Source organism: Mycolicibacterium brisbanense, from assembly GCF_001570425.1.
GTDB lineage: Bacteria > Actinomycetota > Actinomycetes > Mycobacteriales > Mycobacteriaceae > Mycobacterium > Mycobacterium brisbanense.
Genome location: NZ_BCSX01000047.1, coordinates 55,110 through 99,654 on the forward strand (window position 1 = coordinate 55,110; position 44,545 = coordinate 99,654).

The window sequence follows — 44,545 nt, forward strand, 5'->3', positions numbered from 1 at the left end:
TCAACATCGGTGTAGTCGGCGCGACCGGCCAGGTCGGGCAGGTCATGCGCACCCTGCTCGAGGAACGCAACTTCCCCGCAGGCTCGGTGCGGTTCTTCGCCTCGGCGCGGTCCGAGGGCAAGAAGCTGGCGTTCCGAGGCCAGGAGATCGAGGTCGAGAACAGCGAGACCGCCGACCCGTCAGGGTTGGACATCGCCCTGTTCTCCGCCGGAGCGACGATGTCGCGCGTGCAGGCCCCACGGTTCGCCGCGGCGGGTGCCGTCGTCATCGACAACTCCTCGGCCTGGCGCAAGGACCCCGAGGTGCCGCTGGTGGTCTCCGAGGTCAATTTCTCGCGTGACGCGGGTACCCGTCCGAAAGGCATCATCGCCAACCCGAACTGCACCACCATGGCCGCAATGCCGGTGCTCAAGGTGCTGCACGAAGAAGCGGGCCTGACGCGGCTCGTCGTGTCCAGCTACCAGGCGGTGTCGGGCAGTGGCCTGGCCGGGGTCGAGGAACTCGCCTCCCAGACCCGTGCGGTCGTGGACGGCGCCGAGGCGCTGGTGCACGACGGCTCGGCAGTGGCGTTCCCCGCGCCGGTGAAATACGTTGCGCCCATTGCCTTCAACGTGGTCCCGCTGGCCGGCTCGCTGGTCGACGACGGCTCGGGAGAGACCGACGAGGACCAGAAGCTGCGCCACGAGAGCCGCAAGATCCTGGGCATTCCCGATCTGCTGGTGTCGGGCACCTGCGTACGGGTGCCGGTGTTCACCGGACACTCGCTGTCGATCAATGCCGAGTTCGCCCAACCGCTTTCGGTGCAGCGCGCCAAGGAGTTGCTGGCCGACGCGCCGGGGGTGAAGCTGGTCGACGTACCCACGCCGCTGGCCGCCGCGGGCGTCGACGAGTCGTTGGTCGGCCGCATCCGCCAGGATCCCGGGGTGCCCGACGGGCGTGGTCTCGCGCTCTTCGTCTCCGGTGACAACCTGCGAAAAGGTGCGGCGCTGAACACGATTCAGATCGCCGAGCTGCTGGCCGCCGAGCTCTGAGCGCGGCGTGTCCGCCGCCATGAGGCTCGCGGCCGCCGCGACGGCTGCCGTGTTGCTGTGGCAGGTGCCCTCGGCCTACGCGGACCCGCCATCGCCCGCTCCCGGTGCGGTGCTGGCGCCACTGGCTCCCGGCCAGGTGCTGCGGATCGCGCCTGCGGCCGGAACAGGCACTCCCACAGGCGATTACGGGATCGGCGCCACCGACCTGTGTGAGTTCATGGAGTTCCCGGCCCGGCTGCTGCAGGTGTGTGGTGACAGCTTCGCCGGGCAGGCCGTCGGCTTCGGCAACTGGCACGCACCGATAGCGCTGCACGTCGACTCGGATTCGGTCGACGACCCCGCGGGCGTGCGCTACAACGGCGTGACCGGAGCCGTGGTGGGCACCCCGTTGCTGGCCGACAAGACACCGCCGGGCAGTTCGCAGTTGCCCGCGGGCGTGGTCTCGATCAACCGGGACAACTACCTGATGGTGAGCACCACGGCCAACCTGCGCCCGCAGAGCTCCAGGCTGGTGAAAGCCGATGCCTCGCGGGGCAATTGGCAGACCGTCCCGGGTTCGGTGCGGCCCGCGAGCTATCAGGGCGGCGCGCAGTCGCAGATCAGCGGCTATTACGACCCCGTGCCGACGGCCGAATCGCAGAGCGGCTGGGTGTACATCGTCACCAACAACTTCGACCGCAGCGGGCAGGTGTTCCTCTACCGGACCACGCCGCAGACGTTCACCGATCGCGCCGGCTGGCAGGGGTGGTCGGCAAAAGGAGGCTGGGGCAAGCCGCCGACTCCGTTGTGGGCCGACCGGGTGGGGGAGATGAGCATCAAGCAGATCGACGGCAAGCCCGTCCTGTCGTATTTCAATGCCAGCACCGGCAACATGGAGATCCGGGTCGCCTACGACCCCACCGGTCTCGGGACGGCGCCGGTGACCACGGTGGTGGTGGGCGGAGTGGACTGGCCGGACCCCGCCGACACGTTGCCGCCGCCCGAGGACAACCGGCTGGCGCAGCCGTACGGCGGCTACATCTCCCCGGGCTCGACACTCGACGAAGTGCGGGTGTTCGTCAGCCAGTGGAACACCACGCCCGGCGGTGGCGCGACGCCGTACCGCGTGATTCAGTACGCTGTAAACCCGATAAAGCCCTGGTGAGCAGACACAGCGAATACATAGCTAATTCATGATCGGCACTTGGATGACACTCGCAAGCTGGCTTACATGACTGATACATCTTCCGAACCCACCGGCCCGGTCGCCACGGCCGAGCCGCTCGCCGAGCCTGCGCCGGCACCCGCCGTCGTCGAGGAGCGCAGACCCAATCGACTGTTCCAGGCGGTGGCCTGGGTCGGCATCGTCGCCGGCATCGTCTTCATCACGCTCGTCGTGTTCGGCACCGGATTCTTCCTCGGTGCCCACTCGGGCGGCGGACACCATCATCACGGCGGAGGTGGCTGGGAACGTCCCGGAATGATGTTCCACCACCACGGTGGGTGGGGCCAGGGCGGCGGTCCCGAACGACAGGGCGGTCAGGGCGGACCGGGCGGCGGCCCCGGTTTCGGCCCGGGCGGCCCGGCGGGCCCCGGTGGGCAGCCGGGTGCCCCGACGACCACGCCCCCGCGCTGACCGGCACAGCTCTTTTGATCGACTCCAGACAAGGCGCATACTGGAGCGGTGACTCCGGTGCATGACGACGACCCCAGGGCCCGCTTGCGGGCCGTGGGGCTTCGGGTCACCGCCCCGCGGGTCGCGGTGTTGGAGGCACTCGCCGACCAGCCGCACGCCACCGCCGACGACCTCGCGACCCGGGTTCGCCGATCACTCGGATCGGTCTCGACCCAGGCCGTCTACGACGTGCTCCGGGCCTGCGTCACCGCAGGACTGGTCCGTCGGATCGAACCGGCAGGCTCGTCGGCCCGGTACGAGACCAGGGCCGGCGACAACCATCACCACCTCGTGTGCCGAGTCTGCGGCCGCGTCACCGACGTCGAATGTGTCGTCGGGCCGGCACCCTGCCTCGAGCCCGCGGACGTCGACGGTTTCACCGTCGACGAAGCCGAAGTCGTGTTCTGGGGCGTCTGCCCCGACTGCCAGGCCGGCGCCAACACCGCATAGACCACATCTGCAGCCCACGGGCGTCCCGGCTACCACATCAGGTGGCCGGGACGTCTGATTTTGTGGGCGTGTCGCCGGGAATCGTGAGATTCTGCCTAACCATGACGCGCAATCGGGTACTGGTTGCCGTGCTGATCGCCGTCCTGGCGTGTGCCGTCGGCTGTGGCAGCGGGAAATCCGAACGCAACGCGGCCGTGCTCTTCGGCGTCGGCGATTGCGTCAGCTTCCCGGCGGGCACCCCGTCGGCCCCCGACGTCACCCGCGCCGCCAAGGTGGCCTGTAGTGCTGACCCCAGCTACACCGTCGGGGCGGTCGCCGACGCCACAGGTGTCTGCCCGAGCGACCAATACCAGCACCTGCCCGCCAAATTGGCGGATCCGTCGACCGCCCGGCTGTGCCTGGTGCCCAACCTGGTGACATACCACTGCTATGAACTGGGCGTGCCGGCCGGTGTCATGGGTCTGGCGGACTGCACATCGCGCGGCAACGGCGTACTCGTGCAGGTCACGCAGCGCCTCGACGATGTTCAGGACGGCTCCAGCTGCCCGAAGGCGAGCGGCGAATACGCCTGGCGCTACCCGTCACCGGCCCGTACCTACTGCACTCGCACGCTGTACTGAATGGCATGATCAGTTGAATGCGCGCTCTGACTGTGGGTTTCGGGGTGGCCGGTCTCGCGTTGGCCTTGTCGGCACCGGCGGGCGCCCGCCCGTCGGATCCGGGGGTGGTGTCGTATGCCGTCCTGCCGAAGGGTTCGGTCGGCAACATCGTCGGCGCCCCGATGACGTGGGCATCGAATTCCACGGTTCCGTTCCAGGCGTTCGGCGTCGACGATCCGGTGTGCAACAACTGGGCCGACATCGGACTGCCCGAGGTGTACAACGATCCGGACCTGGCGTCGTACAACAGCGCGACGACGCAGACCTCCGCCAACGATGACAGCCACTACGTCAAACAGGCGGTCGGGGTGTTCGCCACCGCGGATGCGGCCGACCGGGCGTTCCACCGCGTGGTGGACCGCACCCAGGGGTGTTCCGGACTGACCAGTGCCATGCACCTGGACAACTTCGTCACCCAGGTGTGGACTTTTACCGGCGGGCCGGCCGGCGCGACGGATGCGGACTGGGTGAAACAGGAAGCGGGCACCGACCGGCGATGTTTCACGACCACCCGGAAACGGGAAAACGTGCTGCTGCAGGCGAAGGTGTGTCAGTCCGGCAACGGTGGCCCGGCCGTCAACGTGCTGGCCGGCGCCATGCAGAACTCGCTCGGGCAATAGCTGCAGTACGAAGTTGGGCTACTCGTCACGATTCGGTAACCCGCACAGAGGCCGACTTTTGTCGGTGCCGTCTGGAAGATGGAAAGAACCAGACGGTCCGACACCGGTAGAGGACCGGGAGGGGTTGTTGCCATGGCAGTTCCCATCAGGGCTGATCCCGGCCCCCAACCGCTCATCGAATTCAGCAGCGCCGAGCAGGCCGCGGCTCATATCGATGCGCACTGCCTGCACGACGGTGCGGTCGGCAAGGTTGGGCTCGAGATCGAGGCCCACTGTTATGACCTGACCGATCCGATGCGCCGTCCCGACTGGGATGAGTTGACCGCCGTGATCGCGACGGTGCCCGATCTGCCCGGAGGTAGCCGGATCACCGTCGAACCCGGCGGCGCGGTCGAGCTGTCGGGGCCACCGGCCGACGGCCCGCTCGCCGCCATCACCGGGCTGATGGCCGATCGGGCGACACTGCGTGCGGCCTTCGCCCGCCGGGGCCTGGGCCTGGTGCTGTTGGGCACCGATCCGCTGCGCCCGCCGCAGCGGGTCAATCCCGGTGCGCGGTATCAGGCCATGGAGCGGTTCTTCGCCGCGAGCGGTACCGGCGCGGCCGGCGCGGCGATGATGACCTCGACGGCGTCTGTGCAGGTGAATCTCGATGCGGGCCCGCGCGCGGGCTGGCGTGACCGGGTGCGGCTGGCCCATGCGCTGGGGCCGACGATGATCGCCGTCACGGCCAATTCGCCGCTACTGGGCGGTGAGTTCACCGGCTGGCGTTCCACCCGGCAGTGGGTGTGGGGTGAGCTGGACTCGGCGCGTTGTGGGCCGATTCTCGGCGCTGACGGCGCCGATCCGGCCGACGAATGGGCACGCTATGCGTTGCGGGCGCCGGTGATGCTGGTGAACACCTCCGACGATGCGGTGCCCGTGGTCAACTGGGTGCCATTCGCGGACTGGGCCGACGGCCGTGCTGTTCTCGGCGGCAGGCGTCCCACCTCCGCCGATCTGGACTATCACCTGACGACGCTGTTTCCGCCCGTGCGGCCGCGGCGGTGGTTGGAGATCAGGTACCTCGACAGCCTGCCCGACGGGCTGTGGCCCGCTGCGGTGTTCATGCTCACCACGCTGCTCGACGATCCGGAGGCCGCTGCGATCGCCGCGGAGGCGACGGCGCCGGTGGCCACGGCATGGGACCGGGCGGCGCGGATGGGTCTGGCTGATCGCAGGCTTCACGCGGCCGCGATCACGTGCGTGCGGGCCGCAGCGGAACGCGCTCCGGCCGAACTCGCGGAATCGATGCGGCACTTGATGCGTTCGGTCGAACAGGGCCGCTCGCCCGCCGACGATTTCGCCGACCGTGCCGTGCGCTACGGGATCGCCTCGGCGGTGAGCCAACTGGCGAAAGGTGAGTCTTGATCACACGCGAGACACTGGCGCAGGAGCTGACGCGGGCCCGGGAGCGCACGCTGCGGTTGGTCGATTTCGACGATGCCGAGCTGCACCGCCAGTACGACCCGCTGATGAGCCCGCTCGTCTGGGACCTGGCGCACATCGGGCAGCAGGAGGAGCTGTGGCTGCTGCGCGACGGCAACCCGGACCGGCCCGGGATGCTGGCCCCCGCGGTGGAACGGCTCTACGACGCGTTCGAGCATTCCCGTGCCAGCCGCGTCGAGCTGCCGCTGCTGCCGCCCACCGATGCCCGGGCGTACTGTGCGACCGTGCGCGCCAAGGCATTCGACGCGCTCGACGCCTTGCCCGACGATGCGTCGGCCTTCAATTTCGGTCTGGTGATCAGCCACGAGAACCAGCACGACGAAACCATGCTGCAGGCCCTGAACTTGCGCGTGGGGCCGCCGCTGCTGGATGCGGGCAGTATGTTGCCTGCCGGCAGGCCCGGCGTGGCGGGTACCTCGGTGCTGATCCCCGGCGGGCCGTTCACGCTCGGCGTCGACGAGCTCAACGAGCCGCACTCGCTGGACAACGAACGTCCCGCGCACGTGGTGGACGTGCCGTCCTTCCGGATCGGCCGGGTTCCGGTCACCAACGCCGAGTGGCGCGAGTTCATCGACGACGGCGGTTACCAGCACCCGCGCTGGTGGTCCGAGCGCGGCTGGGCGCATCGGCAGCAGGCGGGCCTCGTGGCGCCCCAGTTCTGGAACCCTGACGGCACCCGCACCCGGTTCGGTCATGTCGAGGCGATCCCCGGTGACGAACCGGTGCAGCACGTGACGTTCTTCGAGGCGGAGGCGTACGCGGCATGGGCCGGTGCCCGGCTGCCCACGGAGATCGAGTGGGAAAAAGCCTGCGCGTGGGACCCGGCGACCGGCTCGCGCCGCCGATTCCCTTGGGGCGCTTCGGAACCCACCTCGGCGCTGGTCAATCTCGGTGGTGATGCGCTGCGTCCGGCGCCGGTCGGCGCGTATCCCGCAGGCGCCTCGGCCTACGGCGTCGAGCAGCTCCTCGGTGAGGTGTGGGAGTGGACCAGCTCCCCACTGCGGCCGTGGCCCGGCTTCACACCGATGATCTACGAGCGCTACACGCAGCCGTTCTTCGACGGCGACTACCGCGTGCTGCGCGGCGGATCGTGGGCAGTGGCCGCGGGCATCCTGCGCCCCAGTTTCCGCAATTGGGATCACCCGATTCGCAGGCAGATCTTCTCGGGGGTCCGGCTTGCCTGGGATGACGCCTGATGTGTCGGCACCTGGGTTGGCTCGGGGCGCCCCGCTCCGTCGCTGCGCTCATGCTCGACCCGCCGCAAGGGCTGCTCGTGCAGTCCTACGCGCCCAGGCGGCAGAAGCACGGCCTGGTCAACGCCGACGGTTGGGGTGCAGGCTTTTTCGACGGCGGGGTGGCCCGGCGCTGGCGCAGTGACAAACCACTGTGGGGCGAGGCGTCGTTCGCGTCGGTGGCGCCCGCGCTGCGCAGCGAATGCGTTGTCGCGGCGGTCCGCTCGGCGACCGTCGGCATGCCCATCGAGCCGTCGGCCTGCGCGCCGTTCACCGACGGGCGGTGGTTGCTGTCGCACAACGGCGTGGTGGACCGGGCTGTGCTGCCGGTGACCGCAGACGCCGAATCCACGGTCGACAGCGCGGTGCTCGCAGCGCTGATCTTCGCCCGCGGCATGGACGCGCTGGGTGACACGGTCGCCGAGGTCGGCGAGCGTGACCCCAATGCCCGGCTGAACATCCTGGCCGCCAACGGTTCCCGGATGCTCGCCACGACGTGGGGCGACACCTTGTCGATACTGCGGCTCCCGGACGGCGTCGTGCTGGCCAGCGAACCGTACGACGACGATCCGCAATGGCACGACATCCCGGACCGCCACCTGGTGCACGTCCATGATTCTCACGTCGAGCTGACCCCACTGAAAGGACCGGCATGACGCTCTCGCTGTCGAACCACCTCGCCGCAGACTCCGCCGCGGAAGCTCTCCGTCGCGATGTCCGCACCGGACTCGCCCAGACACCGAAAACCTTGCCGCCCAAGTGGTTTTACGACGCCGTGGGCAGCGATCTGTTCGACCAGATCACCCGCTTGCCCGAGTACTACCCGACCCGCACCGAAGCGCAGATCCTGCGTGAGCGCTCCGCAGAGATCGTCGCGGCCGCCGGCGCCGACACGCTCGTGGAACTGGGCAGTGGCACGTCGGAGAAGACCAGGATGCTGCTCGACGCGATGCGCGACGCCGGTTTGCTCACCCGGTTCATCCCGTTCGACGTCGACGCCGGCGTACTGCGCGCCGCGGGCGAGGCCATCGGCCGCGAGTATCCCGGTGTCGAAATCGACGCGGTGTGCGGAGATTTCGAGGAGCACCTCGGCAAGATTCCGCAGGTGGGCCGGCGACTGGTGGTCTTCCTGGGGTCGACCATCGGCAATCTGACGCCAGGGCCGCGCGCCGAATTCCTCGATACGCTGGCCGATACCCTGCAGCCGGGGGACAGCCTGTTGTTGGGTACGGATCTGGTGAAGGATGCCGCTCGCCTGGTCCGCGCCTACGACGACAGTGCCGGCGTCACCGCCGAATTCAATCGCAACGTGCTGGCCGTGGTGAACCGCGAGCTGGGCGCCGACTTCGATCTCGCGGCCTTCGAGCATGTGGCCCGGTGGAACACGGGCGAGGAGCGTATCGAGATGTGGCTGCGGGCGCGCAGTGCGCAGCGAGTGCGGGTGTCGGCACTGGACCTCGACGTGGCGTTCGCCGCGGGCGAGGAGATGCTGACAGAGGTATCGTGCAAGTTCAGGCGTGCCGGTGTGACGGCGGAGCTCGCGAAAGCCGGACTGCGGCAAACACATTGGTGGACCGACGGAGCCGGTGACTTCGGCCTGTCGCTGGCCGTCAGATGAGCCTCGCCCAGCGGTGGCGCGAAGCCCGGCCGAAGGTCGCCGGGCTACACTTCGACAGTGGGGCTTGTTCGCGGCAGAGCTTCGCGGCGATCGACGCCGCGGCCACGCATGCCCGCCACGAGGCCGAGGTCGGTGGTTACGTCGCGCTCGATGCCGCGGCGCCTGCGCTCGACGCGGGCCGCGCCGCAGTTGCGGCGTTGAGCGGGCTGCCCGCGGCCAACGTGATCTATACCTCCGGGTCGGGCAATGCCCTGGACCTGCTCCTGGGCAGCTGGCCGGGGGAGCGTACGGTGGCCTGCCTGGTGGGTGAGTACGGTCCGAACCTTGCGGTGATGGCGGCCAACGGTTTTCAGGTGCAGGCATTTCCGGTCGACGGGGCCGGGCGGTTGGACGTCGACGCTGCGGCCCGGCAACTCGCCGCCGCCCCGCCCGCGATCGCGCACCTGACCGCACTGGCCAGCCATCGCGGGGTGGCTCAGCCGCTGGCCGAATTCGCCGCGGTGTGCCGGGCGGCCGGCATCCCGTTGGTGGTGGATGCGGCGCAGGCGCTTGGCCACCTCGATTGCAATGTCGGTGCCGCAGCGCTGTATTCGTCATCGCGCAAATGGCTGGCGGGCCCGCGCGGGGTGGGTGTGCTCGCGCTGTCCGACGAGCTGGCCCAACGGCTGCAGCCCCGGATACCTCCGCCGTCCTGGGGTCTTGGTCTCCCGGCAGTGCAGACACTCGACGGAGTCGAGTCGAATGCCGCTGCCCGGATCGGGTTTTCGGTCGCGATAGGGGAGCACCTGGCAGCAGGTCCAGAGCAGGTGCGTGCGCGCCTTGCCGAGGTGGGTGGTCTTTCCCGGCAGGTACTCGCCGAGACGCCCGGATGGCGCGTGGTGGAATCGATCGACGAGCCCACTGCCATCACCACGCTCGAACCTGTCGACGGAGCTGACCCGGTGACCGTGCGGGCGCGGCTGATCGCCGAACACGCCATCGTCACCACGGCGTGCGAATTGGTCCGCGCGCCCTTCGAGATGACCAAACCGGTGCTGCGGATCTCGCCGCACGTCGACACCACTCTCGATGAGCTCAAGCAGTTCGAGCAGTCGCTGCGGGCGGTGGCTTAGCCCGACGCGGCCAGGCGACTTGATGTGCAGTCACATCTGTCACCCTGGTCCTGGCGCTACCAGGATCGCTCGGGCCAGCGTCACGGCCGTTCACGGGAAATTCTCGGCCGGGGTGGTGCGTCCTTAACGGCATCATCCGCGAGAAAGGCGCCACCATGGCCGACGCAGACAAGCTGTTCTTGATCACCGGTGCCACCGGAAACACCGGCGCGCACACCGTGCGGTTGTTACGGGAACGCGGTCAACACGTGCGTGCGTTGGTGCACAGCGTCGATCAGCGTGCCGACCGGTTGCGGGAACTGGGCGCCGAGGTGGTGCAGGGTGACCTGCTGGACTTCCCCTCGGTGAGCGCCGCCACGGCCGGGGTGAGCGCGGCGTACTTCAACTACCCCGTCGCGCCCGGCTTGATCGAGGCCACCGCCAACTTCGTGCAGGCGGCCAGTGAAGCCGGCGTGCGATCAGTGGTCAACATGTCCCAGATCTCTGCCCGCCGGGAAGCCAAGAGCAATGCCGCGCGCCACCATTGGCTGGCCGAGCGACTGCTGGACCGCAGCGCGTTGATCACCACCCATCTGCGGCCCACGTTCTTCACGTTCTTCATGAACATGTTCTGGATCCGAGAGAACGGGGAAGGGGTCTACCGGCTGCCCTTCGCCGACGGGCGCCATGCCCCTGTCGACGCCGCCGACCAAGCCCACGTCATCGCCGCCATCCTGCAAAACCCCGAGCCGCATGACCGGCAGGTGTATCAGCTGTCCGGCGCGGAGGACCTCAACTGGTACGAAATCGCCGCGAAAGTACAAGCCACCCTTGGTATTCCGGTGCGCTATGAACCGATGGACATCACCGCCTTCGCGGCGGGGCTGGCCGACGCCGGCGCATCTCCCCATTTCGTGCAGCACTTCAGCAACGTCGCACAGGACTACCGAGACGGCGTCTTCGCCGGCGCCAACAACCTCGTCGAGGTGATCGGCGGCGTCAAGCCCGTGACGGTCGAGCAATACGTCGAGTCCACGCGTTCCCTGTTCGCGACCAGCGGGCGCCCTCGCCGGTAGAGGCGCGGCACCGCCGGCTAGTGGCGACCCTGCAGAACCGCCTCGATGTTGCGTTCGGCCAATGCTGTGATCGTCATGAACGGGTTGCATCCGAGGTGGCCGGGGATCAGCGACGCATCGTTGACATAGAGATTGTCGTAACCCTTGACGCGTCCGAACGCGTCGGTGACGGCGCCGCGGACACAACCGCCCAACGGGTGAACAGTGTTGGGGGCGAAGATCTCCCCGGAAAAGATGTCATCGCGATAGTCCACCCCGTTGACCCGCGTCAGCTTGTCGAAAACCGACCTGGCCCGCTCGATCAGGTGGTCGTTGAAGGTGGCGGGCCAGTCGATGGTGATCGAATCCGACGCCCGGTCATAGGCGATGTCGGCACGATCGCCGGTTTTGATCATGACGTAGTAGCCGAGCATGAAGGTCTCGACGGGCAGCGGCAGGGAGAACATGGTGGCGTACACCGGGTTCTCGGTGTCGGCCCGACCGTCGAGGTTGATCAGCCCGAGCAGTGACTGCTGGGTACCCGCGGGGTCGCCGTCCTTGAGCCAGTGGGCCACCATCACGTCGCCGTTGTTGCCGTAGCCAGATCCCACGGCGTCATTCAGGTCGGGCAGTGCCCCGGTTTCCCGAGCTCGCAGCAGAATCTGATTGGTACCCAACACGCCTGCGCTCAAAAACAGCCGGTGGCACCCGATCTCTTCTCGGCCCGTCTCGTTGCCCCAGCGGTCGATGGTTCTGGTGGACACCACGTACTCGCGGCCCTCCCGGCGTACGGCGGTCACCTCCGTCAGTGGCCGCAACGTGACCATGCCGGTGGCCAGAGCGGATGCGACGTACGTCTGATCGACGCTGCCCGTCCGCCCGTAGTTGTTGCCGAACTGCTGCTCGAACGCCAGCGCCGATCGCTCGGCCTTGCCGGCCTCTTCGTCCAACATGTAGTCGAACGAGTAGGCACTGCCGTTGTAATCGACCGGATAGCCTGCGGCTGCGGCGTATTCGCGGCCGACTCGGGCGAACTGGAACCACGGTGTCCGCTCGAACCAGTCCATGTCGCGATAGCTGATCCGCAGGGTGCGTTTGGCGCGCTCGATGTAGGTTCCCAGGAACTCGTCCACCGCGATGTCCGGGAAGCACTCCGCGACCTGCCGTGGAGTCGGCACGGCGGCCACGGCGGCGTTGATCAGCGAGCCGCCGCCGACCCCGATCCCGCGGAACACATGGTGGGCCCCGAGCGTCGTCTTGTCGCAGATGCCGGCTTGGACAGGTTGCGGCGACGGCGAATTGCGTGCGACAGCGTCGATCGAAAATCCTTGGAACGACGTGACCAGGCTCGGAGGAACCGAAGTGAACCAACCCGCCCGGGTGTCGGCGGGCAACATCTTGGTGAACCGCTTGCCGTCCGTGTCAGGCGTGTCCCACAGCCTGCCCTTCTCCAGCAGCAGGGTCTCGATGCCGGCCTCTCCCAGGCGAAGTGCGGAAACCCCGCCGCCGTAGCCGCTTCCGATCACGATCGCGGGGTAGTGCGCCCGGGGCTCGGAGCGACCGGCATGCCGCTGCACCCACCAACCCGCGCCGGAGGCACCCAGGGCGGCCGCCGTGCCGGTGGCGAGAAACCGCCGGCGCGACATCACGGTCATGCGGCACCCGCCCGGTGTCTGTTGATGAGGCGTTCGCGATGCCGCGGGTCGAGCGCGGCCAACTCGATACGACCCGAATAGTGCTCGACCACGCGAGGATCCATGACTTTGCGCCACAGCGGCGGGACCAGCGCCAGCACGAACATGGTGCCGTATCCGTTGGGCAACTGAGGGGCCTCGCCCAGGCTACGCAGGTTTTGATAGCGCCGTTGCGGATTGGTGTGGTGGTCTGAGTGGCGCTGCAGGTGGTAGAGGAACACGTTGGCGACCAGTGTGTTGCTGTTCCAGCTGTGCCGAGCGGAGACGGGTTCGTACCGGCCGTTGGGCAGGCGTTGGCGGCGCAGTCCGTAGTGCTCGAGGTAGTTGACGGCTTCGAGCAGGCAGATGCCGACGATCGCCTGGCCGACGAGCATCGGAAGGACCACCGGCCCAAACCACACGGCGAGCCCGCCGAAGAGCGCGAGACTCATCAGCCACGCGTTGAGCACGTTGTTTCGCGACGTCCAGGGTGTCTTCCCGCGGCGGGTGAATCGTCGGGCCTCCAGCGCCCATGCGGAGCGAAGCCCACCGGTCACCGATCGCGGGATGAAGCGGTAAAGGCTTTGTCCCATCAGTGAACTGGCCGGATCGTCCGGTGTCGCGACGCGTACGTGGTGACCGCGATTGTGCTCGACGAAGAAGTGGCCGTAGCACGTCTGGGCGAGGGCGATCTTGCTCAGCCGCCGCTCGAGCCGGGCGTTTCTGTGGCCCAACTCGTGGGCGGCGTTGATTCCGATGCCGCCCACGATCCCCACTGTCACCAGCAGCCCGGCGCGGTCGATCGGCGAGAGGACAACCCAGCCGCCGCCGCTCCACACCCAGCACGCGAAGATCAGCGACAGGTACTGTGTGGGCAGGTACAGGTAGGTGGCCCAGCGATACCAGCGATCCTTGTCGAGATCGATGTAGGCGTCATCGGGTGCGGTGCTTCGGTCGATCCCGACGACGCGGTCAAGGAGCGGGATCAACACGAACGTGAGAAATGTTCCGAGCCACCAGAACCCGCCGAACCCGGTCACTTTCACGGCCAGCCAGGACACCATCACCAAGCATGGGACCGCGGCACCGAGCAGCCACAGATAGCGTTTCGGGTCGTTCCAGCTGTGCTGTGTGTCAGCCGCGCCAATGTTGCAATTGCTCGTTACCAAGCCGGCTGTCATGACCGCCCCGATCTTGAATGTGCAAGTATTCGGAAGGACTGTAGCAATGCTCAATGGAGTTCGATAGCCCTTGTGTGCCGGACCACATTCATTTGCTAGTACCGCTGGTATCAGCAGAAATCGGTCGTATTTAGCTATTTGAAGGATGCAATGAAGATGGCTGATCAATTGATCTCATCGGGCAACTTGTACGTCTTGCGCGATTCTGGCAAATGTGCATATGCGCACTTATGTCGCCGGTATAGCGCCCCGAATGTGTGGGGGCTCGCCCAGCCGACGGGCACTTGTGAGCGGCCTGCTGGAAAGGGAGTGCGCGGCCCTGCCCGATCGGAGAGTTCTGGCATGCCGGTCGGCCGGTACTGCCTTCGAATCGTTGTGATGCGCGCCACGGAGGTTCACGGTGGTGTCACACGACAGAAGGAGTCTTCCGATGGCCATTGAGCTGAACCAGATTTGGGACTTTCCGATCAAGGAGTTCCACCCGTTCCCACGGGCCCTGCTCGGCGTGGGCGCGCACGACATCATCGGTGTCGAGGCAAAGAACCTCGGCTTCAAGCGCACCCTGCTGATGACGACGGGCCTGCGCGGCTCGGGCATCATCGAGGAGCTGACCGGCAAGATCGAGTACCAGGGTGTCGAGGTGGTGCTCTACGACAAGGTCGAGTCCAACCCCAAGGACTACAACGTCATGGAGGCCGCGGCGCTGTACCAGCAGGAGAAGTGCGACAGCATCATCTCCATCGGCGGCGGCTCCAGCCATGACGCGGCCAAGGGCGCACGCGTCGTCATCGCGCACGACGGCCGCAACATCAACGAGTTCGAGGGTTTCGCCAAATCCACCAACAAGCAAAATCCGCCGCACATCGCCGTATCCACCACGGCGGGAACAGGTTCGGAGACCTCCTGGGCCTACGTCATCACCGACACGTCCGACATGGAGCACCCGCACAAGTGGGTGGGTTTCGACGAGGCGACCATCGTCACACTGGCCATCGACGACCCGCTGCTGTACTACACCTGCCCGCAGCACTTCACCGCATACTGTGGCTTCGACGTGCTCGCGCACGGCAGTGAGCCCTACGTCTCGCGCCTCGACTTCGCGCCGTCACTCGGAAATGCCTTGTACTCAGTCGAACTCGTGGCCAAGAACCTGCGCGAGGCCGTGTTCGAGCCCCGCAACCTCAAGGCCCGCGAAGGCATGATGAACGCGCAGTACATCGCCGGGCAGGCGTTCAACTCCGGTGGGCTCGGCATCGTGCACTCGATCAGCCACGCGGTCAGTGCGTTCTTCGACAGCCACCACGGGCTCAACAACGCGATCGCGTTGCCGCGGGTGTGGGAATACAACCTGCCCGCCCGCTACGAGCGCTACGCGCAGCTGGCCACCGCCATGGGCGTCGACACCCGCAACATGACCACGGTGCAGGCCGCCGACGCCGCGGTCGAGGCCGCGATCCGGCTGTCGCAGGACGTGGGCATCCCGGACAACTTCTCGCAAGTCCGCACTGACTCGTACGAGAAGAACCGGATGAACACCGGCAAGTACGCCGGCCGCGGCGATGTTATCAAGGGCGACGACAAGTCCGTGCTGGCGATCTCCGAACACATCCAGGGCGACTGGTGCACGCCGGGCAACCCGCGCGAGGTGACGGTGGAATCGATGATCCCGGTGGTCGGTCATGCGATTAATGGCACTTACTGAGTCCGAGGTCGACGGATTCGCCGGCCCCGCAGCGCTTTCCGAAGCGCTGCGGGAGCAGGACTATATCGCCGACGACGACCTGGCCACGGTGGTGCACCTGGCGACCGCGCTGGACCGGCCCCTGTTGTTGGAGGGGCCGGCCGGCGTCGGGAAGACCGAACTGGCCAAGGCTCTGGCCGCAGCCGGCGGCCGACGGCTGATCCGGCTGCAGTGCTACGAGGGTCTCGACGACAACCGCGTGCTCTACGAATGGGACTACGCCAAACAGCTGCTGCACGTGCAGATGATGCGCGACCAGACGAGCGACGTCGACGAGATCGCCACCGACATCTACTCCGAGGAGTTCCTGTCGGTGCGGCCGCTGCTGGAATCGGTGCTCTCCGAACAGCCCGTGGTGCTCTTGATCGACGAGGTCGACCGCACCGAAGAGGCGATGGAGGCGCTGCTGCTGGAGGTGCTGGCCGAACGCCAGGTCACCATCCCGGAGATCGGCACCTTCGCGGCCCGCACTGTGCCGTGGGTGGTGTTGACGTCCAACGACACTCGTGAGCTCTCGGCCGCACTCAAGCGTCGCTGCCTGCACTACCACCTGGATTTCCCCACCCCGCAACGGGAACGGGAAATCGTCGAGGTGCGGGCGCCACGCGTCGAGCCCGCGGTGGTGGCCGACGTGGTCGAACTCGCGCGCACGCTGCGTGAGCTGCCGCTGCGCAAGGCGCCGTCGATCTCCGAGGTGATCGACGCCGCCCGCGCCGCGGCGATCCTCGGCGACACGACATCGGATACGGCGCAATCGATTCTGCTCTCGACGCTGGTGAAGTTCACCAGCGACCGCGACATCGCGCTGCGCCACCTCGGTGACGCACCGGCCCCCGTGCATGCCGAACCGCAACGGGCCACCGTGGCGTCGCGCCCGGCCAACACCACCACCTCGGTTTTCCGGGGGAGGGGCGGCAGGACGTGACGCCGTCACATCTGCTCGACATCGTCGCCGCGATGTTCGGCGCCCTGCTGCGCCGCGCAGGGGTGGCGACGTCACCGGCCGAGGTCATCGAGGTACGCCGAGTGCTGGGCCTGCTCGGAGCCCGGGATCTCGCCGCATTGCGTGCGGCGCTGCGGGCGACGTGCGCCAAATACGGCCGGGAACAACGAGGATTCGACCGCGCCTTCGACGCGCTGTTCGGCGCAACGGAATTCGCCCGTCAGGACCCGGGCCCGAGCCGTGCCCACACCGGCTCGGGCCTGCCCGACCAACTCGACGTCGGCGAGGACCAGGAGATCGGACGCTACGCCGAATACAACGAGCGCGCCGCGGAGGTCGGCGACCACTTCGACACCCCGGAGGCCGACAAGGGCTTCAACCCGCACAAGGACGACGACGACTACAGCGTGACGGGGGCCGACAACCAGTTGACGGTGTCGGCCGAGAGCGACACCGGCAGGCGCGGGGTCCGCTACACCGTGGAGGTGGACCGCGCTTCCGCCAGCATGGCCGGGGACCTCGCGGACTCGGTGGCCCCCGTGGTGGCCGGCGCGCTGAGTTGGGATGATCCCGAGTCGATCCTGGCCTGGCTGGACGCATACGACCCGAGCCGCACCTACGGCGACGACGCGGGCGAGCAGCCGCTGACCGCCGAACAGCTGGGCCAGCTGAGCGCGGCGGTCGAGGGTTTCGTCGCTGCCCTGGCGGACCGCTGCGGGCTGACCGCTGAAGCCGAAACGCCGGATACCGCAACGGATGCCGGGCTGGCCACCGATGTCGACCTGGCGTGCCACGAGGTGCTGCGCCGGATGCGTGGTGCACCGCGGCCGCGTCCCCGCGAGCGCGGCCATGGCCGGCTCGACATGCGCCGCACCACGCGAGCCGCGCTGCGCACCGACGGTGTGCCGTTCCACCTGGTGACGCGTACCCCGCTGCCCGACCGGATTCGGCTGCTGGTGATCGCCGATGTGTCGCTGTCCGTGCGGCCGGTCACCGCGTTCACCTTGCGGCTGGCCCAGGCCATGCACCGGCGCGCGCATCGGTGCCGGGTGATGGCCTTCGTCGACCGCCCTGTCGACGTCACGGACATCCTGTTGCGCACCGGGGGCGACGACGCGCTGGCCGCGGTGCTTGCCGAAGCGCAGCTGGATCTCGACGCCAGCAGCGACTACGGGCAGGTGTTCGACGACATGCTGCGCGGGCAGGCCGACTCGCTCGATCGCCGCACCGCCGTGCTGATCGTCGGCGACGGGCGTAGCGGAGGACTGCCCGCCGGTGTCGAGCAGCTGCGTGCCCTGCGCCGCCGCGTGCACCGGCTGGCCTGGGTCACGCCCGAGCCGCGCCGATACTGGCACCAGGCGACGTGCGCGATGCCGCAATACGCGCAGGTCTGCGACCGCGTGGTGGTGGCCAGCGACGCCGCCGCGCTGAGCGCGCACGCCGGGGAGCTCGCGCACGCCCTGTCCTGACTGCCTACCTGCCCGATCGGACAGGTAGGCAGCTGCCCACCTGCACATTGGCGGCGGTCGAGATGGGCCGTAGGGTGGCAGTGTTACGTGGATCACATGACTTGGGAGTGCGACGTGATAGCGCAGGCGGAGATCACGCCCATGGCGGTGCCGACGGCCACGCCCGACGCGATGCCCAGCCGGCTGCTGAAGTTCCATGCGCCCGAGATCGTGTTCGGCATCGATTCGATGGCCGAGGCCGCCCATGCCGCTGTGCGACTCGGCGGGCTGCGGCCGCTGCTGGTCACCGACCCGGGGCTGATCGAGGCCGGTTGGGTGCGTGAACTCGTCGGGCATCTACGCGCCCAGTGCGTCGAGGCGCAGGTGTGGAGCGCGCTGACGCCCAATCCCAAGGACCACGAGATCACCGCAGGCCACGAGTTCTACCGCGAACACGGGTGCGACGTGCTCATCGCTCTCGGTGGCGGCTCGGTGATCGACGCCGCCAAGGGCATCGCCATCCTCTCCGCCAACGGCGGGGACATCCTCGACTACGCCGGCGTGGACAAGGCCACCATGCCGATCCCGCCGCTCGTGGTGTTGCCGTCGACCTCGGGTACCGGCGCGGACGTCTCCCAGTTCTGCATCGTCACCGACACCACCCGCAACACCAAGATCACCATCCTGGGCCGGGCCCTGGTCCCAGACATCACCGTCATCGATCCGCGGCTGCTCACCACCATGCCGGAATGGCTCAATGCGGCAACGGGTTTGGATGCGCTCACACATGGCATCGAGGCGTTCGTCTCGCTGGGCCACAATCAGCTGACCGACCATCACGCGCTGCGGTCGGTCGTCATGGTGACCGAGAATCTGGTGTCCACCATCGAACGTCCGGACGAGATGCCTGCGCGGGTGCTCATGGCGCAGGCGGCGCTCGAGGCCGGGTTGGCCTTCACCAACGCCATCCTCGGTGCCGCACACGCCATGAGCCATCAGGTGGGTGGGCTGCTGGACTTGCCGCACGGCGTCATCAACGGGGTGCTGCTGCCGCATGTGGTGCGGTTCAACGCCGAGGCCGACCCGGCGCCGTTCGCCACCATCGCCGCCTGCCTCGGTATCGCCGACAAGCGGGCCCCGGCACGGGAATCCGCACTGGCCCTTGCTGATCGGCTGCAGGAGCTGGCCCGGCAGGTGGGCGTGCCGCGCGGCCTGGGCGAACTGGGCGTGCGGGACGAGGACGTGCCGGTGCTGGCGCACAACGCGATGGCCGATGCCTGCATCACCACCAACCCGCGTCCGGCCGACGAGGCGGCGCTGCGGGCGCTGTTCCGGGCGGCGCTGTGAGAGCGCCCGATCTGGAACGTCTCACCGGGATACGCTCGGGCAAGTCCACGTTCTATTCCGAGTTCCGGGTGGCCGCGCAACGCACCGAGCGGGTGATCGCTGCGCTCGACACGATCTCACATGCTCTGGTGCAGACCGTGAATGGTCCCGAGAAGCTGGTCCGCGCGGTGGCCGAAGCCGCCCGCACGCACCTCGGTGCCGAATGGGTGCTGCTGGCGCTGGCCGACGGCGCGCTACCCGGGGCGCGGCCGCGGCACCTGATCCTCGATGCCGACGGCAACGCCTATTCGTTCGAAGGGCTCTCCGGCGCAAAGCATCCGGTGCCGCACCTGCCCGACGCGGTGCTCAACCGGCTCAACGACATCCTGCGTGGCCAGTTGGCCCAGTTCCGGTTGCCGGTCATCGAACCTCACCATGCGCACGTGCCGCTCGAGCTCGACGGCGGTGTGATCGGCGCGTTCGCGGCCTGGACGCCCAAGGGCCGCATGCTCGACGGCACCGACGAGACGGTCATGCGGATCTTGTCCAGTCAGACCGCCGTCGCCCTGCACAACTGCGAACTGTTCCAGCGCTCGCAGGCGCTGCTGGCCCAGTCCGAGGCCCGCAACGCTGAACTATTGGCGACTCAGCGGGAACTCGGTGCGGCGCAACGACATCAGGTGCTCGACTCCGAACGGCACCGCATCGCCCGCGAACTGCACGACAGCGTCGCGCAGACGGTGCTCTCAGCAGGTATGCAGATCGAGGTGTGCCGCAGTGAGATCCAGGCGCTGGCAGGCGCGCCCGAGCTCGTCGAACGGTTGGACACCGCCAAGACCCTCACCCGCTCGGCCACCGAACAGCTGCGGTCGGCGATCTATGCGCTCAACCAGCCCGGCGACGCGGGCCGGTCTACCCTGCCCGAGATGCTGGAGCAGTTGGCGACCGTGCACATGCCCGAGGATCTGCGGGTGACCCTCAAGGTCGAGGGTGCCGCCACCGAATTGCCCAGTGCGGCAGAGCATGCGCTGCTGCGGGTGGCGGGCGAAGCCCTGTTCAACACGGCCATGCACGGGCACGCGACCAGGGCCATCGTGCGGCTGCGGTACCGGCCCACCACCGTTACGCTGTCGATATCCGACGACGGGACCGGTGACCCGGACAAGATGCGGCTGATGCTGCGCCTGGCCGACGGCACGGACGTCGACGGGCACCATCGCGGGCTCGCCAACATGCAGGCCCGGTGCCGCGAGCGGGGTGGCTCCTTCGTCGTACAACGGTCCCGCCTCGGCGGGGTGCGGGTGGTCGCCACCATCCCCAGGGACGGATCGGAAGGAGACCGCGATGACGGTTGACACCAAGATCAGAGCGATCCGGCTGGCGCTGGTCGACGATCACGCCATCCTGCGGCAGGGCCTGCGATCGGTGCTGGAGCGCGAGCATGACCTCGTCGTGGTCGGTGAGGCGGCTTCCGAGCCGGAGGCCGAGGCCATGGTTGCCGCCATGCGGCCCGACGTGGTGTTGCTGGATCTCAAGCTGTCCGCCGGGTCCGATTTCGAGGGTTTGTCGTTGTGCGCCAAGCTGTCCGCGGCTCATCCCAAGGTCGGGCTCCTGGTGCTGACGACGTTCCTCGACGACGATCTGGTGGTTCGTGCGGTGCACGCCGGAGCGCGCGGCTACGTGGTCAAGGACGTCGACACCACCGAACTGGTGCGTGCGATCCGGGCCATCTCGGCGGGGGAGAGTGCGTTCGACTCCCGCAGCGCCGCCGCGGTGGTCCGTACGTTGAGCGGCAGGAGCGAACCTCGCGAGCAGCTCACCGACCGGGAGCTCGAAGTGCTACGGCTGCTTGCTGCGGGCCTGTCCAACGTCAAGATCGGTGAGCGGCTGTATATTTCGGCCACCACGGCCAAGTTTCACGTCAGCAACATCATGCGCAAGCTGCAGGTCAGCCGCCGCGCCGAGGCGGTGTACGCGGCCAGCAAGCGCGGGTTGATCTGATTTCGCCGGCACCTACCACTCGGCACCGCGAGCGTGCGTGTCTGCTGGGCAACACGCCGCCGTGTGTCGACACGATGCGCCACGTCGCGGGCGCGTGAGAGTGACGAAAATGCCCACGGCTCACGGCGTGTTGGGCAACAGACACGCACGCTCGCGGTGCAAGGTGAAGGCAAGTCAAGCCAGGTCGAGCACGAGCCAGCCGCCGTGATGCTCGGACACGGTGACGCGCACACCGGGGCGGAGTTCGCGCGCCCGCTCGCCGAGCCGGACCAGCTCGGCGGTGTCGAACCGCCGGATGTGGCCGTAGCAGGCCTGCGGTTCGTCTTCGAACGGCACCGCGAGAACCACGCGGCGGCGGGCCAGGCGCAGGGCCTCGGTGAGCACGGCATCACCCGCCGCGGCGGGCAGATGTTCCAGCAGGTGCAGGGCGGTGACGGTGTCGGCGGTGTTGTCGGGCAATGGAACATGTGTGGCATCGCAGGCCAGGGTCGTCAGCGGACGGCGCAGCCGGACGCTGACGCGTGCCAGGAGATCCATCGTCGGGGCGCTGAGATCGGTTGCGGTGACGTCGAATCCGAGCTGACTCATGCGCAACGGGAAGAATCCGAAGCACGATCCGAGGTCGAGCAGCCGGTGACCCACCACCAGTTCGGCCGCCCGCCGGTGCACGGGCGCGAACGTCGCGGTGCCGGTTTCCAGCGCGGCAAGGGAATTGCGGTAGAACCTGACCCAGGCCGGGAGTGCTCCGTCGATCGTCGAGCGCACGATGCCGGTGAAGACCAGCTCGAAATCCGCTTGGCCGCGCAGTATCCCGCCGAGTTGCTCGGTCAGCAGGATGGCGAGTTCATCGGTGAGCTCGGCAGGGCTGAGATCGTGATCGACGGTCAGGGAATCGCCGCGCCGCCGCGCGCAGAACCGGGCAGTGCACGTGCCGGGATGCGGCGCGTGGGGCCCGCGCCGGCGTCGCACCTGAACTCCCGGGGCACTCCACGTTCCGCGCGGGGCGGGCGCGAGCGGGTCGACCTCTACGCGGTCGAGCAGTGCAACTATCATGCCACACAAGGCTATTGGTGGCAGGCCTGCTCACACCCGCACCAACTGGGCGGGATTGTGGGCCGACCGGGCGGGCGATCACTACCCGGTCGGCCAGGGGAGAAAGAGCGGAAGTCCGGTCAGTCGCGACGTGTCAGCAATACGTCACGGTCGTCGGGCGCGAGTGTGACGAAAGCGCCGAGACCTCACGGCGTGTTGAGCGGCAGACACGCACGCTCGCGGAGCCGAGCCTCAGCCCTTGTGGGCGGTCAACAGAAAGGCCGGGAACTTGGTGCGGCCCTTCTCGTCTTGATCGTGCGGCAGCGGCTCAACCGGGGTGCCCGGGATGGCCGCCGCGTTCGCGTGGATGAACGCCGGGCGGATCTCGTCGACCACCCAGTGCTGGGACACCGCGGCCCGCAACTCATCCTCGTCCACCTCGTTGGGCTTGGTCTCAAGTCCCTCCGGGAACGCGCCCTTGGCGAACACCAGCACGTAGTAGGACGCGCCCGGAGCCGAGGCCCGGTGGATGGAACTCAGGTAGCCGTCGCGCCCCGCCACAGGCAGGGAGTGGAACAGCGTCGAGTCGATCACGGTGTTGAACCGGCCGTCGTAACCCCGGAACGACGTGATGTCGCCCTGCACGAAGCTGGCGTTGCTCAAATTGCGTTCCTGGGCGGTCCGGTTGGCCGCGGCGATCGCGGTTGGGCTCAAATCCATGCCCACCACGGTGTAGCCGTCGGCGGCCAGGGCCAGTGACAGTTCCGCGTGCCCGCAACCGGCGTCGAGCACGTCACTGCGGAACTTCCCGGCCCGGTGCAGCGCTGCCAACTCGGGCTGCGGCTCGCCGATATTCCACGGTGGCGGACCCTCGAATTCGCCTACACCCCGATAGGCGCCGTCCCAATCCAAAACCTGATCAGATGCCATGCAATCCAACGTACGCGAGTCATTCCCAGCTGTGGACGGGCTCATTACTGTGCATCCACTGGACGTAAAGCCTTAACATTTCGGCCAACGCCTGGGGCCTGGACACGCCGCCTTCTTCGATTTTCCGCACGGTCGCGACCTGCCACGCCGCACCGGTCTGCCCGGTTTTCGCCCGCCCCTCGATGACCCCCAGGTAGCGGTCGCACACCTCGCCGGAAACACCCCAGCGGCGCAGCCCTTCGTGCGCCATCGGCAACAGCTGGCGTAGCACCAGCTCGTCGGGCGTCACCTCGCCCACGCCGGGCCAGTAGAGCCGGGCCTCCATACCGTACTGTGCGGCCGATTCGAAATTGTGTTGCGCTGCGGCGAAACTCAGCTTGGTCCAGATCGGCCGGTCCTCCTCGGACAGGGTGCGCAGCAGCCCGTAGTAGAACGCCGAGTTGGCCATCATGTCCACCACCGTCGGCCCGGCGGGCAGCACCCGGTTCTCCACCCGCAGGTGTGGCAGGTCGTCCACGACGTCGTAGACCGGGCGGTTCCACCGGTAGATGGTGCCGTTGTGCAGCCGCAGTTCCGGCAGTCGCGGGGCGCGGCCGGCGGCCAGCACGGCCGCCGGATCCTCGTCGGACAACTCGGGCAGCAGCGACGGAAAGTACCGCACGTTCTCCTCGAACAGGTCGAAGATCGAGGTGATCCAGCGCTCCCCGAACCACACCCGCGGCCGCACGCCCTGGGTCTTGAGCTCCTCGGGCCGGGTGTCGGTGGCCTGGGCGAACAGTTCGATACGCGTCTCGGCCCACAGCTGGTGGCCGAAGAAGTACGGCGAATTGGCGCCGATGGCCAACTGGGGACCTGCCAGCACCTGGGCGGCGTTCCAGTTACGGGCGAAATCGGCGGGCGAGACCTGCAGGTGCAACTGCATGCTGGTGCACGCCGACTCCGGGGCGATGGATGCCGCCTGCAGCGAAAGTCGCTCCGGGCCGCCGATGTCGATCGTCATATCCTCGCCGCGGGCGGTGAAGATCGAGTCGTTGAGGGCCTGGTACCGCGTCGACTCGCTCATCCAGCCGGCCGAAAGATGTTCGGGCATAAGCGTCGGCAAGATGCCGACCATCACGATGTGGGCGCCGTTCTGGTTGGCCTTGACCTCCGCGGCGTTGAGGCTGTCCCGCACCTCGGCTTCGAGGTCGAGGGCCGCCCGCCCGGGCAACGGCCGGGGTGGCACATTGAATTCGATGTTGTAGGCGCCCAATTCGGTTTGGTACGCCGGGTCGGCGATGGAGTTGAGGACGTCCTGGTTCATCATCGCCGGCTGGTAGGCGTTGTCCACCAGGTTGCATTCGATCTCCATCCCGGTCAACGGCCGCTCGAACTCGAAGCGGGACTGCGCCAGCATGGTTTCGAACACGTCGAGGCAGAGTTGCACCTTGCGGCGGTACTCCTGCCGGTGCGCCCGGGTGTACTCGGTATTGCTGACCTCTTCGCCCACACGCCGATGCAACAACGTCGGGGACGGCGTGCGCAGGAAAATTGCGTAATAGGCTCGGCAATTGTGTGCCCGACAAGCTGACGAGGACCAAGGCGGCCTCGAACAGGTCGGCAGCGTCGACCGGATCGCCGCGCTGACCGGGGTGCGGGCCGTCGCCGCGATGGCCGTGATGGGCACCCACGCGTCCTACGGCACCGGGCTGCTCACGCACGGCTACGCGGGGCTGCTGGGTGCGCGACTGGAGATCGGGGTACCGATCTTCTTCGTGCTGTCCGGATTGTTGTTGTTCCGCCCGTGGGTGCGGGCCGCGGCGGCCGGTGGCGAGCATCCGTCGGTACCGCGCTATGCCCGCAGCCGTTTCTGCCGGATCGTGCCCGCGTACGTGGTGACGGTGTTGCTGGTGTTCGGGATCTACCAGGTGCGTCCCGTGCATCCCAACCCCGGGCACACCTGGACCGGCCTGGCGCGCAACCTCACCCTGACCCAGATCTACAGCGACGACTACTTCACCGCCTACCTGCATCAAGGGTTGTCGCAGATGTGGAGCCTGGCCGTGGAGGTCGCGTTCTACGCGGTGCTGCCGCTGCTGGCCTACCTGCTGCTGGTGCTGCTGTGCCGACGCCGGTTCCGGCCGGTGCTGTTGCTCGCGGGCCTGATGCTGATGGCCGCGGTGAGCCCGGCCTGGCTGGTGATCCTGCACAGCACGCACTGGCTGCCGGTCGGCGCGGGAGCGTGGCTGCCGCACTATCTGGCCTGGTTCGCCGGCGGCATGATGCTCGCGGTGCTTTCGGCCATGGGCGTGCGGTGCTACGCACTGGCGGTGCTGCCGTTGGCCGTGGCCTGCTATCTGGTGGTGTCGACGCCGATCGCCGGGCGGACCACCGCCGTCACGCTGACCCTGTCCGAAGACGTGTCCAAGACGGTGCTCTACGCCGCGATCGCCACGTTGGTGGTGGCGCCGCTCGCGCTGGGCGACTCCGGCGGGTACGCCCGGCTGATGGGCAGCCGGCCCCTGGTGTGGCTGGGGGAGATCTCCTACGAGATCTTCCTGCTGCACGTGGTGGTCATGGATCTGGTGATGGCGCTCGTGCTGCGATGGCCTGTCTACACCGGCTCGGCCGTCGTCCTCTTCGCTGTCACGCTGGCCGCCACGGTGCCGCCGGCCTGGCTGCTGCACCGGCTCACCCGGCCGCGACGCTAGCCGCGGCGCGCGATCACGATCTGGGGCAGCGTGAGCCCGCTGCGCAATTCGATCTGGATGCTCCGGTCGGCGTGCAGGGCGAGACTGCGCAGCGCCGAGGGACTGTAGGAGCGCAGCGAGCTGATGACGCCGTCGTGGATGAACGGGACGAACGGCACGGCAGGCAGCATTGCCGCGAGCCTGAGCAGATGCAGCGGGGCGGGCGGGCGCGGCAAGTCGATGATCAGCAGCGTGTCCGCGACGCGGGTGCCCTCGGCGAACACCCGGGAGGCTTGCGCGGGAGCCAGATGATGAAACGACAACGCGAAGACCGCCAGGTCGAAGCTGCCGTCGGCGGCGTCGATCTCCGTGGCGTCGAGTTCGCGAATCTGCGCGCGGGGGTGGGCACCGAGTTCGCCCGCGGCGAGCGCGTCCACCGAGGCGGGGGCGACATCGGAGACGGTGACGCGGGCCGACGGATGGTCGTCCAGCAGCTGACGTGACAGTCCGCCGTGGCCTGCGCCGAGCTCCAGAATCGTCGGATCGGGTACGTCGGCGACCAGATCCAGAGCGATCGCGGCGAACTTCTGGTGATTGCGGAAGATCCGGCCGGTCCAGTCCAGGGCATCGATGACCTGTCGCTTGAGCCCATCCGCTGCGTCGTCGCGGTCGATGTACTCCAACCGGTCGGTCTCCAGCAGCCGGTCCAGGCAGGATGCGTCGTAGCCGCCGCGCGGCATTCGCTCGATACCGGTTTTGGCCGACGTGCCGCGAGTACGAAGAGAATCAGGTTGGGGTCCCACGTAAGCCATGATGGACGCTTTGAAGGGTAGGAGCGAAAGCGACTCGGGAAAGGACCTAGAGTGGCCGATTTCGTGGCAGCCATCGACCAGGGCACCACCAGCACCCGCTGCATGATCTTCGACCACGCGGGTGCCGAGGTGGGCCGCCATCAGCTCGAGCACGAGCAGATCCTGCCGCGTGCCGGATGGGTCGAACACAATCCGGTGGAGATCTGGGAACGTACCGCGGCAGTCATCATGACCGCGCTGAACAAGACCCAACTCTCTGCTGCGGATCTCGCCGCGCTCGGCATCACCAACCAGCGGGAGACCACGCTGGTGTGGAACCGCCACACCGGCAGGCCGTATCACAACGCCATCGTGTGGCAGGACACCCGCACCGACCGCATCGCCGCCGCCCTGGACCGCGACGGCCGCGGCGACGTGATCCGGCACAAGGCCGGCCTGCCACCCGCGACATACTTCTCCGGCGGCAAGATTCAGTGGATCCTGGAGAACGTCGACGGAGTGCGGGCCGCCGCCGAGAACGGTGACGCGATCTTCGGCAACCCCGACAGCTGGCTGGTGTGGAACCTGACCGGCGGCAGCCGGGGCGGCGTCCACGTCACCGACGTCACCAACGCCAGCCGCACCATGCTGATGAACCTGGAGACCCTCGACTGGGACGATGAACTGTTGTCGTTCTTCGGGATTCCGCGCCAGATGCTGCCCGAGATCAGGCCGTCCTCGTCACCCGTCCCGTATGGTCTGACCCGCCCCGCCGGACCGCTGGCCGGCGAGGTACCGGTGACGGGCATCCTCGGTGACCAGCAGGCCGCGATGGTCGGGCAGGTGTGCCTGGATGCCGGCGAGGCCAAGAACACGTATGGCACAGGAAATTTCCTGCTGCTCAACACCGGCGAGAAGATGGTCCGGTCGGATAACGGCCTGCTGACCACGGTGTGTTACCAGTTCGCGTCCGGCGACGGCACCCCGGCGAAACCCGTTTACGCCCTTGAGGGTTCGATCGCGGTGACCGGTTCGGCCGTGCAGTGGCTACGCGATCAGCTCGGCATCATCAGCGGCGCCGCGCAGAGCGAGGCGTTGGCGCGACAGGTTGCCGACAACGGCGGCGTGTACTTCGTGCCCGCGTTTTCGGGGCTGTTCGCGCCGTACTGGCGCTCGGACGCGCGGGGCGCGATCGTCGGGCTGTCGCGGTTCAACACCAACGCGCACGTGGCCCGCGCGACGCTGGAGGCCATCTGCTATCAGAGCCGCGACGTGGTTGACGCGATGGAGGCCGATTCCGGTGTGCACCTTGAGGTTCTGAAGGTCGACGGCGGTATCACCGCCAACCGGTTGTGCATGCAGATCCAGGCCGACGTGCTCGGCGTCGACGTGGTCAAGCCCGTGGTCGCCGAGACCACCGCGCTCGGTGCGGCCTATGCGGCCGGCCTGGCGGTCGGCTTCTGGCGTAACGCCGACGATCTGCGCGCCAATTGGCAGGAAGGTGAGCGTTGGACCCCGCAATGGAGTGAGGACCAGCGCTCGAGCGGATACGCCGGGTGGCAGAAAGCGGTTCAGCGCACGCTGGATTGGGTCGACATCACGTGATTTGTGGAGTTTTAGCCGTAGCGCGGACGGCTAGAACTCCACAAAGCCCTCGGGCGGGTCACCGCGGTGGCGGGCAGGTCGTCAGCAGGCCCTTGAGCTCGTCGTAGTACTGCACGCCCAGCATGGCGTGGCGGCCCTTGTCGTTGGTCCGCTCGGCGTCGGCGATCTGGCCGGCCAACTCACCCAGCCGGTGCGCGTGCTCGGCGGCCTTGCCCGAGGTGACCTGCTTGGCCTGCTCGCCGATCACCTTGGCCCACTCGTTGAAGTCGCCGACCGTCGGGCCCTGATTGGCGGCGAACGCCGGCAGGATCAGCCCTGAGCTTGCCCGGCTGGACTCCACCAGGGGCTGGGCCTGGCGACAGCCCTTGCCGGATATGTAGGTGAATGTCACCGACGCGGCGACGACGACGACGGCGAGCGCTGAAGCCGCCACCGCGAGACGCTGGGTGCGGGGTTCGGCATCGGGAACTCGCCTGCGCCACATGACGTGCCCGACGATCACGGCTGCCATCGCCAGCACCGACAACAAGCTGGACTCGAGTAGGTTCCCGGCACCGGATGCCGAGTTGGTGGCCCCCAAGGTCGCCAGCGCGGCGAGCAGCACCAGCAGCCACTGCCAGAATCCGCGCCGACGCTCGTAGGCGTCGACATCGCGGAACTGGATGCCGATGGTGATGCCGGCAGCCGCGAGCACGGCCACGAGCGCGGGAACGACGTATGCGGTGATCTCTTCGGTCATGCCCTTACCCGCCCAGCTCGTCGAGCCGGGTCTTGATGTCGTCGGGTAGCGAGATGTCCGCCACCGCAAGGTTCTCCTCCAGGTGCGCCGGTGACGACGTACCGGGAATCAGCAGGACGTTGGGCGCGACCGACAGCGTCCACGCCAGCACGATCTGCGCGGGTGTGTGGCCGAGGTCGGCCGCCGCCTGCCGGACGGTGTCGTTGCCGAGCACGGGACTGTTCGGATCGAAAGCCGAACCGAGCGGGAAGAACGGCACGAATGCGATACCGTGCGCGACGCACAGCTCAAGGACCGGTGTGGCGCTGCGGTCGACCAGATTGTATGCGTTCTGCACGCACGCGATCTCGGTGTGGCCCAAGGCAATTCGAAGATGCTCCGCAGAGACGTTGCTGAGGCCTATGCCGTCGATGAGGCCTTCGTCGCGAGCCGCGATCATCGCGGCCAGTTGCCGCTCGAAGAGTTCACGGTCGACGGCGGTGGGCACGCCGATGCCGTCGCCGTCGCCGTCGTGCACGCGCAGGTTCACCGCGGCCAGCCGGTCGGTGTCGAGGGTCTGGAGGTTCTCTTCGATCCCGCGGCGCAGATCGTCGGGCTCCTGGGCGGGTAACCATTGCCCTTGCTCGTCGCGGCGGGCGCCGACCTTGCTGACCAGAGCGAGGTTGGACGGATACGGGTGCAGCGCGGCGCGGATCAACTCGTTGGCGACGGCCGGCCCGTAGAACTGTGCGGTGTCGATGTGGTTGACGCCCAGCTCGACTGCCCGCCGCAGCACCGACAGTGCCTGCTCGCGGTCACGCGGCGGGCCGAACACGCCGGGCCCGGGCAGTTGCATGGCACCGAACCCGACGCGCGACACAGCGAACGAACCCAAGGGGAAGGTCTGCATGCCGGTCAGCCTACGCAGACCCGTCCCGTGGGCTTACTCCTCGCCGAGGATCTGGTAGATCTCGCGGCGTGCGCCGTTGACGATGTCGAGGATGCGCTGCTGCTGCTCTTCGCTGGCGGTGTGCACCGACTGTGCGACGGCGCCCATGAGCTGTCCGATGGCGGCGCGCAGGTTGACGGCATTGGGGTCGGCATCTTCGGCGATGGCGTCCCAGGGTGCGGTCTCGATCTGATCGGCGGCTGCGCGGCCGTCGGCGGTCAGCTCGAAAGTCTTCTTGCTGCCTTCGCTTTCGGCGGCCGGGACGATCAGGCCCTCGTCGACGAGCAGTTGCAGCGTGGGATAGACCGAGCCGGGGCTTGGCCGCCACAGGTTGTTGCTGCGCTCGGCGATCTGCTGGGTCATCTCGTAGCCGTGCATGGGGCGCTCGGTGAGCAGCTTGAGGATCGCGGCACGGACGTCACCGCGCCGGCCACGGCTGCCGCCACGTCCGCCACGGCCGCGGCCACGAGGTCCGCCGCCGAAACCGGGGCCGAAACCCGGACCGAAACCGGGGCCGAAGCCGAAACCGGGACCGAAGCCGGGTCCGCCGAAGCCGCGGCCGAACGGTCCGTGATGTCCTGCCGACTCCTCGCGGACGTGGTCGCGGAACTCGCGCCGGGCGCGCCGCCGCTCTTCGTGCAGGGCGCGACGGTCGCCGGGGCCGAAGCCAAAACCGAAGCCGCCGGGGCCGAACGGGGGATTGGGGGAGGTGAATGGGGTGTTCATAGGTGAGGTTCTCTCTTTCGACGGGAAGCGCCGTACGCGCTTCCGATGCATTAACGATATATCGGAAACTATCGCGATGCAACGGCCGATTTAGTCGCGTTTCTCGAGGCGCGCGACGGCCCACTGTGCCCACTGCGCCTGCATGGCGTTGAAGCGCAGGCCGTATACCAAGGCCGCATGCCCGTACGGGTCGTCCTCGATGCAGGGGATCGACGCTTCGAGTTCTTTGAGCCGCTCGATCTCCGCGGTGGAATGGTCGGCCAGCGCCAGCAGGTGCTCGCGCGCCTGGTCCGGGGGCAGTTCGCCGAGCAGGAACACCCTGAGGAGTTCGGCGCTGCGGGCGGGCGGATCGTCGGCGGGATTGCGGATCCATCGCATGAGTTCGTCGCGGCCTGCCGCGGTGACGCGGTACTCCTTGCGTCCGCGTGGCCCGATCGCGGACACCTCGATCAGGCCCGCCGCGGCCAGTTTGTTGAGCTCGCCGTAGAGCTGGCTCTGGGTGGCGGGCCATACGTTGGCCATCGACTTCTCGAACCGTCTGAGCAGGTCGTATCCGCTGCCCGGGTGCTGCGCCAGGAGGCCGAGCGCGGCCATTCGCAAACTCATGGCGACAGCTTAGCTTCCACTATTGACATGTCAGTAGTGGAATGTCACCGTAGATGGCATGACCTCAGCCCTGCCCATCGGCGAAACCGACTTTTTCCGGCGCGGCAACTACGCGCCCGTCGCGGACGAACTCACCGAATACGACCCTCCGGTCGAAGGCGCCATCCCGCCTGAGTTGAACGGCTGGTACCTGCGCAACGGGCCCAACCCGCGGCAGGCGACCGCCCACTGGTTCACCGGCGACGGGATGATCCACGGCGTCCGCATCCAAGACGGCGCTGCGAAGTGGTATCGCAACCGGTGGGTGCGCACCGACAGCTTCATCGAGGACTTTCCGCTCTACAACGCCGACGGCAGCCGCAACCTGCGGGCCGCGGTCGCCAACACCCATGTGGTCAACCACGCCGGGCGCACCCTCGCTCTGGTGGAGAGCTCGTTGCCGTACGAGATCACCAATGAGCTGGAAACGTTGGGCGCCTACGACTTCGGCGGCAAACTTGTCGATTCGATGACGGCGCACCCGAAGATCTGCCCCACCACGGGCGAACTTCATTTCTTCGGCTACGGCAGCATATTCGAGCCTTACGTCACCTATCACCGGGCCGATGCCGCAGGCGAACTGACCGTCAATCAGCCCGTCGATGTCAAGGCGCACACCATGATGCACGATTTCGCGATGACCTCCGGTCACGTCGTCTTCATGGACCTGCCGGTGGTGTTCGACCTCGACGTCGCGATCAAGGGCGACGGCGATATGCCCTACCGCTGGAGCGACGACTACGGGGCCCGCTTCGGCGTCATGCGCCGCGACGACCCCACCGCGCCCATCCGCTGGTTCGACATCGACCCGTGCTACGTATTCCACGTCGCCAATGCCTACGAATCAGGGAATGTGATTGTGCTGCACGCGGTTCGGTATCCGGAACTGTGGCGGGACAACGGCGGGTTCGACGCCCAGGGCGTGCTGTGGGAGTGGCGTATCGACCTGAGCGCCGGGACTGTCGCCGAGCGGCAACTCGACGATGCCGGCGTCGAGTTCCCACGCATCGACGACCGGCTCGCAGGCCTGGATGCGCGCTACTCCGTGGCGGTCGGCCCCAACGGCTGGATCCGTTACGACCTGGCGACGGGCACCGGAGTACGCCACGACCTGGGGTCCGGCGGCCCCGGCGAAGCGGTGTTCGTTCCCGGTGCAGGCGCTGCCGACGAGAGCAACGGGTGGTACCTCGGATATGTCTACGATCCCGAGCGTGACGGCAGCGATCTCGTGATCCTCGATGCCTGTGACTTTGCTGGGAAGCCGGTGGCGAAAATTGCGCTGCCGCAGCGTGTTCCCTATGGATTCCACGGCAATTGGATCACCGGATAAGTAACGTATCGGGCCATGGCGGTGAAATGGCTCGACAAGCCCGAAGATCACGATTTCGACGCGGCCGCGGATTACCTGTCGCTGCTGGCCGAGACCGACGCGGTCGACAAGACGGTGGCGGCGCTGAAGAAGGCGCCGCCCGTCACCCGCAAAGCCAAGGACATCCTGCGCGCGGCCGGCCTGGTGCTATTGCCGGAGACCAACGCCCATGTCCGCGCCGACTTGTTCAAAATCAGTGGCGGCAAGAAGTTGTCACCGATCCTGCTGGTGCGGGGCGATGGCCGTCGCGGTGTGCAGTTGCAGGTGGCCGACGGCTATCACCGGGTGTGCGCGAGCTACCTCACCGACGAGAACACCGGGATTCCGTGCCGCCTGGTGTCCTGGCAACCGTGACGCGCTGACATGGCGGGCATCGGCTTCGGCACGCTCGCACTGATCGTGGTGATCGGGCTGACCGGTCCGGCACTGGCGTCGGTGCCGCGGCTGCGGATCCCGGTGGTCATCGGCGAGCTGCTGGCCGGGATCATCTTCGGCAGAACCGGATTCGGCATCATCGACCACACCGATCCGACGTTCTCGCTGCTGGCCAACATCGGCTTCGCGCTGGTGATGTTCGTCGTCGGCACGCACGTCCCGGTGCGAGATACGTCTCTGCACAGTGCGATTCCCAAGGCTCTGGCCCGAGCGGTGCTCGTGGGTGCGGTGGCCGCGGTGCTCGGTTTCGTGCTCGCCAGATCATTCGCCACCGGTCACGCGCTCATGTACGCGGTGCTGATGGCGTCGTCGTCGGCAGCGCTGGCGTTGCCGGTGATCGACGGGCTGCGGTTGCAGGGCCCGCAGGTGCTGTCGGTCACCGCACAGATCGCCATCGCCGACGCGGCCTCGATTGTGTTGCTGCCCTTGGTGATCGACATCCAGCGCGCCCCTCGCGCCGCATTGGGTGCGCTGGTCATCGCCGGCTGCGCGGTGGTGTTGTTCGTGCTTCTGCGCGCCGAAGACCGGTCCGGCTATCGCAAACGGCTGCACCACTACTCCGAGGACCATCAGTTCGCCCTCGAACTGCGGATCAGCCTGATCCTGTTGTTCACCCTGGCCGCCGTGGCCGTTGCCACGCATGTCTCGATCATGCTGGCCGGATTCGCGCTCGGTCTGGTGATCTCGGCCATCGGAGAGCCACGCCGGCTGGCCCGGCAACTCTTCGGCATCACCGACGGCTTTTTCGCGCCGGTGTTCTTCGTCTGGCTGGGCGCATCACTGCAGGTACGCGAACTCGGTCAGAACCCCGGGCTCATCGTCCTCGGCGCCAGTCTGGGTTTCGGTGCCGTGCTGGCGCACGCCGCGGGCCGGTTGACGGGTCAGCCGTTGCCGCTCGCGGTGTTCTCCGCCGCTCAACTCGGGGTCCCGGTGGCCGCCGCGACACTGGGCACCGAGCAGCACCTGCTGAAGCCGGGCGAGGGTTCGGCGATGATGCTCGGTGCGCTCATCACCATCGCCACGACGTCGATCGCCGGAGCGCTGGCCGCGCGGTCGGCGGCCGCGAAGCAGCCGCCGCCTGCCGCGCCGCCGCCCAACGCCGAAACGGCGCCGCCGACGTCCTGAACTCTAAGGTTTGGCGAACCCCGCCTTGGCGAGTGCCTTCTGGCCGGGCTCGCCCGTAACCAGGTCGACGAAGCGCTGGGCCGCTTCGCTGTGCTTCGACTGCTTGAGCACCGCGATCGGGTAGGTGTTGACCGCCCGAGCGGCTTCGGGGAACGACACAGCGGTCACCTTGTCGCCGGCGCCTGCAGCGTCGGTGACATAGACGACGCCCGCGTCGGCCTGGCCCGTGGTGACCTTGTTGAGCACGTCCGTCACTGACGACTCTTCACTGACGGGAGTCAGTGTGACACCCGTGGCCTGTTCGACCTTCTGCGTGGCTCCGCCGCACGGTACCGGCGGGGCGCACACCACGACGCTCACACCGGGTTTGGTCAAATCGCGAAATGATTTGATGCCCTTGGGATTTCCCGGCGCCACGGCGATGGTCAGCGTGTTGGTGGCGAAATCGACAGGGTTGCCTGAGAGCAGACCGGCCTGCGCCGCCTTGTCCATGTTGCGGGTGTCGGCTGAGGCGAACACGTCCGCGGGTGCGCCCTGGGTGAGTTGCGTGACCAGGTCCGAGGACCCCGCGAAGGAGAACTCGACCGATGAGCCCGGGTTGTCGGTCTTGTACTGCTCGGCGATCTCGGTGAACGCCGACTTCAGCGATGCCGCGGCGAACACCGTGATGGCGGCGCCCGACGAGGACGAGGTCGGCTGCGAAGTCGAGTTGGACTGGCAGGCGGTGGTCGCGGCCAGCGCCATCACAGCGGAGACGGCCAGGGCACGAAGCATCAGATTCCTTTCGGGGTTTCCACGATCACGGTGGTCGCCTTGACCACCGCGACGGCCACGCTGCCGGGCTCGAGTCCCAGCTCGCGCACCGACTGACTGCTCATCAGCGACACCACCGTCAGCGGCCCGCACTGGATTTCCACCTGTGCCATCACTCCGTCGACGATGACGTCGGTGACCAGCCCGGCGAACCTGTTGCGTGCCGAGCTCCCGATGCCCAATGGATCCTTCGGTGCCGCACTGGCATTGGCGCGTGCGAACGCCGCGAGAGCGGCGCCGTCGAGGACCTTGCGGCCTGACGCGTCGAGTTCGGCGGTCAACGCGCCGTCGTCGATCCAGCGGCGAACGGTGTCGTCGCTGACGCCGAGCAACTCGGCTGCCTCACGGATCCGGATGGTCGGCACGGCGTCAGCGTAACGACGACGGCCAGGCAAAACAACCGTATCTGCGGGACAAATCAGCCGATTTATCCGTAAACGCGGTTTCGTTGGCGCGGAAGCGGCCAAGACCTGCGCGGACTGATTCGAGATGCACTGAGATGCATGAATATTGAGGTAACAGTGCGCATGGTCTTGTGGCCCGGCGCACAGGAATTGAGGCGACGTGTGGCCCGGGGCACACGTCGCCGGGGTCCGGCGGCGCCGCAGACCTGGTGAGATTCGTTCAACCATGTTGTGGCACAACAGATGACGCTGGTATCCCGGCGAGCTCGGCCCGGGGCTGTGCGCAATGCCAAGTGAACGCGATAACGATTGGCGTCCAACAAAGTTCATGACAGTTCGACAGTTCGGGCAATCCGGTCCGCGTGGGCCGGTGTCGCATGCCGGCCGGGGTTGCCGACAACGCCCGGTGAACCCGTCCGGCAGCTTCCCGCCGAGGCGATCCGCACCGGTCGACGAGCGGTCCGCAGCGGCCTGCGGGCGAATGGGTCGTCGGTGAGCGGCGGGCTCGGCCGTGGCGGCTAAACCCAAGGTCAGGCCGGTCACCGTCGCGCCGGCGGGCGGCACCCCTCCCCGCGCGGCGGGCGGGGGCGTATATCAAACTGTGGCCACTTGCGGTGCCGAATCCGCCACGCCTGGAGCTGCGGCGGGCGGCGGAGAAATTGCCTTGCCCAACTCTCTTGCTCAAACGTTTCGGCGGGTGTTTACTAGCGGTATACGAAGATTCCTACCACGAGACTAGGTGCATAAATATGTCCCCTGACCTCGAACTTGCTACCCTGGCCGAACAGTCAGGAACGAAGTTCATTCTCGCAATGTTTGTTGACTTGCGGGGAAAGCCCTGTGCCAAGCTGGTACCAGTCGAAGCCATCGACGAACTTACCAAGGAAGGCGTCGGCTTCGCCGGTTACGCCGCTGGGGCCATGGGGCAGGAGCCGAAAGACCCCGATCTGATCGCCGTTCCCGATCCGGTGTCGTTTACCCCGATCCCCTTCGTCAAGGAAGGGCTGGCGCTGGTCCACTGCGACGTGTACGTCGAGGGCAAGCTGTGGCCGTACGCACCCCGCAACATCCTCAAGGCCATGATCAAGCGCGCCGCCGAGGCCGGCTTCGAGCCGTGGATGGGCGCTGAGGTCGAGTACTACCTGGTCAACCGCGACGCCGACGGCACCCTGCACACCGCGGACAAGAACGACCTGGCCGCGAACCCCTGTTATGACGTCCGCGGGCTGACCCGTATGTACGAGCACCTCTCGGGCATCTCGAAGGCGATGAACAAGCTCGGCTGGTCCAACTACGCCAACGACCACGAAGACGGCAACGGCCAGTTCGAGCAGAACTTCCAGTACGCCGAGGCTCTGGTGACCGCCGACCGGGTCGTGACGCTGCGCTACCTGCTGGCGATGAGCGCCGAAGAGCGCGGCATGATCGCCACGTTCATGCCGAAGCCGTTCTCCGACCGCACCGGCAGCGGCCTGCACCTGCACATCTCTCTGACCAGTGGCGGCACTCCGGTGTTCCCGGCCGACACCGACGAGCGTGGCCTCGGGTTGTCGGAGACCGCTTACCACTTCATCGGCGGCATCCTCGAGCACGCGAGTGCCCTGCAGGCTGTTATCGCGCCGACTGTCAACTCTTACAAGCGCACTCGCGCGGTTGCGGTGACTTCCGGCGCCTCCTGGGCACCGAACAGCCCGACCTTCGGTGGCAACGACCGCACCCACTACATCCGCATTCCTGACAACCAGCGCATCGAGCTGCGTGGTGGTTGCGGATCGGCGAATCCGTACCTGGCGGCCGCGGCGGCAATCGGCGCAGGCCTCCACGGAATCGCCAACAAGGTGGATCCCGGCGAGATGGGCGCGCAGGCGACTTCGCGTCCCGCACTGCCGGTCACGCTGCTGCACGCAGTGGAAACGCTTGAGGCCGACCCCGTGTTGATGGAAGTCCTGGATGCCGCCGGTGATGCCGGTGTCTCCAAGTACTTCGCGAACCTCAAGCGCGACGAGTTCTTCACGTATCACAGCCAGGTTAGTTCCTGGGAAATCGATCAGTACCTGACGGCATTTTAAGAAGGGAGACCAACAATGTGCGGAATTGTGGGGCTGCATCTGCGCAACCCCGAACTGTATCCGAGGCTGGGCGAACTGCTCACCGGGATGTTGTGCGAAATGTCCGACCGCGGAATGGATTCAGCGGGTGTGGCCGTCTACGGCGACCCCAACTGGACGCCGGCCGGACAGGGCGCCGTGTCGCTGCTGGAGGTTGACGCCCCGGCTGACGAGGTTGCGGCTGCCGTCAGTGAAAAGGCGGGCGTCGCCGTCAACGTGCGCATCCTCGATGCGACCTACCTGTTGACCGCCGCGGTCGACTCCGATGCGCTGCTTGCCGCCGCTCGCGAGGCCCTCCCCAACGCGCTGGTCGTCGGCTTCGGCTCAGACCTCGCCGTGCTCAAGGGTGTTGGCGCTCCGCGGACCCTCGCCGACGCGTGGGGCCTTCCGAAGGCTCAGGGCTGGCAGGGTGTGGGGCACACCCGCATGGCCACCGAGTCTGCCGTCACCCCGGCCGGATGCCACCCCTACGCGGTGGGCACCGGACAGTGCCTGGTGCACAACGGATCCTTCTCCAACCACGCCACCATCCGCCGGGACCTGCGGCGCGAGGGCGTGCAGTTCGACAGTGAGAACGACACCGAGGTGGGCGCCCGCTTCGTGGCGCACCAGCTGGCGCAGGGCCGCGACATCGAAACCGCGCTGAAGGAACTGTGCGCGACGTTTGACGGGTTCTACACCCTGCTGGTGTCGAACCATGACTCGTTCGCCGTTGTGCGCGACGCGATCTCGTGCAAGCCTGCCGTGATCGCCGAGACCCCCGACTGGGTCGCGATGGCGAGTGAGTACCGCGCCCTGGCACATCTGCCGGGTGTCGAGAACGCAAAGATCTGGGAACCGGAGCCCGAGGTGGTGTACGCATGGAGCCGTTGACATTCGACCTGGAGAAGACGCCGCTGCGGGAGGTCAACGCCGCACTGCACGCGGCCGATCTGTCCGGTGAGTTCCTCATCAAGAACCCGGCCGGGGCGCACAACGTCGCGGTTGGTGTCAACGCACCGGTCAAGATCACGGTCGACGGACACCTCGGCTACTACGGCGCGGGTATGAACCAGCAGGCCGATATCACGATCAACGGAAACGCCGGCACCGGTGTCGCCGAGAACATGATGAGCGGCACCGTGTGGGTCAAGGGCAACGCCTCTCAGTCCGCGGGTGCGACCGCGCACGGCGGCCTGCTCGTGATCGAGGGCAACGCCTCTGCGCGGTGCGGTATCTCGATGAAGGGCGTCGACATCGTGGTGGGCGGCAACGTCGGCCACATGAGTGCCTTCATGGCGCAGGCCGGACGCCTGGTCATCCGCGGCGACGCGGGTGAGGCACTTGGAGACTCGATCTACGAGACGCGAATCTACCTGCGCGGCAACGCCGCATCGCTGGGCGCTGACTGTATCGCCAAGGAGATGCGGGCCGAGCACCACGAGGAGCTCGCCAAGTTGCTGAAGGCGGCAGGGTTCGAGGATGACGACACTGCCTCCTACACGCGGTACGGGTCTGCCCGCAACCTCTACCACTTCCACGTCGATCACGCCGGAGCATACTGATGAGTCAAACAGACGACGACCGGGCCAGGCTCGGCCTGCGTGAGTCCGCCACCTTTGACCGGACCACGATCGCCGCGATCCAACGGGCCGCTGACACGGGTATCTACGACATCCGTGGCTGGGGCGCCAAGCGCAAGTTGCCGCACTTCGACGACCTGCTGTTCCTCGGCGCGTCGGTTTCGCGTTACCCGCTTGAGGGCTACCGCGAGAAGTGCGCCACCAACGTCGTGCTGGGTGACCGGTTCGCGAAATATCCGCTGAAGCTCGACATTCCGATCACCATCGCGGGCATGAGCTTCGGTGCGCTGTCCGGACGTGCCAAGGAGGCCCTGGGCCGTGGCGCCAGCGCAGTGGGCACCTCCACCACGACCGGTGACGGTGGCATGACGCCGGAGGAGCGGGGCCAGTCGAAAAACCTGGTGTACCAGTACCTTCCGTCGCGCTACGGCATGAACCCCGATGATCTGCGTAAGGCAGACGCCATCGAGGTCGTGCTCGGACAGGGCGCCAAGCCGGGTGGCGGCGGCATGCTCCTCGGTCAGAAGATCTCCGAGCGTGTTGCCGGCATGCGTACCCTCCCGCAGGGTATCGACCAGCGTTCGGCGTCGCGGCATCCCGACTGGACCGGCCCGGATGACCTGGCCATCAAGATCGCGGAAATCCGTGAGATCACCGACTGGGAAAAGCCGATCTACGTCAAGGTGGGTGCGACGCGCACGTACTACGACGTGAAGCTGGCTGTCGCTGCCGGCGCCGATGTGGTCGTCGTCGACGGCATGCAGGGCGGTACCGCGGCTACCCAGGATGTGTTCATCGAGCACGTCGGCATCCCGACGCTGGCGGCGATCCCGCTGGCAGTGCAGGCATTGCAGGAGCTGGGCATGCACCGCAAGGTGCAGCTGATCGTCTCGGGCGGCATTCGTAACGGCGCCGACGTCGCCAAGGCATTGGCGCTGGGCGCCGATGCGGTGGCCATCGGAACCGCTGCGTTGATTGCCCTGGGCGACAACGATCCTCGGTACGCCGAGGAGTACGAGAAGCTGGGCAGTGCCGCAGGCTTCTACGACGATTTCCAGGACGGCAAGGACCCGACGGGCATCAGCACGCAGGATCCCGAGCTGGCCGCCCGCTTCGACCCGATCGAGGGTGGTCGCCGGTTGGCGAACTACCTGCGGGTGCTGACCCTGGAACTCCAGGTCATCGCACGCGCGTGCGGTAAGGCCCACGTGCAGCACCTGGAGCCCGAGGACATGGTGTCCTTGACGGTCGAGGCCGCGGCGATGTCTCGCATCCCGCTCGCCGGAACCTCGTGGGTCCCGGGAACGTCGGCCTACTGAGTCGAGCAAGGGTTGGTGATTTCACCGTCCGGTCAACCCGGGCGGTGAAATCACCGCCTTCGGCGCCGCAGTGCGCGGCGCCCGTGATTCATGAATAGATTTGCAGTGAAACGCAATTGAGCGGATCTGCTTTTGCCGGACACTGCTCGGCGCTGCCGGCGATGAGGGGGCCAGTCACGTGAGTAACAGACTTACCGCGAAGATATTCGCAGAAACTACAGTGAACTGGTGACCGAAGCCCCGCTTTTGCGTAACGTCTCGGGCATCGCGAGGGATCGCGGTCCGGACGAGTCGATCGAGGAGCTCGAACTCGAGACGGCCATTGCCCGCAATGTCCGACAGCTGCGCCAGCAACAGGGGCTGACCCTCGGCGAAATGGCTGCGACGGTAGGCATTTCGAAAGCCATGCTGTCCAAGATCGAAAACGCCCAGACCTCGTGCAGCCTGTCGACGCTGTCGCTGCTCGCCAAGGGGCTGGACGTGCCTGTGACATCACTGTTCCGCGGCTCGGATGTGGCACGCCCCGCGGCATTCGTCGAAGCCGGTACCGGCGCCCGTATCGCGCGTGACGGCACGCGGGAAGGCCACGAGTACCAGCTGCTGGGCTCCCTGCGCGGCGAACACAAGCGGCTGGAATGCCTGCACGTGACGCTGACCGGAAAGAGCAACACCTACCCGCTGTTTCAGCATCCGGGTACCGAATTCATCTACATGCTCGAAGGCGTGATGGACTACAGCCACAGCCGCTCGGTGTACCGGTTGCACCCCGGCGACTCGCTGTTGATCGATGGCGAAGGCACGCACGGGCCCGTGGACCTGATTCAGATGCCCATCAGTTTCCTATCGGTGATCACCTTCCCGGACTCACACGTCTAGTTCGGGCCCCTACTGTCCGCCCGCCGGGGTGATCGCTTGTGCCGCATGCATATTCGCGTCGTGCAGGATTCCGTGCAGGTCGTCCAGACCGACGGATCGCGGACTCCGGTCGGTCCCCAGATTGCGGGCTGTGAGCGCCTGTAGCAGCCCGGCTGCGAACGCGTCCACCCACGCGGCGGGGTCGATGCCCGCGGCCCCGCGTACGCGCACGGATCCGCCTCTGATGTAGCCCGTGGCCGCTGCGTCGCCATGGGTGAGGATCAGGATCGCCGGGCCCTGAGACATCAACCAGCGGATCGCGTCTGCCGGCCGGTCACCGGGACGCAGCCAGGCCAGGTCGTCGTCGGTCAGCGTGACAATGCCGCTGCGCGAGAGCATTTCGTCGATGCGGGCGCGCGAGGCGTCCCGGGATACCGTCGCCGAACGCGTAGCGCAGGCACTGTTGTTGCGGTGCGCGGTCGGCCGGCCGGAGGTGCGCCTGACAAGGGCGTGCCTGTGTACTTCTGAGGTCGGTTCCGTCGTGACGGTCATGATGTGTCTCCTCCTCCAGAAGTCGGGGTCTTACATCCAGGGTCGCGCCAAGAGCGCCGACGCGGAACGCCAATCTGGATGGTTCGGTCTACCCGTTCGGGTAGGCCCGGCTGTCAGCGGCTGCGGCCGGAAACCTCAGCACCACACGCGAATCCGACGAGATCTGCCTCGGGGAGCCGGAATCTGTGCGGGCCGCGAGAAAGCAGAATTGAAAGAAGATTTCCCTACATTAGATACTGTTTATTTCCGCGAAACAGTAGTAGCGTTAACTCCAATCCACTCGCGGTGGATTTTGTTAACTCACAGTACTACCGCTGCGCGAAGGGAAGCGACATGGCGCTGATCACCGTGTCCTTCTGGAAAGCGTCGTCCGCCAACCCGCCCCGTCGGTTGACGGAGGGCAACGCGCGATCGTGTGCTCGATCGTGGCCGCCCGCCGACTATAACCCCTCACAAGCCGTTGAGTCCGTAACGCAGCCCTGACCGCATCCAACCCAACACACTGGCAGAAAGTCATCATCATGTCTGAAACTCCCACCACGGCCGACGTCGTAATCGTGGGCGGCGGTTTGGAAGGCTGCTCAGCAGCCTGGTCGCTGGCCCAGCGTGGCATCACCGATGTCACCATCCTGGAGCGCGACACCGTCGGCTCGGGCGGCACGGGGAAGTCCTCCGGCGTCGTGCGCTGCCACTACGGCGTCAGCTCGCTGGCCGCCATGGCGACTCGCAGCCTCGAACTCTTCGAGAACGCCGAAGAGATCCTCGGTGAGGATGTCGGCTTCCACCAGACCGGCTACGTGGTCGGCGTGGGAGAGCAGAACGTCCAGGCCATCAAGGACTCCATGGCCGCCCAGCGCGCCGTCGGTGTGCGCACCGAGGACATCGACAAGTCCGAGGTCGCCAAGCTGTGGCCCGTTGCCGACCTGGAGCCGTTCGCCGCGTTCGCGTGGGAAGAGCGTGGCGGATACGGTGACGCCTACCAGACCGCGCAGGGCTTCGCCGCTGCCGCCCGCCGCAAGGGCGTCCGCCTGCGCCAGAGCACCACGGTCAGCGAGATCATCGTCGAGAACGGCAAAGCCACGGGCGTGCGCCTGGCAGACGGCAGCGTCGTCTCGGCCAACACCGTCGTCGTGGCCGCCGGCCCCTGGTCGGTCGCGCTGCTGGCTCAGCACGGCATCGAACTGCCCATCACGGTGCACCGCGAGCAGATCGTGCTCATCGAACCGGGCCAGGACCTCGGCAAGGTTCCAGTGTTCTCCGATCTGGTGTCGCTGCAGTACGTGCGCCCCGAGGGCTCCGACGGCCAGATCCTGTTCGGTAACTCCGCGCTCGACGTTCTCGAGCCGGCCGACCCCGACAACTACCTCAACCGCGCCGACGACGACTTCATCGACCTCACGGTCGACAAGATCGGCACCCGGTTCCCCGGCCTGGAGAACCCGTCGATCGCATCGACCTACGCCGGTTGCTACGACGTGACCCCGGACTTCAACCCCGCGATCTCGAAGACCGATGTCGACGGCCTGATCGTCGCCGCGGGCTTCTCCGGTCACGGATTCAAGATCGCCCCCGCCGTCGGCAAGCTCATCGCCGACCTGGTCGTGGACGGCACGAGCTCCGACGCCGATATCCCGGCCGAGGACTTCCGCCTGTCCCGGTTCGCCGAAGGCAAGCTGCTGAAGAGCCCCTTCCCGTACGTCGGCGCAGGGCAGATGCGCTGAAACCGATCGTCGCCCCAGCACTGTCCAGGACGCGCAGTGCTGGGGCGACGATGACGCTCGGTCTTGAGCATCCCGAGCGTTCGCCAAAATCGGCCTTGCTGCACGAACAAAAGTGCAGCAAGGCCGATTTGGTCCGCGCATCGCGGGCAGGCCACCGCTTTTCGGTCGCCGTACAAAAGCCGACAGCGGAACCCCCAGCTGAGATGGTGTCGTGCAGGACAGTTCATCCGCTGGGAGTTCCGCTGTCTTCAGGGCCCCCCACCTGGCATGTCACATTGCCAGCGGCCCGGTCTCTAGGCCTGGATTTCGGTGCGGTCGCCGCTCCAGAGGGTGTGGAATTTTTGGCCGGGTTCGGCGTCGGTGCGTCCGTAGGTGTGGGCGCCGAAGAAGTCGCGTAGGCCTTGGGTGAGGGCGGCGGGGAGCCGTTCGGTGCGTAGCGCGTCGTAGTAGGACAGGGCTGAGGAGAAGCCGGGGATGGGGATGCCCAGGGCGGTGGCGGTGATGACGACGCGGCGCCAGCTGTTGATGGCGGCTTCGACGGCGTCGCGGAAGTAGGGCGCGGCGAGCAGGGTGGCCAGCTGCGGGTCGGCGTCGTAGGCGTCTTTGATGCGGTTGAGGAATTTGGCGCGGATGATGCAGCCGCCGCGCCAGATGGTGGCCAGGTCTCCGGGGGTGATGTTCCAGTCGTATTCGGTGCTGCCGGCCTGGATCTGGTTGAACCCTTGGGCGTAGGCGACGATTTTGGAGGCGTAGAGGGCTTGGCGGACGTCGTCGATGAATTGTTGGGTGTCGGTGGGTTTGTCGCCGAGGGTGCCGGAGGCCAGTCCGGCGGTGGCTTTGCGTTGCGGTACCGAGCCGGATAGGGCGCGGGCGAACACGGCTTCGGCGATGCCGGTGACGGGTACGCCGAGGTCGAGGGCGGATTTGACGGTCCAGCGGCCGGTGCCTTTTTGTTCGGCTTCGTCGACGATGACGTCGACCAGCGGTTTGCCGGTGGTGGCGTCGACCT

At 67.2% G+C, this 44,545-nt stretch carries 42 protein-coding genes and 1 pseudogene (1 of these 43 running past the window's edge); 29 read left to right on the plus strand and 14 right to left on the minus strand.

Annotation, left to right across the window (positions count from 1 at the left end; genetic code table 11):
• From RMCB_RS27660 to RMCB_RS27715, 12 genes are all read left to right on the plus strand, one after another.
• Nucleotides 1-1,031: the 3' portion of an aspartate-semialdehyde dehydrogenase gene (locus RMCB_RS27660; protein WP_062831305.1), read on the plus strand. Its footprint begins 4 nt before the window's first position; only the last 1,031 of its 1,035 coding nucleotides appear in the window; the start codon falls outside the window, past its left edge; it ends in the stop codon at nt 1,029-1,031.
• A gap of 19 nt (nt 1,032-1,050) precedes the next feature.
• Entirely contained in the window at nt 1,051-2,175 is a 1,125-nt protein-coding gene (locus RMCB_RS27665) for a DUF4185 domain-containing protein (RefSeq protein ID WP_062831343.1), read from the plus strand.
• 66 nt (nt 2,176-2,241) lie between these two features.
• Nucleotides 2,242-2,646, plus strand: a complete 405-nt coding sequence (locus RMCB_RS27670) for a hypothetical protein (RefSeq protein WP_062831306.1) — start codon at nt 2,242-2,244, stop codon at nt 2,644-2,646.
• A 48-nt stretch (nt 2,647-2,694) separates the two neighbouring features.
• Nucleotides 2,695-3,135, plus strand: a complete 441-nt coding sequence (locus tag RMCB_RS27675) for a Fur family transcriptional regulator (protein WP_062831307.1) — start codon at nt 2,695-2,697, stop codon at nt 3,133-3,135.
• A gap of 101 nt (nt 3,136-3,236) precedes the next feature.
• A complete protein-coding gene (locus RMCB_RS27680) occupies nt 3,237-3,755 on the plus strand; it encodes an LppU/SCO3897 family protein (RefSeq protein ID WP_062831308.1) in 519 nt (172 codons plus the stop codon).
• Nucleotides 3,756-3,772: 17 nt separating this feature from the next.
• The gene (locus RMCB_RS27685) at nt 3,773-4,414 is read left to right on the plus strand and encodes a sensor domain-containing protein (protein WP_062831309.1); all 642 of its coding nucleotides are present in this window, start codon (nt 3,773-3,775) and stop codon (nt 4,412-4,414) included.
• Nucleotides 4,415-4,546: 132 nt separating this feature from the next.
• Nucleotides 4,547-5,821: an ergothioneine biosynthesis glutamate--cysteine ligase EgtA gene (gene egtA, locus RMCB_RS27690; RefSeq protein WP_029373492.1), complete on the plus strand. Its 1,275-nt coding sequence runs from the start codon at nt 4,547-4,549 to the stop codon at nt 5,819-5,821.
• Nucleotides 5,818-7,095 carry an ergothioneine biosynthesis protein EgtB gene (egtB, locus tag RMCB_RS27695; RefSeq protein WP_062831310.1) on the plus strand — a complete coding sequence of 426 codons (1,278 nt, stop codon included), beginning with the start codon at nt 5,818-5,820 and terminating at the stop codon, nt 7,093-7,095. Before egtA ends, egtB begins: the two co-directional genes overlap by 4 nt.
• Entirely contained in the window at nt 7,095-7,787 is a 693-nt protein-coding gene (gene egtC / locus RMCB_RS27700) for an ergothioneine biosynthesis protein EgtC (protein ID WP_062831311.1), read from the plus strand. Before egtB ends, egtC begins: the two co-directional genes overlap by 1 nt.
• The gene (egtD, locus tag RMCB_RS27705; RefSeq protein WP_029373489.1) at nt 7,784-8,749 is read left to right on the plus strand and encodes an L-histidine N(alpha)-methyltransferase; all 966 of its coding nucleotides are present in this window, start codon (nt 7,784-7,786) and stop codon (nt 8,747-8,749) included. Before egtC ends, egtD begins: the two co-directional genes overlap by 4 nt.
• A complete protein-coding gene (gene egtE, locus RMCB_RS27710; protein WP_062831312.1) occupies nt 8,746-9,861 on the plus strand; it encodes an ergothioneine biosynthesis PLP-dependent enzyme EgtE in 1,116 nt (371 codons plus the stop codon). The genes egtD and egtE overlap by 4 nt, the downstream gene beginning before the upstream one ends.
• 155 nt (nt 9,862-10,016) lie before the next feature.
• Nucleotides 10,017-10,916, plus strand: coding sequence for an NmrA family NAD(P)-binding protein (locus RMCB_RS27715; protein ID WP_062831313.1), 900 nt, complete (start codon nt 10,017-10,019; stop codon nt 10,914-10,916).
• A 17-nt stretch (nt 10,917-10,933) separates the two neighbouring features.
• On the opposite strand, the gene RMCB_RS27720 is transcribed toward RMCB_RS27715, so the two are convergent.
• Both RMCB_RS27720 and RMCB_RS27725 read right to left on the minus strand, forming a co-directional pair.
• A complete protein-coding gene (locus tag RMCB_RS27720; protein WP_062831314.1) occupies nt 10,934-12,550 on the minus strand; it encodes a GMC oxidoreductase in 1,617 nt (538 codons plus the stop codon).
• Nucleotides 12,547-13,749 (minus strand): alkane 1-monooxygenase, encoded by a 1,203-nt coding sequence (locus RMCB_RS27725; protein WP_062831315.1) that lies wholly within the window; start codon nt 13,747-13,749, stop codon nt 12,547-12,549. The genes RMCB_RS27720 and RMCB_RS27725 overlap by 4 nt, the downstream gene beginning before the upstream one ends.
• 430 nt (nt 13,750-14,179) lie before the next feature.
• On the opposite strand from RMCB_RS27725, the gene mdo reads away from it, so the two are divergent.
• The 6 genes from mdo (at nt 14,180) to RMCB_RS27755 (ending at nt 21,208) form a co-directional block, all read left to right on the plus strand.
• Entirely contained in the window at nt 14,180-15,451 is a 1,272-nt protein-coding gene (gene mdo / locus RMCB_RS27730; RefSeq protein WP_062831316.1) for an NDMA-dependent methanol dehydrogenase, read from the plus strand.
• Complete coding sequence (locus RMCB_RS27735) at nt 15,438-16,415, plus strand: AAA family ATPase (protein ID WP_234792264.1); 978 nt, start codon at nt 15,438-15,440, stop codon at nt 16,413-16,415. The genes mdo and RMCB_RS27735 overlap by 14 nt, the downstream gene beginning before the upstream one ends.
• 32 nt (nt 16,416-16,447) lie before the next feature.
• Nucleotides 16,448-17,902, plus strand: coding sequence for a MadC family VWA domain-containing protein (madC, locus tag RMCB_RS27740; RefSeq protein WP_084388625.1), 1,455 nt, complete (start codon nt 16,448-16,450; stop codon nt 17,900-17,902).
• 141 nt (nt 17,903-18,043) lie between these two features.
• Complete coding sequence (locus RMCB_RS27745; RefSeq protein WP_062831319.1) at nt 18,044-19,228, plus strand: iron-containing alcohol dehydrogenase; 1,185 nt, start codon at nt 18,044-18,046, stop codon at nt 19,226-19,228.
• Complete coding sequence (locus RMCB_RS27750; RefSeq protein WP_062831320.1) at nt 19,225-20,562, plus strand: MadS family sensor histidine kinase; 1,338 nt, start codon at nt 19,225-19,227, stop codon at nt 20,560-20,562. Before RMCB_RS27745 ends, RMCB_RS27750 begins: the two co-directional genes overlap by 4 nt.
• Nucleotides 20,552-21,208 (plus strand): MadR family response regulator transcription factor, encoded by a 657-nt coding sequence (locus RMCB_RS27755; protein WP_062831321.1) that lies wholly within the window; start codon nt 20,552-20,554, stop codon nt 21,206-21,208. The genes RMCB_RS27750 and RMCB_RS27755 overlap by 11 nt, the downstream gene beginning before the upstream one ends.
• Nucleotides 21,209-21,382: 174 nt before the next feature.
• Here the strand turns inward: RMCB_RS27755 and mftM are convergent, their stop codons facing one another.
• From mftM to RMCB_RS27770, 3 genes are all read right to left on the minus strand, one after another.
• A complete protein-coding gene (gene mftM, locus RMCB_RS27760) occupies nt 21,383-22,261 on the minus strand; it encodes a mycofactocin oligosaccharide methyltransferase MftM (RefSeq protein WP_062831322.1) in 879 nt (292 codons plus the stop codon).
• 231 nt (nt 22,262-22,492) lie between these two features.
• The gene (locus RMCB_RS27765) at nt 22,493-23,170 is read right to left on the minus strand and encodes a class I SAM-dependent methyltransferase (protein ID WP_062831323.1); all 678 of its coding nucleotides are present in this window, start codon (nt 23,168-23,170) and stop codon (nt 22,493-22,495) included.
• A 19-nt stretch (nt 23,171-23,189) separates the two neighbouring features.
• Complete coding sequence (locus RMCB_RS27770) at nt 23,190-24,659, minus strand: glutamate-cysteine ligase family protein (RefSeq protein ID WP_029373476.1); 1,470 nt, start codon at nt 24,657-24,659, stop codon at nt 23,190-23,192.
• 61 nt (nt 24,660-24,720) lie between these two features.
• On the opposite strand from RMCB_RS27770, the gene RMCB_RS27775 reads away from it, so the two are divergent.
• Nucleotides 24,721-25,860, plus strand: coding sequence for an acyltransferase family protein (locus RMCB_RS27775; RefSeq protein ID WP_062831324.1), 1,140 nt, complete (start codon nt 24,721-24,723; stop codon nt 25,858-25,860).
• Here the strand turns inward: RMCB_RS27775 and RMCB_RS27780 are convergent.
• Nucleotides 25,857-26,579, minus strand: coding sequence for a class I SAM-dependent methyltransferase (locus RMCB_RS27780; protein WP_062831325.1), 723 nt, complete (start codon nt 26,577-26,579; stop codon nt 25,857-25,859). The two genes, RMCB_RS27775 and RMCB_RS27780, sit on opposite strands and share 4 nt — an antisense overlap.
• A gap of 123 nt (nt 26,580-26,702) precedes the next feature.
• On the opposite strand from RMCB_RS27780, the gene glpK reads away from it, so the two are divergent.
• Nucleotides 26,703-28,235 (plus strand): glycerol kinase GlpK, encoded by a 1,533-nt coding sequence (gene glpK / locus RMCB_RS27785; protein ID WP_062831326.1) that lies wholly within the window; start codon nt 26,703-26,705, stop codon nt 28,233-28,235.
• A gap of 58 nt (nt 28,236-28,293) precedes the next feature.
• On the opposite strand, the gene RMCB_RS27790 is transcribed toward glpK, so the two are convergent.
• The 4 genes from RMCB_RS27790 to RMCB_RS27805 all read right to left on the minus strand — a co-directional run bounded on the left by RMCB_RS27790 (nt 28,294) and on the right by RMCB_RS27805 (nt 31,234).
• Nucleotides 28,294-28,974, minus strand: coding sequence for a hypothetical protein (locus tag RMCB_RS27790; protein WP_062831327.1), 681 nt, complete (start codon nt 28,972-28,974; stop codon nt 28,294-28,296).
• Between the two features lie 4 nt (nt 28,975-28,978).
• Complete coding sequence (locus tag RMCB_RS27795) at nt 28,979-29,863, minus strand: oxidoreductase (RefSeq protein WP_062831328.1); 885 nt, start codon at nt 29,861-29,863, stop codon at nt 28,979-28,981.
• A gap of 33 nt (nt 29,864-29,896) precedes the next feature.
• The gene (locus RMCB_RS27800; RefSeq protein WP_062831329.1) at nt 29,897-30,628 is read right to left on the minus strand and encodes a PadR family transcriptional regulator; all 732 of its coding nucleotides are present in this window, start codon (nt 30,626-30,628) and stop codon (nt 29,897-29,899) included.
• A 90-nt stretch (nt 30,629-30,718) separates the two neighbouring features.
• A complete protein-coding gene (locus RMCB_RS27805; protein ID WP_062831330.1) occupies nt 30,719-31,234 on the minus strand; it encodes a PadR family transcriptional regulator in 516 nt (171 codons plus the stop codon).
• A gap of 58 nt (nt 31,235-31,292) precedes the next feature.
• Here RMCB_RS27805 and RMCB_RS27810 point away from each other — a divergent pair, with 58 nt between their 5' ends.
• Genes RMCB_RS27810 through RMCB_RS27820 form a run of 3 tightly spaced genes read left to right on the plus strand, consistent with a single transcriptional unit; the run spans nt 31,293 to nt 34,202 of the window.
• Nucleotides 31,293-32,603 (plus strand): carotenoid oxygenase family protein, encoded by a 1,311-nt coding sequence (locus RMCB_RS27810; RefSeq protein ID WP_062831331.1) that lies wholly within the window; start codon nt 31,293-31,295, stop codon nt 32,601-32,603.
• Between the two features lie 15 nt (nt 32,604-32,618).
• A complete protein-coding gene (locus RMCB_RS27815) occupies nt 32,619-32,996 on the plus strand; it encodes a hypothetical protein (RefSeq protein WP_062831332.1) in 378 nt (125 codons plus the stop codon).
• A gap of 9 nt (nt 32,997-33,005) precedes the next feature.
• A complete protein-coding gene (locus tag RMCB_RS27820; RefSeq protein ID WP_062831333.1) occupies nt 33,006-34,202 on the plus strand; it encodes a cation:proton antiporter in 1,197 nt (398 codons plus the stop codon).
• A gap of 3 nt (nt 34,203-34,205) precedes the next feature.
• Here RMCB_RS27820 and modA read toward each other — a convergent pair whose 3' ends face one another.
• Entirely contained in the window at nt 34,206-34,976 is a 771-nt protein-coding gene (gene modA, locus RMCB_RS27825; RefSeq protein WP_062831334.1) for a molybdate ABC transporter substrate-binding protein, read from the minus strand.
• A complete protein-coding gene (locus RMCB_RS27830; RefSeq protein ID WP_062831335.1) occupies nt 34,976-35,380 on the minus strand; it encodes a TOBE domain-containing protein in 405 nt (134 codons plus the stop codon). The genes modA and RMCB_RS27830 overlap by 1 nt, the downstream gene beginning before the upstream one ends.
• Before the next feature lie 788 nt (nt 35,381-36,168).
• Here RMCB_RS27830 and glnT point away from each other — a divergent pair.
• The 5 genes from glnT (at nt 36,169) to RMCB_RS27855 (ending at nt 41,284) form a co-directional block, all read left to right on the plus strand.
• Entirely contained in the window at nt 36,169-37,488 is a 1,320-nt protein-coding gene (glnT, locus tag RMCB_RS27835; RefSeq protein ID WP_029373463.1) for a type III glutamate--ammonia ligase, read from the plus strand.
• 15 nt (nt 37,489-37,503) lie between these two features.
• On the plus strand, nt 37,504-38,400 hold the full coding sequence (locus RMCB_RS27840) for a class II glutamine amidotransferase domain-containing protein (RefSeq protein ID WP_062831336.1): 897 nt from the start codon (nt 37,504-37,506) through the stop codon (nt 38,398-38,400).
• Nucleotides 38,388-39,071 carry a GltB/FmdC/FwdC-like GXGXG domain-containing protein gene (locus RMCB_RS27845; RefSeq protein ID WP_029373461.1) on the plus strand — a complete coding sequence of 228 codons (684 nt, stop codon included), beginning with the start codon at nt 38,388-38,390 and terminating at the stop codon, nt 39,069-39,071. The genes RMCB_RS27840 and RMCB_RS27845 overlap by 13 nt, the downstream gene beginning before the upstream one ends.
• On the plus strand, nt 39,071-40,408 hold the full coding sequence (locus RMCB_RS27850; protein WP_029373460.1) for an FMN-binding glutamate synthase family protein: 1,338 nt from the start codon (nt 39,071-39,073) through the stop codon (nt 40,406-40,408). The genes RMCB_RS27845 and RMCB_RS27850 overlap by 1 nt, the downstream gene beginning before the upstream one ends.
• A 228-nt stretch (nt 40,409-40,636) precedes the next feature.
• Complete coding sequence (locus tag RMCB_RS27855) at nt 40,637-41,284, plus strand: type II toxin-antitoxin system RelB family anti-toxin (protein WP_029373459.1); 648 nt, start codon at nt 40,637-40,639, stop codon at nt 41,282-41,284.
• A 9-nt stretch (nt 41,285-41,293) separates the two neighbouring features.
• On the opposite strand, the gene RMCB_RS27860 is transcribed toward RMCB_RS27855, so the two are convergent.
• The gene (locus RMCB_RS27860; protein ID WP_072278555.1) at nt 41,294-41,815 is read right to left on the minus strand and encodes a carbohydrate kinase family protein; all 522 of its coding nucleotides are present in this window, start codon (nt 41,813-41,815) and stop codon (nt 41,294-41,296) included.
• Between the two features lie 521 nt (nt 41,816-42,336).
• Between RMCB_RS27860 and RMCB_RS27865 the strand changes: the two genes are divergently transcribed.
• Entirely contained in the window at nt 42,337-43,536 is a 1,200-nt protein-coding gene (locus RMCB_RS27865) for an NAD(P)/FAD-dependent oxidoreductase (protein WP_062831338.1), read from the plus strand.
• A 293-nt stretch (nt 43,537-43,829) separates the two neighbouring features.
• Here RMCB_RS27865 and RMCB_RS27870 read toward each other — a convergent pair.
• Nucleotides 43,830-44,545 (minus strand): annotated as a pseudogene (locus RMCB_RS27870) (NADP-dependent phosphogluconate dehydrogenase); the annotation flags it as partial.

Bases quoted from the DNA above. Each gene is read 5' to 3' on its own strand.
- RMCB_RS27665 (WP_062831343.1), top strand. From the start codon at position 1,051: ATGAGGCTCGCGGCCGCCGCGACGGCTGCCGTGTTGCTGTGGCAGGTG.
- RMCB_RS27670 (WP_062831306.1), top strand. From the start codon at position 2,242: ATGACTGATACATCTTCCGAACCCACCGGCCCGGTCGCCACGGCCGAG.
- RMCB_RS27680 (WP_062831308.1), top strand. From the start codon at position 3,237: ATGACGCGCAATCGGGTACTGGTTGCCGTGCTGATCGCCGTCCTGGCG.
- RMCB_RS27685 (WP_062831309.1), top strand. From the start codon at position 3,773: ATGCGCGCTCTGACTGTGGGTTTCGGGGTGGCCGGTCTCGCGTTGGCC.
- egtA (WP_029373492.1), top strand. From the start codon at position 4,547: ATGGCAGTTCCCATCAGGGCTGATCCCGGCCCCCAACCGCTCATCGAA.
- egtC (WP_062831311.1), top strand. From the start codon at position 7,095: ATGTGTCGGCACCTGGGTTGGCTCGGGGCGCCCCGCTCCGTCGCTGCG.
- egtD (WP_029373489.1), top strand. From the start codon at position 7,784: ATGACGCTCTCGCTGTCGAACCACCTCGCCGCAGACTCCGCCGCGGAA.
- egtE (WP_062831312.1), top strand. From the start codon at position 8,746: ATGAGCCTCGCCCAGCGGTGGCGCGAAGCCCGGCCGAAGGTCGCCGGG.
- RMCB_RS27715 (WP_062831313.1), top strand. From the start codon at position 10,017: ATGGCCGACGCAGACAAGCTGTTCTTGATCACCGGTGCCACCGGAAAC.
- RMCB_RS27720 (WP_062831314.1), bottom strand. From the start codon at position 12,550: ATGACCGTGATGTCGCGCCGGCGGTTTCTCGCCACCGGCACGGCGGCC.
- RMCB_RS27725 (WP_062831315.1), bottom strand. From the start codon at position 13,749: ATGACAGCCGGCTTGGTAACGAGCAATTGCAACATTGGCGCGGCTGAC.
- mdo (WP_062831316.1), top strand. From the start codon at position 14,180: ATGGCCATTGAGCTGAACCAGATTTGGGACTTTCCGATCAAGGAGTTC.
- RMCB_RS27735 (WP_234792264.1), top strand. From the start codon at position 15,438: ATGGCACTTACTGAGTCCGAGGTCGACGGATTCGCCGGCCCCGCAGCG.
- madC (WP_084388625.1), top strand. From the start codon at position 16,448: ATGTTCGGCGCCCTGCTGCGCCGCGCAGGGGTGGCGACGTCACCGGCC.
- RMCB_RS27745 (WP_062831319.1), top strand. From the start codon at position 18,044: ATGGCGGTGCCGACGGCCACGCCCGACGCGATGCCCAGCCGGCTGCTG.
- RMCB_RS27755 (WP_062831321.1), top strand. From the start codon at position 20,552: ATGACGGTTGACACCAAGATCAGAGCGATCCGGCTGGCGCTGGTCGAC.
- mftM (WP_062831322.1), bottom strand. From the start codon at position 22,261: ATGATAGTTGCACTGCTCGACCGCGTAGAGGTCGACCCGCTCGCGCCC.
- RMCB_RS27765 (WP_062831323.1), bottom strand. From the start codon at position 23,170: ATGGCATCTGATCAGGTTTTGGATTGGGACGGCGCCTATCGGGGTGTA.
- RMCB_RS27780 (WP_062831325.1), bottom strand. From the start codon at position 26,579: ATGCCGCGCGGCGGCTACGACGCATCCTGCCTGGACCGGCTGCTGGAG.
- RMCB_RS27790 (WP_062831327.1), bottom strand. From the start codon at position 28,974: ATGACCGAAGAGATCACCGCATACGTCGTTCCCGCGCTCGTGGCCGTG.
- RMCB_RS27795 (WP_062831328.1), bottom strand. From the start codon at position 29,863: ATGCAGACCTTCCCCTTGGGTTCGTTCGCTGTGTCGCGCGTCGGGTTC.
- RMCB_RS27800 (WP_062831329.1), bottom strand. From the start codon at position 30,628: ATGAACACCCCATTCACCTCCCCCAATCCCCCGTTCGGCCCCGGCGGC.
- RMCB_RS27805 (WP_062831330.1), bottom strand. From the start codon at position 31,234: ATGAGTTTGCGAATGGCCGCGCTCGGCCTCCTGGCGCAGCACCCGGGC.
- RMCB_RS27810 (WP_062831331.1), top strand. From the start codon at position 31,293: ATGACCTCAGCCCTGCCCATCGGCGAAACCGACTTTTTCCGGCGCGGC.
- RMCB_RS27815 (WP_062831332.1), top strand. From the start codon at position 32,619: ATGGCGGTGAAATGGCTCGACAAGCCCGAAGATCACGATTTCGACGCG.
- RMCB_RS27820 (WP_062831333.1), top strand. From the start codon at position 33,006: ATGGCGGGCATCGGCTTCGGCACGCTCGCACTGATCGTGGTGATCGGG.
- modA (WP_062831334.1), bottom strand. From the start codon at position 34,976: ATGCTTCGTGCCCTGGCCGTCTCCGCTGTGATGGCGCTGGCCGCGACC.
- glnT (WP_029373463.1), top strand. From the start codon at position 36,169: ATGTCCCCTGACCTCGAACTTGCTACCCTGGCCGAACAGTCAGGAACG.
- RMCB_RS27840 (WP_062831336.1), top strand. From the start codon at position 37,504: ATGTGCGGAATTGTGGGGCTGCATCTGCGCAACCCCGAACTGTATCCG.
- RMCB_RS27845 (WP_029373461.1), top strand. From the start codon at position 38,388: ATGGAGCCGTTGACATTCGACCTGGAGAAGACGCCGCTGCGGGAGGTC.
- RMCB_RS27850 (WP_029373460.1), top strand. From the start codon at position 39,071: ATGAGTCAAACAGACGACGACCGGGCCAGGCTCGGCCTGCGTGAGTCC.
- RMCB_RS27860 (WP_072278555.1), bottom strand. From the start codon at position 41,815: ATGACCGTCACGACGGAACCGACCTCAGAAGTACACAGGCACGCCCTT.
- RMCB_RS27865 (WP_062831338.1), top strand. From the start codon at position 42,337: ATGTCTGAAACTCCCACCACGGCCGACGTCGTAATCGTGGGCGGCGGT.